This window comes from Catenibacillus scindens (assembly GCF_014202115.1).
GTDB lineage: Bacteria > Bacillota > Clostridia > Lachnospirales > Lachnospiraceae > Catenibacillus > Catenibacillus scindens.
Genome location: NZ_JACHFW010000016.1, coordinates 1 through 57,671, shown reverse-complemented (window position 1 = coordinate 57,671; position 57,671 = coordinate 1). Strand labels below are relative to the sequence as shown.

The window sequence follows — 57,671 nt, the reverse complement described above, 5'->3', positions numbered from 1 at the left end:
GAGGAAGGTCTTGCTGTGGATCTGACGGCCCAGACTTATGATACGCAGGGGATGATCCGGGCCATTCTTAAAGATTTGCAAAAGTAAAAGTAACAGTTTGTAAACGGAGATGATACTATGGAAATTTTGCGCAGGCCAAGACGGCTGCGGGCCACAAAGGCTATACGTGATCTTGTACATGAGACGGATCTTCATGTGTCGGATCTGATTTATCCGGTATTTGTTGTGGAGGGGGAGCATATTAAAGAGGAAATCCCTTCCATGCCGGGAATTTTTCATTATTCTTTAGACACTTTTCAGGAGCATTTAAAAGAAATCGCCGTCTCAGGGGTAAAGTCTGTGATCTTTTTCGGCGTGCCTGACCACAAAGACGAGGTAGGAAGCGGCGCCTACGACGATGAGGGAATTGTACAGAGAGCCCTTCGCCTGACAAAATCTTTATATCCGGAGCTGATCTGCATAGCAGATATCTGTCTGTGTGAATACACAAGCCACGGACACTGCGGCCTTGTCAAAGACGGCTGCGTCCTTAACGACCCTACTCTGGAGCTTTTATCAAAGGCGGCATTAAGCTGCGCCAGAGCCGGTGCAGATATTGTGGCTCCTTCTGACATGATGGACGGGCGTATCGGCCATATGCGCCGCACCCTGGATGGGGCGGGCTTTGAAAATACCCTGATTATGGCCTACAGCATTAAATACGCTTCGGCTTTTTACGGACCTTTCCGGGAAGCCGCAGACAGCGCCCCCGCCTTTGGCGACCGCCGCTCCTACCAGATGGACTGGCGCAATAAAAAAGAAGCCATTGTGGAGGCAGCCCTGGATGTGGAGGAAGGGGCGGATATTCTTATGGTCAAGCCGGCTCTGGCCTATCTGGACATGGTTAAGACCATCAGCGACCGCTTTGACCTGCCCCTGTGTACTTACAGTGTCAGCGGGGAATATTCCATGATGAAGGCGGCTGCCTTAAATGGCTGGATCAATGAAAAATCCGTGGTCATGGAAAGTATGACGGCCATGAAGCGGGCCGGGGCAAAGATGATCATCACCTACTACGCCCTGGATATTGCCCGGTGGCTTATAGAGGAGGCTTAAAAGATGAATACGGAAAAAAGCACAGAAATGTTTTCTGTGGCCGGAAATCTCATGCCCGGCGGCGTCAACAGCCCGGTGCGGGCATACAGGGCTGTGGGGATGACGCCCCGGTTTATTGACCGGGCAAAGGGATGTGAAATTTACGATGTGGACGGCAACGCCTATATTGATTATGTAGGGTCCTGGGGGCCGATGATTTTCGGCCACGCTGTCCCTGAGGTGGTGGAGGCCATCTGCGGGGCCGCCCGGCGGGGAACAAGCTTTGGAGCCCCCACTGAGGGGGAAAATCTTTTAGCTCAGATGATCATTGACATGGTGCCCTGCGCCGAGATGGTCCGCCTGGTCAATTCCGGGACAGAGGCGGTGATGAGCGCTGTGCGGGCGGCCAGAGGTTTTACCGGACGGGATCTGATCGTCAAGTTTGAGGGCTGCTATCACGGACACAGCGACGGCCTTTTAGTTAAAGCCGGCTCCGGTCTTTTGACGGAAAATGTCCCCACATCCGCCGGCGTTCCCAAAGCATTCGCCGCGGCCACCCTCACCGCCGATTACAATGACCGGGAGAGTGTGGAAAAGATTTTTAAAGAGTACGGCCCAAATATTGCCGCCCTTATTGTAGAGCCTGTGGCGGCCAACATGGGCGTTGTGGCGCCAAAACCGGGATTTTTACAGTTTTTGCGCAAGATCACTGCAGAATATGGCACAGTGCTTATTTTTGACGAGGTGATCACCGGTTTTCGTCTGGCTCCCGGAGGGGCCCAGGAATATTACGGCGTGACGCCGGATATGGCCACCCTTGGAAAGATTGTGGGTGGAGGCATGCCTATGGCCGCCTACTGCGGAAGAGGAGATATTATGTCCACAGTATCCCCCTCAGGGCCGGTATATCAGGCCGGCACATTGTCAGGCAACCCTGTGGCTGTGGCTGCCGGGCTGGCTACATTAAAGAAGATTCGGGAAGATGTGGGACTTTATGACCGTCTGGAGGAAAAAGGCCGTGTGCTGGAGAAAGCTTTTACAGACGCCATTGACCGGTATAAGATTCCGGCCTGTATCAACCGGGTGGGATCTTTAATGTCTGTATTTTTCACAGAAGGGCCGGTGGAGACTTACGGAGACGTAGAAAAATCGGATCTGACCATGTTTAAAAAATATTTTGCTTCCATGTTGGAGGACGATATTTATATTGCTCCCTCCCAGTTTGAAGCTATGTTTCTTAGCGATGCCCACAGTCAGGAAGCCCTAAACCGGACAGTCCGGGCCATTGATCGGGCATTTTCGACTCTCCCAGGGGCAGAAGTGTAACTGTGGGGGATGGATTGTGAAGACTGTATCTGAGAAGAGTGAAACTGTAAAATCTGAAGCTGTGGACGGTGTTGTGATTGCCGGAACAACAGAGGGGCGCCAGGTTCTTGAACTGCTAAACCGAAAGTCTCTTTCTATGGCGGCCACGGTGGCTACCGAGACAGGCGCTCAGGCTCTTTCCGGGGCTTTTGCCATTGAAAAGACGAAAATTTATACCGGCCGGAGGGATGAAGAGGGCTTTGCCATGTTATTTCGCAAGCTTCGCCCCAGGTTTGTCGTGGACGCCAGCCATCCTTTTGCCGGCCAGGTCAGCCGCACCGTTCTTAAAGTGTGCCGGGACCTTAAAATACCCTGCCTTCGCTATGTGCGGAGGGAAGAGGCGTGGGAGGATGGCGGCAAAGTTCAGATTTTAACGGCGGCGGACGCCGGTGAGGCGGCAGATATGCTTTCCCGCATGGAGGGAAATATCCTTTTGACAACGGGAGCCAACACGGCGCCGGTTTATGTCCGGGTCCTGGCAGATTTTAACCAGCGGGCCTATATCCGGGTACTGGATACCCCTTCTTCGGCCCAGGCATGTCTGGCGGCGGGAATTGACCCGTCCCGTGTGATCTGTGCCAATCCCCCCTTTTCTGTGGAGGATAACACGGCGTTAATCCGCCGGTATCACATTAAAATCCTTGTGACCAAGGACAGCGGAAAGACCGGAGGCGTGGAAGAAAAGCTGAAGGCGGCCGGGATCGCCGGGGCGAAAGTGGTAATGATCCGCCGTCCAGGGGAGGAAAATCAGGATCAGGCGGCGTCCATGGACGAGGTGACCGCCTGGGTGGATCACATTTTATGTGGATGACATTTTACAAGGAGGATGACTGATGAGCCAGAACCGTGTTATGTTTGCGGGAACCGGGAGCGGGTGCGGGAAAACGACGGTGACCTGCGCCATTATGAAGGCGCTTTGCCTTTCAGGGACCGAAGTGCTTCCCTTTAAATGCGGGCCCGACTATATTGACCCGATGTTTCACAGCCATATTACAGGCCGCTCCTGTACAAATCTGGACAGCTTTTTTATGGGGGAAGACGAGCTGTGCTGGCTTATGTCACAAAAGCTTGGAATGTCCGAAAAAACTGAAACGCCTGAAACGTTGTCCCCGACGGATATACATGAGGCGTTCCGGGGAAATGGAAAAAAAATAGGGATTGTAGAAGGGGTTATGGGTCTTTTTGACGGAAAAGGAATGACTTTAACCGGGAGTAGTTTTCTTGTGGCCCTCTGGACCAACACCCCTATCATCCTGGTTGTCAACGCCAGGGGTATGTCCCTGTCATTAGTGGCCATGATCCGGGGGTATGTGGATTTTGCACGGAAATACACAGAGAAATCCCTGGTCCGCGGGGTGATCCTCAATCAGGCAAGTCCCGCCTTGTGCGCCGCCCTGACCCCTGAGATTGAGGCGCAAACCGGCGTTAAGGTGGTGGGGAGTTTTCAGACCCAGGCGGAGGGCACGTTTCAAAGCCGGCACCTGGGCCTTGTGACTGCCGGGGAGATCAAAGACTTAGATGAGCGGATGAAGGCGCTGGCCGTGACCGCCCAGTCATCCATTGATTTAAGTCTGATTAAGGAAATTGCCTCCCAGGCCGCCCCTCTTCCTGATAAGCAGCCGGATTTTGTAAAAAAAATTTGGCATTTCAGGAAGGAAAATGGCGGAAGAAAGATCCGTATGGGGATTGCCATGGATCAGGCATTTTCTTTTTACTATAATACAAATCTGGAACTTTTAGAGGCCCTTGGCGTAACCCTTGTGCCCTTCTCACCGTTAAAGGACAAGTCGCTGCCTGAAAACATTTCCGGCCTTTACATCGGCGGCGGCTACCCGGAGCTTTTTGAAAAAGAGCTGTCCCAAAATGTGTCCCTTCTTTCCCAGATCCGGGAGAAATGGGAGAAGGGGCTGTGTATTCTGGCGGAGTGCGGCGGCTTTATGTACCTTCATGAGCGGATGGACGGATGGCCCATGGCCGGGATCATTCCCGGAAGCTGCGAGATGACAAAAAAACTGGGCCCCTTTGGTTATGTGACCCTGTCCTCCCGGAAGGCGGGGGTTTTCGGCCCTGATGGTACGGCTTTTTTGGGCCACGAGTTTCACTATTCCCGCTCGGAAAATCCCGGAAGTGACTGGGACGTTTCAAAGACAAAGACGCGGACGTGGCAGGAGGGATTTTCATCCCCAGGGATGTATGCCGGATATCCTCATCTGTATTTTTATTCCAATGTGGACGGAATCCAAAATTTTGTAAGAAAAATGAGGGAAATACATGATATTTTTTAAATTGACTATAGGCTATATACTGGATTTGATTTTCGGCGATCCCGCCTGGCTCTATCATCCCATACGCCTTATCGGGAAAATGATCGCCGCAGGAGAAAAAATGACCCGCCGCCTTTTTCCAAAAACCGGGGGCGGGCAGGTGGCTGCCGGGGGCGTTATGGCCGCCGGAGTGGTTCTTCTGAGCTTTTTTATCCCCTGGGGAATATTATGGCTGTGTGAAAAAGTCCATACCGGACTGGCTTTTGTCGTGGAGACTTTCTGGATTTATGAGATTCTGGCGGGGAGATGTCTTCAGACAGAGGCAAGGAAAGTGATGGCCGCCCTGAAAAAAGGGGATATAAAAAAGTCCAGAAAGCTTTTGTCCTACCTGGTGGGGCGGGATACGAAACAACTGGATGAGGGGGAGATCATTAAGGCCACTGTGGAAACAGTGGCGGAAAATACTACCGACGGGGTTATCGCTCCTCTTATTTTTATCGCCATCGGCGGCGCCCCGTTAGGCTTTGCCTACAAAGCTATCAACACTATGGATTCTATGACCGGCTATAAAAATAAACAGTATTTCTTTTTCGGGAGAATCCCCGCGCGGCTGGACGACGCGGCCAATTTCATCCCGGCCCGCATTGCCGGCGTGCTGATGATCGTTGCCGCGGCACTGTGCGGATACAGCGGGCGGGGGGCGGCCCGCATCTTTTTCAGAGACCGGAACCGCCATTTAAGCCCAAACAGCGCCCAGACGGAGAGCGCCTGCGCCGGGGCTCTTGGCCTGTGTCTTGGGGGAACCCACGATTATTTTGGCAAACCGGTAGTTAAGCCCACCATCGGCGATGGGGAGCGGGAGCCTGAACCGGCCCACATCCAGGACGCCTGCCTGCTGATGATGTGTACCTCTTTTTTAGCGGTATTTATACTGAATTTCGGAAAATTTATTATTATGAACTAAGGAGCAGGGAAAATGACCCACGGAGGAGATCTTTACGCTATTTTTGAAAAATATCCGGAAATGAAAGGCAGACTGACAGATTTCAGCGCTAATATAAGTCCCCTGGGTATGCCGGAGGGGGTGCGCCAGGCGGTAATCGCCAGTGTGGATCAGGCCATCTGTTATCCGGATCCGGAGTGCCGTCAGTTAAAGGTGGCCATCGCCGGATATATCCGGGAATATTACGGCGTCAATGTGGGGCCGGGGATGATCCTTTGCGGCAACGGGGCCGCGGATGTGATCTTTCGTCTTGTGGCCGCCATAAAACCCCGCCGTGCCCTGGTCTGCTGTCCAACTTTCGGGGAGTATGAGGAGGCGCTAAGACCAGTGGGCTGCCAGTTGGAATTTTACAGATGTGATCATACTCTGTCTGTCAGGGAGGATATTCTCGGCCACATCCATTCCGGGCTGGATATGATGTTTCTTTGTAATCCCAATAATCCCACCGGCCTTCTTACAGATCCGGGGGTTATAGGAAAGATTGTTAAAAAGACCAGGGAGACAGGGACGATTTTGGCGGCCGACGAATGTTTTCTTGATTTTTGTCCCGGTGAAAAAGATTTCAGCCTTATCCCCCTGTTGTCACAAAATCAACACATCCTTGTATTAAAATCATTTACGAAAATGTATGGTATGGCCGGGCTGCGTTTAGGCTATGGCCTTGGCGGCGATGAGGGCCTTATAGGCCGGGCAGGGAAAGCAGGACCTGCCTGGCCGGTGAACACACTGGCCGCCGCAGCGGGAATCGCGGCTTTAAAGCTGAGGGATCATCCAGGAAAGGTGAGAGAGTATGTTCAGAAAGAGCGCCAATATCTGTGCGGCGCCCTGAAAGAAAGAAAGATCACTTTCTGGGACAGCGCGGCCAACTATATTCTTTTTCAAGTGAAAGAGCCCAAAGATCTCTATGACCGTTTTCTTAAAGAGGGTATCGTGATCCGCAGGTGTTTTAATTACCGGGGGCTGGACCACAGCTTTTACCGGGCGGCAGTGAACCGCCATGAAGATAATGAAAAGTTTGTCCATGCATTGGATAATGTGACCAAAATGAGAGGTGTTACCGAATGAAATTAATATCATGGAATGTTAACGGCTTTAGAGCCATTGTTGGAAAAGGATTTTCTGAAATATTTAAAGAGCTGGACGCGGATATTTTCTGTATACAGGAGACAAAATTAGTGGCTGGTCAGATCGAGATTGATTTTCCGGGATATGAGCAGTACTGGAATTACGCTGTCCGCAAAGGCTATTCCGGCACGGCGGTGTTTACCCGCCGCCGCCCGTTAAAGGTCAGCTACGGCATGGGGATTGACGCCCACGACCAGGAAGGAAGGCTGATCACTTTGGAATTTGAAAATTTTATTCTTGTCAATGTTTATACTCCAAACGCTCAGGATCAGCTTGCACGCATTGATTACCGGATGCAGTGGGAAGATGATTTTCACGCTTACCTTAAAAAGCTGGAAGAAAACAAGCCTGTGATTCTTTGTGGAGACCTGAATGTGGCAAAGGAAGAAATCGACCTGAAGAATCCAAAAACCAACCGGGGCAACGCAGGCTTTTCCGATCAGGAGAGGGGAAAAATCAGAGATCTTTTAGATGATGGATTCATTGATACTTTCCGCTTTTTCCATCCGGACAAAACAGGGGCTTATTCCTGGTGGTCTTACCGTTTTAACGCCCGGAAAAATAACGCGGGATGGCGCATCGACTATTTCCTTGTGTCTGAAAGTCTCAGACCGAGGCTTTTAAACAGCGAAATTTTAAGCTATATTTATGGCTCAGACCACTGCCCTGTAGAGCTGGGGATCGACCTGTAAAGGAGGGGAGAGTGTGGCTAAAGCGATCATGATTCAGGGGACTATGTCCAATTCAGGCAAAAGTTTTATTACCGCCGGACTTTGCCGGATTTTTGCCCAGGATGGGTATAAAGTGGCCCCTTTTAAATCCCAGAATATGGCCCTCAACTCCTACATTACAAAGGAGGGACTGGAAATTGGCCGGGCACAGGCTATGCAGGCCCAGGCATGCGGCATTGAACCGGTCAGCGACATGAATCCCATTTTGTTAAAGCCTACAAGCCAGACCGGCTCCCAGGTTATCGTCCACGGGGAAGTGATGGGGAATATGAAAGCAACGGATTATTACGCAAACAAAAAGGCGCTGATCCCCGAAGTGATGGCCTCCTATCGCCGGCTTTTTGCGGACTATGATATTATTGTCATAGAGGGGGCGGGAAGCCCGGCGGAGATTAATCTCAAAGATGACGATATTGTCAACATGGGTATGGCAAAAATGGCCAAAGCCCCGGTACTTTTAGTGGGAGATATTGACCGGGGCGGCGTTTTTGCTGCCCTCTATGGGACAGTCATGCTTTTAGATGAAGATGAGCGTGACCTTATTAAAGGGATGATCATTAATAAATTCCGGGGCGATGTGGATATTTTGCGGCCCGGATTAAAACAAATCGAGGATAAGGTACACAAGCCGGTGATCGGCGTGGTGCCTATGGAGCATATTGATATTGACGATGAGGACAGTCTTTCAGAGCGTTTAGAACAGACCGGTATCGGCCAGGGGCTGGATGTGGCGGTGATCCGCCTTCCCCACATTTCAAACTTTACAGATTTTTCCGTGTTTGAGCGGATGAAGGGCGTGTCTTTGCGCTATGTGACTTATCAGAGTCAGCTTAAAACTCCCGATCTTATTTTTATCCCCGGTACAAAAAACACTATGGGGGATCTGGCATGGCTGAGACAGAGCGGCCTGGAGGGAGCTATTTTGCGCTGTCACGAGGCGGGTACCCCTGTGGTGGGGATCTGCGGCGGTTTTCAGATGCTTGGGCAGGAGCTGAGCGATCCTTTTGGCGTGGAAAACGGCGGCTGTATGCGGGGCATGGGCCTTTTAAACACAAAAACAGTGTTTGAAAAGGTAAAGACCCGGACAAGGATTAAGGGGCGTATCGTCCGGTCAGAAGGGATTTTTTCGGAACTGTCGGGCCTTGCTGTGGAAGGTTATGAGATTCATATGGGGATCACTAAAAACCTTGGCGGCTGTCAGCCCATGATTTTTCTGGAAGACGGCCGCACCGACGGACTGGCCCGGGAGGATTTTTCCGTCTTTGGTTCCTATCTCCATGGTCTGTTTGATGATCCAGCGATTGCAGGGGCACTTACCCGGCGCCTGATGGAGGCCAAAGGGATCGCCGCCGGAGTGCTTGTGGATGAAGAGACATATAAAAACCAGCAGTATGACCGGCTGGCGGATCTTCTTCGCAAGTCACTGGATATGGAAAAAGTTTATGAGATTCTTGAAAAGGGCGTTGGCGATGAATAAAGGATGCGTACACATTTATTATGGCAATGGCAAAGGTAAAACTACATGCGGCGTGGGATTGTGCGTCCGCGCCGCAGGGGCCGGATGGAAAGTGCTTGTTTATCAGTTTTTAAAAGACAGCACGTCCAGTGAGCGGAAGATATTAAAGCAGCTTCCTCAAGTCACTCTGCTGGAAGGTATGGAGAAAGTGAAATTTACTTTTAATATGACACCGGAGGAACTGGATCAGGCCAGAATTTATTATACACAGGCTTTTAAGAAGATTGTGAAAATGACCTGTGAAGGCGGCTATCAGATGGTGTTTTTAGACGAACTTCTCCATATGATCCGCCTTGAGCTTATTGAGGAAAAGCTGGTCACAGACTTTCTTGAACGCCGTCCGGACGGGGTGGAAGTTATTATGACCGGGTATGATCCTTCGCCCAGGCTCCTTGAAATGGCCGATTATGTGTCAAAGATTACCAAAGAGAAGCATCCTTTTGACAGCAAACTGCCGGCCCGCAGGGGGATTGAGTTTTAAAAGGGAGTTTATTTATGCTGGAAGAGATTAAATATGTAAAGCCCGATGAAATCGAGGCCAGAAGCATGTCCATTATTACCGGAGAGCTTGAAAATATGGGACTTATGGATGATTCCTGGACAGAGGAGGAATTTCTTGTTGTCCGAAGATGTATCCATACCTCCGCAGATTTTGATTACGCCAAAAATCTTTATTTTTCAGAAGATGCGGTCAGGATCGCCCTGGAGGCCATTAAAGGCGGTGCCTCAGTGATCACTGACACGAAAATGGCGGCGGCAGGAATTAACAAAAAGCGGCTTGGCGCCTTTGGCGGCCAGGTGTGTTCTTTTATGGATGATCCTAAAGTGGCAGAGATAGCCAGGGAGAGGCAGATTACCCGGTCAGCGGTGTGTATGGAACAGGGGGCCAGGATTCCCGGAAGAAAGATTTTTGCTGTCGGTAATGCCCCCACAGCCCTGATCCGTCTTTACGAACTGATCAAAGAGGGAGATGTCCGCCCGGATCTGATTATTGGCGTTCCCGTAGGTTTTGTAAATGTAGTAGAATCCAAAGAGCTGATCTGCTCCTGCGGCGTACCCTGTATTGTGGCCAGGGGACGAAAAGGGGGAAGCAATATCGCGGCGGCCATTTGCAATGCATTGATTTATCAGTGCAAATAGATTATAATAATATGTTATGGCACCAGAGTTAAAAGGTCATAAATCGAAGGAAGGAAGATAAAAATGGCAAAGATTGATATTATATCCGGTTTCCTTGGAGCCGGAAAGACAACACTTATTAAGAAGCTCCTCAAAGAGGCTTTGCCGGGGGAACAGGTGGTTCTCATTGAAAATGAGTTTGGTGAGATCGGCATTGACGGCGGATTTTTAAAGGAAGCGGGCATACAGATCACAGAGATGAACTCCGGATGTATCTGCTGTTCCCTTGTGGGAGATTTTGGGACAGCTTTAAGAGAGGTTGTGGACAAATATCATCCTGACCGTATTCTCATTGAACCCTCCGGTGTGGGAAAACTGTCCGATGTAATCAAGGCGGTTCAGAATGTGGCCGATGAGGCAGGTCTTGAGATGAACAGTTTTACCGCTGTGGTGGACGCGAAAAAATGCCGGGTATTTATGAAAAACTTCGGAGAATTTTTCGTAAACCAGATCGAGTACGCAAAGACGATTATTTTAAGCCGCACACAGAATGTGACCCAGGAAAAACTGGAAGAGTGTGTGGATCTCATCCGCCAGCACAACGATAAGGCTGCCCTGATCACCACACCCTGGGATGACCTTGACGGGAAGCAGATCTTAGACGCTATGGAGCAGAAGCATTCCCTGGAGGAAGAACTTTTAGAAGCTGCAAGAGTGTGCCCGGACTGCGGTCATGTCCATGAACATGGAGAACATTGCGATCATGATCATCACGACCATGACCACGACCACCATGATCACAAACATCACGACCATGACCACGACCACCACGACCACCATGATCACGAACATCACGACCATGATCATCACGACCATGATCATCACCACCACGGTCATGAAGGCCATCACCACGCCGATGAGGTGTTCACAAGCTGGGGGGTACAGACGCCTCACCGCTATACAAAAGATGAGATGGAGAGTATTCTCAGAGAACTGTCTGAGTCAGAAAATTACGGAACCGTACTCCGGGCCAAAGGCATGGTTTACGGGGAAGGCAATTCCTGGATTTATTTTGATCTTGTTCCAGGGGAATATGAGATCAGAGACGGAGCGCCGGAATATACGGGACAGATCTGCGTCATCGGGTCAAAGATACGGGAGGAAGCTTTAAAAGAACTGTTCCATGTCTGATGAGATGAGTGGCGATAAAAGTAAGATAAAGGATGTGTAGCAATATGAAAATGCCTGTTTTTGTTGTCACCGGGTTTCTTGATGCGGGGAAAACAACCTTCCTCTCCCAGATCCTTGAGGAAGAAGGATTTTCCGAGGAAGATAAAACATTGATTATCATGTGTGAGGAAGGCGAGGCCGAGTATGATGAGCGGGCTCTAGCCGAGATGAACATTGATGTTGTTTCTGTAGATTCCCAGGAAGAATTTACTTCGGATTTTCTTAAAGAATGTGCCCGCAAGTATGCGCCGGAGTGTATTTTTATTGAATATAACGGTATGTGGAAAGCCGATGACCTGTTTAACATGGAGCTGCCCCAGGGGTGGTTCTTTAATCAGGTAGTCACCTGCGTGGACGGTTCCACATTTGATATGTATATCAACAATATGCGTTCGCTGATGATGGACATTTTTTCAAGATCCGAGCTGGTAATCTTTAACCGGTGCGACCCCAGTATGCCATTAAACAGTTACCGCCGCAGCATTAAGGCGGTAAACCGGCGGGCCCAGGTGATCTTTGAAAATGAAAATGGGGAGATGATCCCCCTGACTGTGGATGAGATGCCCTTTGACGTCAACGCAGATGTGATCAGGATTGATGACGAGGATTATGGCCTGTGGTATATTGACGCTCTCGATCATAAAGAGAAATATGACGGCAAAGTTGTGGAGTTTAAGGGAAAGATCTATAAGAGCCAGGATCTGCCTGATGGATATTTCGTTCCGGGGCGCCATGCCATGACCTGTTGCGCTGATGATATCCGTTTTATCGGTTTTGTGTGCCGGACAACCCATGAGGCGGCTCTGAAAAATAATCACTGGGTGGATGTGACGGCCAAAGTGCGCTATGAATACTTTCCGGCATATCACGGAGAGGGACCGGTACTGTATTTAAAGCACGCGGTGTCCGCGCCAAAGCCGGAAGAAGAACTTGTCTATTTTAATTAAAGCAGGGAGAAATAAAGAATGGGGGATTTACCCGGAAGGCCTGACCCGCAGTCGGAAAAAAGCCTTTGACCGGATCATTGATCTGGCCCGGAACTTTTTCAGAGATTCCGGAGAGCGGGCTGATGAATATCAGTTTGCCTCCGGCTATGGCTACGATTACGACGAGTGTGTGTCCTTTAAAAATCAGCTTGTGGCCTCCATGCAGTCCTACTGCTGCATTACAGATATGGAGATCTACCAGATCGGCGCCACCATCGGCGTCCATACCGGTCCACACCCGTTAGGTATGGGATTTTTAAAACATTTTGAATATGTCTGACAAACTGTAACTGTTACTCTTTAGAACAAAAAACTCTTTTTGCGCATATAGTATCCCAGGATCTTTATGTATAAAAGGAGTTTTTTTGTGGGAAAATGTGAAAAACTGACTACAGGTTTTGGGGCGCCGGTCTATAATACGGCCAACTCACTTACTGTCGGTCCAAACGGCCCCATGCTTTTTGAAGATGTGGATTTTGTGGAAAAAATGGCCCATTTTGACCGGGAGAGGATTCCGGAGCGGGTGGTTCACGCCAAGGGCTGCGGCGCTTTCGGTGTCTTTCACCTGTATCAGTCTATGGAGGCATATACATGCGCGGATTTTCTCAAAAATCCGGCTCAGAGGACAAAAATACTCATCCGTTTTTCAACGGTAATCGGCAACCGGGGGTCAGCGGACACGGTCCGGGATCCTAGAGGCTTTGCAGTCCGTTTTTATACCTGTGAAGGCAACTATGATGTTGTGGGCCTGAGTTTCCCTGTATTTTTTATTCGGGACGCCATGAGTTTTCCCGATTTTATCCATTCCCAAAAACCTTCGCCAAAGTCAAACCTCCCCGACCCGCAGCGGGTGTGGGATTTTTACTCCCTCATGCCTGAATGCGCTCATCAGCTCACATGGCTGTACAGTGACCGGGGAATTGTTAAAAATTTCAGAAAGATGGACGGATTTGGTGTCAACACTTTTGTGTGGCGCAATAAAGAAGGAAAACGGCATTTTGTTAAATATCACTTTCTATGTCAGGATGAGAAAGAGGTGGTGGACCGGTTTGAGGCGTCCCGGCTGGCCGGGGAGGATCCGGATATTGCCGCCAGGACACTGTGGAAAGACATAGAGGAGGGACGCCCTGTAAAATATGAGTTCTGTGTGCAGATCATGGATCCGGATGAGGCGGCCGCCCTTGACTTTGATCCTTTAGATGATACAAAGACATGGCCCGAAGACCGGTTCCCGCTTATAAAGGTGGGGATGCTCATCCTCAATAAAAATCCGGAAAACTTTTTCGCACAGATCGAGCAGGCGGCCTTTGCCCCGGCCAACATTGTGCCGGGTATTGAGTTCTCCGCAGATAAAATGCTCCAGGGACGTATCTTCTCCTACCGGGATACCCAGAGGTACCGGGTGGGGACCAACTATGCCCAGCTCCCGGTGAACCGTCCCATCGTGCCGGTGAACAACAACATGAGCGACGGGTCAATGAACTGTTTTGTCCCAACAGGGGATGTCAATTATAAACCCAACTCTCTGGATAACAATTGTCCACGGGAGGCCGTGCCGCTTATGGGACACGGGCCGTGCTATACAGGATACGCGGTTCGCAGCCCTATTGAAAAGACCGATGATTTTTCCCAGGCTACAGCCCGGTATATGTCTTTAGGAAAAGAGGAACAGGACCGGATGGCTGAGGCCATGGCCAACGATCTGTCAAAGGTGTGCCGGCCGGTGCTTATGCGCTCCTTGGAATTGCTGGAAAATATCAGCCATGAGCTGTGTATGGCTGTAAAAAAATATCTCCAAAACGGGATGCAGGAAAGTAGTGTAAATGCGGCGGCGCCTTTAGAGCAGGCGTCGGCTGCCCCTTCCACATCCCCTCAACTATCCCGGCAGCCGGCCCGGCGCCGCCAGTGTCCCGGAATGACGCGGGAGCGGTATATGAGAGAGTTTAAAGGCAGATAATTTGTCGTTTACTATAAAAGGCAGGGTAGCGGCCCTGCCTTTTTGACCAATTAAAAGTTGCCAGGTTTTCCCAAACATGTTACCATAGATTATAGTGAAAGCGGGGTGAAGGACGTTGTACAAAATCAATCTGCAGCAGATTGAATACTTTCTGGCAGTGGCGGAAAAGCTGAACTTTACAGAAGCCGCCCGGTCCCTTTATATTTCCCAGCCATCTTTAAGCAAGCAGATCAGTCTTCTGGAGGAGGAGCTTGGATTTCAGCTTTTTATCAGGAATAAACGCATGGTCCGTCTGACGCCTGCGGGGGAGGTACTGAACCGGCGCTGGCGCAAGTGGATCACCGAGCTGGAAATTTCTGTAGAAGAGGCCGTGAAAGCCAACGCCTCCTATGAGGGAGAGATCAAAGTGGGAATGATCAATACGATGGCGGTACAAAAGTATATTGAGCCGGTGTTTGCCCGTTTCTCTGAAAAATACCCTCAGACCATGCTTTCTTTTGAAAGTTACAGCTTTAAAGAATTAAGAGAGAAGCTTCTGAATGGGGAACTGGATATTATTTTTACCTTTTATTTTGACTTTGATTTTCAGCTTAATGACGATATTGACTGGAAATGTGTGGAGGAGATGCGTCTGTGCCTTGTTGTGCCAAGATCCAATCCTCTCGCCCAGAGAGATGATCTGACTCTGGCTGACGTGAAAAATGAGCCTTTTATACTGATCTCCCCAACAGACTCCCCAAGCGGCGTCAACCGCATTGTCGATTTGTGCCGAACCTACGGTTTTCAGCCTAATGTGAAAAAATACGTGCCTAATATCAGTTCTTTGGCCTTCTCCATCGCCAACGGCAACGGCATTGCCATCCACAGCGATAAAGATCTTTTTGAAAATGACGACCGCCTCAGGTTTTATCCCATTCCGGACCGCACCCATGATTCGGATCTTATCGCGGTGTGGCGGCGCAAAAATTCTTCCCCCGGACTTAGGGCGATTATCCAGGAGATTGATTACAATTGAGAATTACAGTTATGAAAAAAATCTATTTGCCTTATGCATTATAAACAAGTATAATGGATTTAGACCGTTATTTATTATAGTAAACGACAAATATATTTGTCATTTACTATAAACCCTCCGGGGAATGCGCACGATTTTTGAGGGGAAAGATCTGCGCTTTTCGCAGCAAAAATCGGCGCTGGAAACATCATAATAAAATTTATTATGACGTTTCCTATAGATAAATTGTCACAGTCGATGGATGTAATATAAACAAAGTGTGATGTGAAAATGACAAAGTGGAGGTATGACACATGAAGACAATGGAAACAGAGATTGTTGTTGTCGCTGCCGGTCCCGCGGGCCTGAGCGCGGCTGTCCAGGCTGCGGAAGATGGGGCGAAAGTTATCGTTCTTGAGAAATCCCCTGTTCCCGGAGGCGCCGCCAATATGGGTATGGGGCCTTTAGGCATCGGCACAAAGTATCAGAAAAATCAGATGGTAGATATCAGCGTTGAGAAGGCGTTCCATATGTTTATGGAGTACACCCATTATCAGGCGGACGCCCGCCTGGTGCGCCGCTATTTTGAAATGTCCGGCGAGACTATAGAGTGGCTGGAAGACATGGGTGTGCGCTTCGCCGGCGCGTTCCGCTATTTTCCAAAATCCGAGCAGACATGGCATATCTGCATGACAGACCACGGCATTGGCCGGGGCGCCGCTTCCTATATGGTGAAAGCTCTCATGAACCGTGCCTCTGAGCTTGGAGTGGAAGTACTTCTTGAGACACCGGGCACAGGGCTTGTCATGGAGGACGGAAAGCTGGCGGCAGTTATGGCCAAAGATAAAGGCGGTGAGGAGATCCGTATTAACTGTAAAGCAGTCATTGTAGCTACAGGCGGCGCCGGGGACAACCCACAGGTGATCAAGGCGGAGACCGGCTTTGAATACGGTGTGAATATGTTTAACTTCGCCATCCCCGGACTTAAAGGTGACGGTATCCGTATGCTCCGCGAGGTTGGCGGCGCTCCCACACAGATGCGCATGGAGATGATCAGCTTTATGCCTCAGGCCAATGAACTGGATCCATCGGTGCCATGTATTTTTAACCAGCCAAACCTTATGGTGAACCGTCTTGGCAAGCGTTTCATGAACGAGGAAGAGATGCAAAACACCACCTTTACAGGCAATGCCATCTCCAAACAGAAAGATATGATGGGCTTTGTTATTTTTGACTCTGCCACATTAAAAGGCTATAAGAAAAACGGCCCGGATGTGATCAGCTTTGTACATAATCCGGATAATCTGGATCATTTTGATGAGGTTGTGGAACACGCTGTGGCTAACAACAACACAGACGTTTTCTACGCGGATACCCTGGAAGAGATCGCCCAGTGGTGCGGAATGGAGGATGTGGATACATTCCTGGATACTGTGGATGAATACAATGATATGTGTGATACAGCGGACACTGAATTTTTCAAACCCCGCGAATTTATGAAACCTATTGTGAAAGCTCCTTTCTATGTAGGACGCATCCGTCCGGGCGCATACGGCACATTAGGCGGCGTTAAGATGAATGAGAACTGTGAAGTCCTTGACAAAGACTGGCACAAGATCCCCGGCGTTTATGTGGCAGGAACAGATGCCTGCAACATTTACGATGACAGCTATATGTTCCTTCTTCCGGGAAATACTATGGGTTTTGCCATTAATACCGGACGTATCGCGGCCATGAGTGCGGCGGAGTATGTCCAGGATATGGAGTAGGCCAGAGGAAAAATATACCTGACCTTTTGAACCCTTGTCTCATCATATTGTACAAAATCGTAACAGTTCAGCCCGCGCCATTCGCAAAGCCGCGCTAACGCGCTGACCCGCGGCTTACGCCGCTCCTTTGCTCATGATCCGGCGCTCGGCTCATCAGGAATGGGGCGGGCTGATTTTTATGCAAGCATAAATCATCCCGTCCATACCTGATGGCTGAACTGTTGTACAAAATCTGGGTTTATGTTTTGTTTTTCATTGTGGAGTTGCACCCGGGAAAATAATCGGGTATAATAAATACAGCTTATTTAATAATGGGCTTTTCACGAATGTTTCGTTGGTGGAAAGCCCTTATTAGTACGAAGGAGTGAATACATTGGACAAAATCAAATTTACCATTGACCAGCACGAAGTATATGCCAAGCCTGGTCAGACCATTCTTGAAGCTGCGCTGGATGCCGGGATCTATATTCCTCACATCTGCAGCCACGATAATCTTCACCCGTCAGGCTCCTGCCGCCTGTGCGCCGTTGAGATTGAAGGCCGTGAAGGCGTTATCGCTTCATGTACCACAAAAGCTGAGGAGGGCATGAAGGTTACGATTCACGGAGAAAAAGCGGATAAGGTGCGTAAGCTGTCTCTTGAGCTTATGTTTACACCCCATCCGGAGGAATGCGTAGGCTGTCCTAAATATCTTAAATGTCAGCTTCAGGCACTTTCTCAGTATGTAGGTATTTCCGGCAGCGGCGTGCGTCACCGCGCAAACAATGTTGCTGCTGATAACCGGAATAAGCTTATGCTCCATGAGATGTACCGCTGCGTTCTGTGCGGACGCTGTGTCCGTGTCTGCGAGGAAGTTCGCGGTGTGGGCGCCCTTGTATTTAAGAAAGTCAACGGCCAGCTTCGCGTTGTGATCAACGGCGATTCTATGGAAAATTCCGACTGCCGTTTCTGCGGCGCATGTGTAGAGGTATGTCCTACAGGTTCCATCCGGGATCAGATCGGTGTGTTTAATACAGATCTGCCCCGCCAGGAATCCCTCATTCCATGTCAGGTGGGCTGTCCTGCGCATATTAACGTTCCCAAATATATCCGTTTCCTCAAAGAAGGAAATTACTCCGCCGCAGCGGAAGTTGTCCGCGAGAAAGCGCCTCTTCCAAAGATCCTTGGCTATATCTGCAGCCATTTTTGTGAGCTTGAATGTAAACGCCGTTTCTTAAATGAATCCGTTTCCATCCGTAATATTAAGCGCTATGCCTGCGAACATGCCGATGACGAGTGGAAGAAGAAAGGCTTTATGAAGCCTGCCACCGGCAAGAAAGTCGCTGTTGTAGGCGCGGGCCCTGCCGGACTTACAGCCGCGTATTATCTTAAAAAGCTGGGCCATGACGTTACTGTATTCGAGGAGAAAAAATTTGCCGGCGGAACCCCCCGCTTTGGTATTCCTGAGTACCGTCTGCCCCGTGATGTTATTGAAGAAGAAGTCAATAATATCCGTGAGATTGGCGTAAACATTGAGTTAAATCATAAAGTGGATTCTGTGGATTCCCTGAAAGCCCAGGGCTTTGATGCAGTATTTGTGGGCGTGGGAACACATAAAGGCACACGTCTTCCGATCGAGGGCAACGATCTTGAAGATGTTCTTGTGAATGTAGAATTTCTTGAGAAAGCTTCACTCCATGAGGAGATCAAGCTGGGACGCCGCGTAGTAGTTCTTGGCGGCGGCAACGTGGCCTGCGACTGCGCCGGCGTGGCAAGACGGCTTGGTGCGGAAGAGGTACATATGGCCTGCCTTGAGAGCCGTGAGACTATGCCTGCGGCTAAAGACGAGCTGGCTGAGGTTGAAAAAGACGGTGTGCATGTACATCCGGCACAGACATTCAACCGCATTCTCTCTGAAAATGGCAAAGTGTCCGGCGTGGAATTTTCCAATGTGAAGTCCTTTACATTTGATGAAAACCGCCGTGCTATCATTGAGAAAGAAGAAAATTCCGAGCATGTGATCAATTGCGATACAGTTATTTTTGCCACAGGCCAGAGTCCTGCCCTTGACGGTTCCTTCGGTGTAGAACTTGGCAGAGGCAACCGCATTGTTGTGGATGAGAACTATATGACAAGCAGCGAGGGCGTATTTGCCGCCGGCGACGTTGTTACCGGTACTGCCTCTGTGATCGGGGCTATCGCTGAGACACGGAAAGCTGTCAGTGCTATGGATAAATATCTTGGCGGCGACGGCAATATTGAAGAGAAACTTGCTCCGGATCAGGACGCAAATCCGTGGATTGGAACGATTAAAGACTTTGCTTACATTGAGCGCCAGAAAGACGATTTCATTGACGATGACAAGCGTTGTCCGGGATTCGCCTTAAATGACCTTGGCTTAAATGAAGAAACCGCCCATTGTGAAGCAACACGTTGTCTCCAGTGCGACCTGCGCCTGCAGCTTGCTCCGCAGAAATTCTGGAGTGATTATCCAATCAACTGATTCGGGAAAGGATGGAAACTGGAATGGATAAAGCAAAACAGACGATTTTCATATGTTCAGCAGCCGGTGATGACCGCCGTGCCCAGATCAACCGCGAGCTTGTGGAGAAAAATGCCCAGGCTCTCGTGGATGCGGTGAAGGAAGCGGGGACCGCGGCCGACGCTGATAAGATTTATATGTATATACCTGCCGCTTATGAAGCAGCAGTGGAACAGGTAAAACCTCTGGCAAAGGACGCCGGGGTGGAAGTTGTCACCGGAGACGACAGCCCGGTATGCCGGGATAAGACGGCTCTCATCAGCGTATTTAACGGAAAGATCATCCGTCCCTATTTTGAAGAAGACCAGGAAACTTTCCGCGGTTACGAGAATGTGGCAAAGATCATTGAGAACGCTGAAGATGTTTTGAGAAAAGCCCAGGGAACAGAAGATAAGAAGCTTCTCTACGTCAGCGGCGCTGTTGCTGCGCCGGCCTTTGTGGAGGCGCCCTACGGCGCCAGCCTGTCAGATATTATCGCCATGGCCGGCGGCGTTAAAGAAGGTTCCACAGTGAAGGCTGTCCTTGTGGGCGGCGAGCTTGGACGTTTTATCGCTCCGGACGCTCTGGACACCACAATTATGGAAAAAGGAAGCGATATTTTCACCGGCGGCGTGGAAGTCCTTGACCAGACTTACTGTGGGGCGGACTTTACAAAGACGCTCATGGAAAGCGCGAGGGAGGATTCCTGCGGTAAATGTCCTCTTTGCCGTGAAGGTACATATCAGTTCCACACCATCTTCAATGAGATTACAGTGGGAAAAGCCAAAGTTACTGATGTGGCTTTGCTCAAAGATCTGGCCGACACGATCGGCTGGGGAGCTTTCTGTCAGTTTGGACAGCATATGGTCAACATTGTCAAATCTGCCTTCGAAGTGATGGGCGATGAGATCGAGGGCCATATTAAACGTAAGAAATGTGAGGCCGGCGTATGCAAGAGCTTCATGACACTGGCCATCCTTCCGGATAAGTGTACCGGATGCGAGGAATGTGCCGATGTGTGCCCGGAGGACGCTATTGAAGGCAAAGCCGGTTATATTCATATGATTGATAACGATATGTGTGAAAAATGCGGTAAATGTATGGAAGTGTGCGAGGAGGACGCCATTGTTGTTGTTGGCAGCGTAAAACCGAAACTTCCAAAACGTCTGACCCGTGTGGGAAGATTCCGCTGATAAAAAGCGCGGCCTTGGGGCAGCACCAGTAAAACAGCATAAAGAACTTCTTTGATGCAAAGCCCCTCACGGTGAGTGAGGGGCTTCTTTATGGCAAAATCACTGAAGCTGGAGTGAGATGTCATAAAAGATCACCTCATGGGCACTGACTTTACAGTTTAACGTGAGGGAGCCGTCGGAGTTTTTATAAAAGATACTCTGGGAAGGAATACACGCCATGGAAAAGTATTCCTGCTCTTCCGGGGATAGATTGCTTATATTGTAGCTGAGACGCTCAAAACTGAGATTTCCTTGGAACCACATATGGGCCATTGTGTCCAGGAGGCTTCCGTGATCTCTGTCCAGAACATGGCGTTTGATTTTGTACTGTCCGGCCTCAAGATTGTAAAGCTGAAAGGTCATGTTGACCGGGGAGACAGGGTCAAAAATTGAGTAAGTATCTTGGACATTGACTTTATCTGAATGGCTGAGACAGTAATACTTGCTCACATGGGCGTAATTGAATGCAAGGATCTGATAGTGGTTTGTGGAGGACATTGTCACAATATAATTATCGCCCTCGCAGATCACAGCATTTCCAAGCTGGTTTAAAAACTCGTAGGCGAAAAAGGCGGGTTTTTTTTGTCCCTGTTCATTGAAAAGACCGATACCTCCTTTTTTGGTGGAAGAAAAATCCATATATTCTTCCGTGAGATCACTGAGAAGCCAGTAAGCCATCATATCCACGTCGTTTTTCAGCTTTAAAAAATTCCGGCATATAAAAGCGGACTGGAAGCAGGAGTCATTAATATGATTTTGCCCCGCAAGATCCGAATTGAATTCCGTCACAATAACAGGCGGGAGCTGGCGGTAAAAGCTGGACAGGCTGCTTTTAATGAAACTCAGTTTTTTTGAAAATATGTCTTTGTCTGCTGACAGGATCACATAATCATCTTTCTGTTTCAGAAGATTGGAGGCAGTGACCTTGTATGGATAAAGGTAAAGGGACAAAAAAGAAAAAGACAGTTTTTCACGGTTGACTTCCTGGATAAAATTGTGAAGGACGGGTAAGGGGGCGCTTGTGTTAAACCCCGGGCCGCCTAAGTGGAGTACCGGGAGGTGGGCGGATAGGATGGTGTGGATCTTTTTAAAGCGCTGGGCGTATTCCACGCCGCTCTCGTCGTATTCCAGATAGTCCGAATGGGCGGCCCACACCTCAAAATACCATGAGGATACAAAGCTTAGGCCGTAGCGGTTAATACAATGCCGGATAAGCATATCCAGCTTCTGAAAATGGGATGGCGGAAAAATTTTTTCTTTAAAATTGCCGGAATTAGTGAGGAATCCTGTGCGGGTTGTGGCGATGGTTGTTTTACGGGGCTTGCTGCTCAGCTCAAGAAAAGGGATTTTTCCCCGTTCAAATAAAAAGTCTAAAATCATGTCAACTAGATGGAAATTATATCCAGAAGTCTTGTCCCCTTCCACCTCTGGGAGAATATCGTCATCCAAAATTCCGATAAAACGGATGTATGTAAAATCAACAGATTTAAAAGTGCTTTCCAATTGTTCAAGAAAACTGAAGGATAGCATATTCACAGCGTATCCGGCATTAATAATCCGGGTAAATGGGTTGTTTTGCGGCACAGATTCCGTCATGTTGGCGGAGATCACATAGTGGTTTGTATCAGCCCCAGGACTTTTGTTGTCATTCTGGCTCCCCTTCAGGGACAAATCTGAGAGATAGGCTCTGACATTTTCAATATTTTGGGTGGAGATATCCTCGTCCATCGGCCCCTCATGCTGAAGCTGCTGTTTACCTGCAGACTGGCGAAATTCTTTGCGGTAGCTGCTCGGCGTTGTGTGATAAAATTCTTTAAATATTTTATTAAATGCCGTCAGATTGGGAAAACCGCAGTTAAAGGCAATCTTAGTGATGGATGTGTCCGTATACTGGATTTCTGACAGTGCATGTTCAATGCGCACCTGATTCAAATATTCGTAAAAGGTTTTATGAAAATGCTGTTTTATAAATTTTGACAGATATTGGGGAGACAAATATAAATGTTCGGCGAGGGAGGCGAGAGTAATGACCGACGGGTAATTCTCATCCACATAGCTGATGATCTCCTGAATACGGGATAAATGTTTGCTGTTCTCAGAAGTATCTGAGAGATTAATAGTGCTGGCGGTGAAATTTTTCTGGATCATTGCCAGAAGAGAAAAGATCATGGAATAGATCGTCAGCTTATTCCCCTCCGCGTTGTCAAAATAAGCGGAGACAATGGAAGCCACAAGATTACGCATGGGCTCATAGTCCTTCTGGAAAGCTTCCCTGGAGTCGCAGAAGATCTGATGATTATTTCCGATGACTTCATGGATAAAGTGCTTCTCAAAAGCCAGAGAAAGAACAAGATTTTCCTCCAGAGGACTGATAATATAACTCTTTCCGGGATTCAATATCAGAAGATCCCGCGCCTCATAATTATCTTCATAGGTTTCACTTCGGATGTGGATACTCCCGTGAAGAACCATAAAAATTTCATATTCAGATAAATTTAGGGTATATTCTTTTGAAATATTATACAGTGATATATTGTGGACAGGCGTGATCATTGTTTTTTCATTCATATAATAAAGACTCCTTAAATAATATGCTCAATAATGTAGAGGCCGACTTCCTGGGGGGCGAGGTGGCATGAAATTTCCAGAGTGCCTTCTGTTTCCTTGTAGTACATTTCCTGATGTGGCCAGGATACGGCCTGGAGATAATCAATGTCACTCCGGGACAGGTTTTCCGGGGCGCCCAGCCGTATCCATTCATTAAGGAGATTCCCGTGATCATTGTTGATCGTATAATGGCGGATACGCCAGTTCCCCGGAGGGAGTTTTTCAAGGGTAAAAATAATATCCCTGGGCTCCATTGGGAAAAAGACCGCCGTAGGATTTTTCAGGGAAGCGTAGCTTGTGTTGTTTTGACAAAAATCCTCGCGGAGGTGAGCGTAATTGTATACAAGCAGGGAAAGCTGGCCGTTGCCAAGCCTTGTCATAATATACTCCGGTCCTGAAGCGATCATTCTGTTGCCAAGTCCTGTGAGAAAACGAAAAGTATGGAAACCAGGTTTATAAATTCCATTGCGATTTACAAGTCCGTTTCCTCCGAAAAGTATCTGGTTAGAGTCCCGATATTCCAGTGAAATATCAGAGAGGAGCCAATAACCAAATCCGTGGGCCAGAGAGAAACCGTCCAGATTAAATTTGGCGATAAATGTGGCTTGATAAATGGAGTCGTTAATAAAATTCCGGGAAGATACCTCACAGCCATACTCTGTAATAATCAGGTCGGGAATCTGCGGATAGTAAGTCTGGCAGAAATCGTGAACTTTTAAAAGCCGCCGCTTATAAATTTCCGGATCGGGGGAGAGGATAGGAGTTTCAGCGCCGACGGTAGTGATCTCCTCACTGTCTTTTAAAACATACGGGTATATGTATGCGGAAATAAAGTCCGGGAGAGCGCCTGAGGCTGAAACCTCTGACATAATCTGCTCAAAGTGGGACAGGGGCGCGTATGTGTTATATCCCGGGCCGCCTACCCTGCATTGGGGGATAATCTGCTTAATAATGGTGTACACCCTGGAAAAATATTGGGCATAGACGGAAGGGGATACAAGGTCACTGTCCATATCGCTGTGTTCCGTCCAAAGTTCAAAACACCACTGTCCCACAGCCTCCATGCCATACCGGTTAATACATTGACAGAGAAAAGCCGGCAAAATTTTAAATAAATCCTCATAGTAGTCAGCAGAGTCTTCACGGACTTTAAAATCAATACGCTCCCAGGAATTGATATTGATTTTGCCCCGCTTGTTTCCAAGTTCGATAAAAGGCAGGAGCTGTATTTCTTTGAGAAAGTCCAGTACCCGGAAAATTTTGCTGAAATCGTAAAGCTGCTGTCCATCTACAGTGATGGGGGTCACAATATCAAATGGGCGCAGGATACGTCCATAGGTAAAGTGGATGGTGTTTTGAATGGAAGACAGTTGTCTGCGGTAATCTCCGTGGGAAAAACTCTGGACATAGCCAAGGTTTATAAGGTACGTCCATGGCGGAGAGAAAAACTCTCCCTGAGTAACAGTAATTTTGTAGGTTTTAGCTTCTCCCCGCTCATTGGAAACGATAGGGCTTACAGGGCGCAGGGGAACATAATTATCAATATAGTCTTTAGCCAGATTGTCCGGCTGAAACCACAATATATTGCCAAGGGTCACTTTAAATTCCGGCTTTGGGTGGATCTGGCGCCACTGGTCCGGTGTCATTTGAAAGCGTCCGGAAAAGGCTTTGATGAAGGCGTTTAAATTGGGAAAACCGGTGGCTGCGGCAATGTAAAAGGGTGTCTCATCAGAATAAAGAATATAGTCCGCCGCCTTGTTAAGGCGGATTTTGGCCAGATACTCCAAAACAGTCTCGCCAGCGGTGTTTTTAAAGAAAGTAGCGGTGTACTGGGGCGTCATATCAAATTGGGTGGCCAGATCCGAGAGTGTGATCGGTTGAGTATAGTGGGTGTGGATATATTCTTTCATCTTCGTCAGGTGGGCATACTGCCGCGGGGACAGTTGCCGGGAACGCTGAGATTGGGCTTCTTCTATATAGTAAAGACCCAGGTAGTGAAAAAAGGACAGGGCGCACGCGCCCAGGGCCAGAGGGCTTTTGTTGGATTCGTCTAAGTAGATGGAGGCTACCGCGGCCAGGTACTGAATCAGGGAGGAATCTCCCCCCGGGCGCCGGGGAATGCCATCCAGGGCGATTTTTTCATAGGCGTGATATCCAAGAAGGTTTTCGGTAAAGAGGTAATCAAAGGATACAATGAAAAAAATGGCGGAATCTTCCGTTGTCAGTTCGGCCTCACTGCCCGGAGGCAGAAAAAATACGGTTCCCCCGCTGCCTCTGAGAGCCTGTCCGTCCCTTGTCAGCGTCATTTCTCCGTCAAGTAAAGACAGAAAACTGTATGTGTTATTGTACAATTTTGCCTGTGATGTGATAATTCCGGTATAAATTTTCTCTATGGGAGCCGTTGTATGTATATTTTTCATAAAGAAAATACCTCCATCAAATATTTACTTATTATTTTAGTGGATACCTGTGCAAAAAGCAATGATAAAAATCTTAATATTTTTTACTAAATCTTAACAAAAACCCGGGAGAAGAACGTCGAAAAAAGGCGGAATTAAAAAAACACATGGACAACCTGAACAAAATGTAGGTATTTTTAGATGTTTTTAGTGGATAAGCTGTATAAAATAAATTCGTAAACAATTTAGAAAAGGAGGACGTTTACAATGAAAAAAAGACTTATTGCTTTTTTTGCAGCACTTTGCCTTGTGCTTTCCACAGCAGCTGCCTGCGGTAACAGCGAGAGCGGCGGCGGCAACAGCGGAGCAGCGGATACTACAGGCTCCGGCGAAGATGCGGCAAACGGCGGCGACGCAGCAGCAGCCGATGACGGCGAACTGGAAGATATTCGTGAGGTGAACATGTTATATCTGTCCATGGGACCGATCCCTACAGGCCTTCAGGCTGTGGAGGATGCTATTAACGAGATTACTGAAAATGAGATCAATGTTCATGTGAACATCGAGATGATCGAGACTGGTAACTACGAACAGCAGGTGAACTTAAAGACTTCATCCAGTGAAAAAGTAGACCTGATGGTAACCATGCCATCCGGCTCCGCTTCTTTCCAGAACATGGCTGCCCAGGGACAGCTGATGGATATTACGGATCTTCTTCCGGAATATGGCCAGGGTGTTCTTGACACTGTAGGTGATCTGATCAAAGGTACAACCTTAGGCGGCAAAGTATACGGTGTAACCACTTACCGTTCTCTTGTAACAAGCGTTTATATTGTTATGCGTACGGATGTCCTTGAGGATCTGGGACTTCTTGAGCAGGCTCAGAACATGAAGAGCATGGACGACTATGAAGCTATCCTTGAGGCTGTACATAGCAGCGACAAGTGGAAACAGCTGTCCTGCATCGTTCCTTCCGACGCAGCCGGAAACACAATGGCTCTCGGCGGATACTATCTGGCTACAGATACATTTGCTGATGCCCAGACGTATGACCAGTTAGGCGACCTGAATAAGATTATCGCCATCAACCCTGACGGAAGCGATCCTACAGTGCAGAACAACTTCGCCTCCGACCAGTATCGGGCAATGTACGAGAAGATGCATGACTGGTATGAAAAAGGTTATGTATACAAAGACTCCACAACAAACCAGGAGCAGGCAGAGCAGCTTGTAAAATCCAACGTTGCTTTCTCCTACTTCTCCATGAGTGAGATCGGTGTAGAAACTTCCAAGTCAGACTCCTGTGGTATGCCGATGACTTGTGTTTTAGTAAAAGAACCTATGATGTCTACATCTAACTGTACAAAATTCGTATGGACTGTTCCTTCTTCTGCAACAGAGCCGGAAGCAGCGATCGAATTTATGAACATGATGTACACAGATGAGCGTATCTGCAACCTCCTTGCATGGGGTATTGAGGATGTAAACTATACTGTTGGCGATGATGGACTTGCACACTTTGTAGAAGGCGAAGATTCCAATAACGCTGCTTACCATACAGTAGACTTCCTTTACGGCAACCAGTTCCTTGTTCGTCCATGGGAAGGACAGGATCCGAGCATCCGTGAAGAAGCGAAAGAGCAGATGGATAATATCGGTTACAGCGCATACTTCGGTTTCGCTGCTGACACAACTGAAGTTTCCACTCAGCTTTCCGCAATCTCCAATGTTCTCGGACAGTATCAGGCAGGTATCGACAGCGGTATCTCCGATCCGGAAGTTTATGATCAGTTCCTTGCTGCTCTTGACTCCGCAGGCATCCAGGATGTTATTGATCTGTATCAGACTCAGTTAGACGAGTGGCTTGCTGAGGGCAATGGCGGCACAGCATCTGCCGGTTCCACAGATACAGAGGCTGCCGCTGATACAGAAGCTGTGGCAGATACTGACGCTGCTGCTGACACAGAAGCTGTGGCAGATACAGAGGCTGTAGCTGAGACAGAATCTGCTGCTGAATAATCAAAAACAGGATCAGATAGGGTCTTATATAAAAGGGTATGGCATTTTGCCATACCCTTTTTGCGATTTTATGGGCATTTTGCCAATCAGGAGCCGTAATATGGAATGCTTGCGCAAATTTTACAAAGGAAAAAGAAATATTCATAAATAAGTTGCCGTTTTTATACATTTTTGAAAAAAAGGGAAAAGTATATATATCAATTATGAACCTCTTTAGGCTGGTTTGAACTAAAAGTCAATAAAAGGTGGGAAAAATTGGCGAAAATTATTAAAGTTTTCCTCCGAAATCCCCTGTGAAAAAATGTTTTTTGTTTCTCATAAAGAAATAAAAAAGAGCAATATTAAAATATTTATAAAAATATTAATGATATTTTGCCGCTTTTTCGAGGCAGAGTGGGAAAATGCAAAAAATAAGGAGGACAAATTGCATAAATAAGTTACGAGAAAAGATGTAATAAATCTAAAAAATAGATAAACTATAACAAAATCATTGTTATCTAAGAAAGGGGATAAGGTTTTGGAAACGAAAACGAAAAAAACTTTGCTTCCGGTACAGGGCAAGATCCTATGGGATGTTATCATACTTTCCATTCTTTCTGTTCTGTGCTTCCTGCTTCCGTTCGCCCACTATACTTACCACCGTGTACAGTGGACAGTGAGCGGTCTGCAGTTCATCACAGGAACCTCCGTCCAGGACGGCGAGGTTGTCATTGCGTCCCAGTGGCTGCTGATAGCGTTTATCGCTGCTGCGGTACTCTCCATTGTGTTCGCACTTGTCTTCCCGAAGATCAAAAAGATCCGTCTGGCTGGTTTCCTTATTATCTTAGGTGGTATCCTGGAGCTGCTTTTCTCCGTACTGTTTACCATGCAGGTTCAGTACATTATGGCAGATGCCAGAAACGCTGGAACATCCTACGCAGCATGGCTGTTGGCACTGATCGCAGTGATCACCATCGCCAGAGGCTTCCATATTCTTTATAAGAATAAAGTTCTCAGTCCTCTGGACTTCATGATTATGCCGGGATGTATTTACTTCCTGATCAACAACTACTTCCCGCTGGTTGGTATCTTCATCGCTTTCAAGAGAGTAGATTACAGCGTGGGTATTATGAACAGTGAATGGGTAGGATTTAGCAACTTCACATACCTGTTCTCATCATCAGATGCCTGGGTTATGACACGTAACACCATTCTTTACAATGTGGCGTTCATCATCCTTGGTAACCTGCTTGGTATTATTGTTGGTATCTTTTTAAGCGAAGTATTTTCCAAAAAGCTCCAGAAGCTGTACCAGACAACAATCCTGTTGCCGCAGTTGATTTCCATCATCATCGTTGCTTACATCGTATTCGCGTTCCTGAGCAACGAGGCTGGTCTTATTAACAAAGGTATCCTTGGAGAAGGCAATGAGATAAACTTCTATAATACGAAGATATACTGGCCGTTCATATTAACCTTTGTAAACCTGTGGAAGGGTCTTGGTTATAACTCCATTATTTATCTGTCTGCCATTGTCAGCATTGACAAGAGCCTTTACGAGGCCGCCTATGTGGACGGCGCGAACCGCTGGCAGCAGATCACACGTATTACCGTGCCATTACTGAAACCATCAATCATTACATTGGTAACAATGAGTATCGGACGTATTTTCTACTCCGATTTCGGTCTGTTCTATCAGGTGCCTATGGATTCCGGTGCCCTATACTCGGTAACGCAGACCATTGATACATATGTATACCGAAGCCTGTTACAGTTAAACAACATCGCAATGGCATCCGCAGCCAGCGCGTACCAGTCTGTTGTCGGTTTTGTAGTCGTATTAGTTGCCAACGGCATCGTGCGTAAGATCGACAACGAAAACGCAATGTTCTAGGAAAGGAGGGCATATAGAATATGGAATCAAGTGTTAAAGGAAAAGGCGAGATTATTTTCCAGATTATCTGTAACGTTGTATTGTTTATTCTTATGTTAGCAGCGGTATTACCGTTCCTTCTGCTGGTTATGTCCTCTGTAACTGACGAGAGCGTACTTCTTGTAGATGGTTATTCCTTCTTCCCGAGAGTATTCAGCGGCTATGCATATGAATATCTGTTTGTATCCAATGCGGAAAACATTTTCCGCGCTTATGGTATTACTTTCCTTGTAACAATCGTTGGTACAATCATCGCTCTGATTGTGGCTCCTATGCTTGCGTACCCACTTTCCAGAAGCGATTATCCAAGAAGAAAAGTAATGACATTCTATGTATTCTTTACCATGCTGTTTAACGGTGGTCTGGTACCTTCCTACATCATGTGGACCCAGATCTTCCATGTAAAGAACACAATTTTTGCTTTACTTTTCCCGACACTGTTAATGAACGGTTTCTATATTATGATTCTCCGTTCTAACTTCAAGAGTAATATCCATCCGGCTCTCATTGAGGCCGCAAAGATTGACGGCGCTGGAGAACTTCTGATCTACCGTAAGATTGTTCTTCCCCTGTCTCTGCCAATTATGGCAACCATCGGTCTGATGATCGGTATCGGCTACTGGAACGACTGGATGAATGGTTTGTACTACATTACAGATAACCATTTATACAGCTTACAGCAGTTGCTGAACAATATTCTGTCTAACATTAAGGCACTGGCTTCCATGAGTTCTTCTGTAACAGTTACTCAGGAAATGCCAAGTACCGGTATCCGTATGGCAATGGCAGTTGTGGGTGTTGTACCTATTATGGTCCTCTACCCATTCTTCCAGAAATACTTTGTAAAAGGTATTGCCATCGGTGGTGTAAAAGAATGATCCGATCCTTTTTTGGGTAACAAAATGGGGCTCCGTGTTATGCGGGGCCCTTCCTTTTTGTGTGATTTGCCCGGATGGGCGCTGCGTGCCAAGTAAAGTAAAATCGGAAACTATCGCGGGGCAAAGCCGCGAGATGCGCGGGGAATCGCGGTCATCGGACGGGAAAGGAATCTTTCCACATCCGATGACAAAAGCTCTGGACTTTATCTGTTTAAAATGTTAAAATATCAATGTCGGTAAAATGATGAATATTAAATAACAGTTCAGCCATCAGATATGGGCAGGTTGAACTGTTACTATTGAAGGGGTAAGTTGGAATGAATAAAAAGATTAAAACACCGGCAGTGGAAAAGCTTTTTGAAGCCATCCTGTGCCTGGAAAACATGGATGAGTGCTTTGATTTCTTCGAGGATATCTGCACAATTAATGAACTACTTTCCCTGTCTCAGCGCTTTGAGGTTGCCCGCATGCTGAGAGAGCAGAGAACATATCTTGAGATTGCGGAAAAGACAGGGGCATCCACGGCGACGATCAGCCGGGTGAATCGTTCTTTAAACTATGGCAACGACGGTTATGATATGGTGATTAACCGGATGAAAGAAAATTAAAAAAATCCCGGAAAGCATGGTCTTTGACCCTTGTTTTCCGGGATTTCTGCCTGTTATAGGGCGCCTATTTATGCTTTTTATCGTCCACGGGAACCCCTTCCCGGAAGGACATAACGTCGATGATCTGTTCTACAAGCTGTTTTTTGATAAAAATATCATAGCACAACATACATACGAAAGTAAAATCATCCAGGTCTTCTTTGTCTTCAAAGGTACCCCGGCTTTGCCGGTAGTCCCTGTCAATCTCATCCAGGAGATCCCTCTGCATCCCTTCCGCCTTTTCAAAAACTTTAGAGTATACATCTTCCAGACTGCAAGCGCTGCTGTTGTCTTCTGAAATCTCACGGACAGGTGTCATGAGTGTTTTTATATCGCTCATGGACAGCAAGTTTTTTAAGTAGTAAATCATTGTCAGAAAAAGAAGATGGTCTTTGGAATATTTTTTCTTTACCGGAGGAGGGAGAAGATCATTTTTCGCATAATTGTTGATCATGGTTTTCGTTAAGATCTTATCCTGGGGATATCTCTTGGTACCTCCGAGATGCTGTTCCATAAAGGTTGTCACCTGATCCATATAAAGATCAATGCCAGGGAGCATCTGGGGACGGATATATTCCATATTTTTCTTGTTTTCTTTAAATTGAGAGAGAAGCTGATCAATAGTTTTTGACAGCTTTTTATCGTCCTCTAAGTCCGCACTCCTGGGCTGAGTATTATTTTCATTCATCTTGATCACCTTTCATGGGCATTAAAATACTTTTTAACACCTTTCTATTTATTATATACTAAAGTTCAGACAGGGTCAAACACAACATTTACAAAAAATGTCGTATTATGGTATTATGAGATACAGTCTGATTGCCAGAGGCAACAGTCAAAGGGAGCAGCCCGAATTTGTCTGTTGGTGTGTTCCTATAAATATAGAAGGGAGTAAGGATGTATGCTTGTAGAGGTGATTATGTTTGCTGGTGTAATATTGGGTTATTTTTGGCAGCCCAAAAAACTTTCCAAAATCATCGGAAAGCTTCAGTTGATCTGTACGGCGCTTCTTATTTTTTCCATGGGAGTGTCTTTGGGAAGTCGGGATGATTTCTTCTCGGATCTCTCCCAATTGGGTCTGGAAAGCTTGATTTTTGCTGTGATTCCCGGAATTTTTTCTGTGATCGCTGTATTTGTGCTGACTAAAAAATTTATGAAAAATGGAAAAGAGGCGTAGGGTCATGGTATTTATCGCAATTGGATCTTTGGTGGGAGGGATACTGTGCGGACGGTTTGTATTCTCAGGAAATATTGCCGGAATTTTCACCCAGTACTCAGATATGATTTTATATTTGCTTATGTTTCTTGTTGGGATCAGCGTGGGGATGAATCGGTCAGTTTTTAAAAAGATCCGCCAGTATCATATCCGGATTTTCCTTATCCCTGTAGGGATCATTGCCGGCACCCTTGGTGGCGGCGCGGTGTGCTGCCTTCTTCTTAGGGAGAAGCTAGGGGAAAGTCTGGCGGTGGTCAGCGGTCTGGGGTGGTACAGTCTCTCAGGTGTCCTGGTGACGAGTATGGTCAACGCCCGGCTAGGGACCATCGCCTTTTTAAGCAATCTGCTCAGAGAAATACTGTCTTTTGTTTCCATCCCGTGGATCGCAAAACATCTCAACTATTATTCGGCCATTGCCCCGGCGGCGGCTACAAGCGAGGATACCACCTTGCCGGTGATCCTGAAATACACTTCCGCGGATATGGCTCTTTTGGCAGTGTTTAACGGGGTACTATGTTCTTTTCTTGTCCCCGTGCTAACAAAGTTTGTTATGACTATTCCGCTGTAGAGTTTGTGATTTTTCTGCGAAGCATTTATGTAAGTGGTATTCCCTCGTTGAAAAACTAATGGAGTTATGTTAGAATTGAAAAGAAATAGCGCGGGCGAAAAAGCCTGCCAATGCAGGAGGTTTGGTCGATATGGAACAGTATAAACAGGAATTTATTGAGTTTATGGTCGATTGCAACGTTTTAAAGTTTGGAGATTTTGTTACTAAAAGTGGGAGAAAAACGCCCTTTTTTGTAAATACAGGTTTTTACCGCACCGGCGGACAGCTATGCCGTCTGGGAGAGTATTATGCCAAAGCCATTAGCAGCGCTTACGGTTTTGATTTTGACGTGCTGTTTGGTCCCGCTTATAAAGGAATCCCTTTAAGTGTGGCTGCAACGATGGCCATCCACAGCCTGTATGGGAAGGATATTAAATATTGCTCCAATCGCAAAGAGGTAAAAGATCACGGCGATAAGGGAATCCTTCTCGGAAGTCCTATTGCTGATGGAGACAAAGTCGTTATCATCGAAGATGTGACTACTGCGGGAACCTCTATCGGGGAGACTCTGCCTATTATTAAAGCCCAGGGCGATGTTAATGTCCTCGGTCTTGTAGTTTCTGTGGACCGTATGGAACGGGGGCAGGGACAGAAGAGCGCTTTAAGTGAGATTGAAGAAAAATATGGTATTAAAACAACGGCCATTGTAACGATGGCAGAAGTCGTTGAACATTTATATAATCGTCCCTATAAAGGCAAAGTGATCATTGACGACACATTAAAAGCCGCAATTGACGCATATTATAAACAGTATGGGGTACAGTAGGCTGTCTGTTTGTATAGGGCTTTAACCGAAAGGAGGCTGCGAAATGCACGAAAAGATCCATGAAAAAATTTATGGCGTAATGAAAAATGTGGGTGTTGGCAATCTGGTATTTGGCATTGTCAGTATTGTGGCAGGAGTTACCATCGGGGTAATCTCTATTGTCAACGGTGCCAGACTTCTTAAAAGTAAATCCAATATTTTATTTTAGTCCGAAAGTGACGGACGGGGCGCGGCAACCCATGCCGCGCCTTTTATCATCATAGAACCGGCGTTTTGCACCGGAAAAATCGGAGGTAACATAACAGATTTGAGTATACATCTAAAAAGAAAGATACGGAAGGCAACGGTGATCCTGCTGGTGTGTTATATTGCGGTTCTGGCCTATGTATGCTTTTTCAGCGAGCGCTACGGGCGTACAGTCAGTGACACCTATCATTATAATCTGATGCCTTTCCGAGAAATCTCGCGTTTTTATACTTATAGAGAAATTATAGGTTTTCGAGGGTTTGTAATCAATCTGTTTGGCAACATTGTGGCATTTATGCCATGGGGCTTTATGGTCCCGGTGATCGTTAAAGGGCTGCACAAATTCTGGTGTACAGTGGCGGCGACATTCTTTTTAAGCCTTTGTATAGAAACCGTACAGTTGGTGACAAAGGTGGGATCTTTTGATGTGGATGATCTTATACTAAATACCATTGGAGGTATGGCAGGTTTTCTTGTGTACCTTGTAGCCAATACCATCAGGAGGCATACATTTGGCAAAACAAATTTATAGCTTTACAAAAATCGAGAAGAAAAAGACAAATTCGGGGGTTATCACAACTGTCATTGGCGCGGTCACAATCCTGGCTCTCATTGGCCTGGTTGTGGCCGCCGTGGTTATGGGCGGTAATGTTCCCCTGTGGATGGCCGGGGTTGGGGTAATTACCCTGATTGCCGCTCTTGTGGGTCTTATAATAGCCAGAGAAAGTATTAAAGATGACGATGTTTTTGGAAGATGTCTCAATACAGGAAAAGCTTTGTGCGGAGTTTCACTGGGATTACATTTTTTTATTGTCATTGTGGGAATACTGGCAATTGTCATGTAGCGACAGTTCTGCTATCAGGGATGAGGCGGGCAAAACTGTTGCATTATGTAGGGAGTGGAGCATATGGAAAAGGAGCATATAGAAAAAGAAGCTGTGGAAAATTCTCAGGATTTGGATGCTTTTTTCCGTCAGAAAAAGCAGATGGATTTTATCCTGGAAATTGATAAGTCTAAGAATGTTTTCCGCCAGACATATATCAGCGATGGCAGCCGCAAAGAAAATGACGCGGAGCATTCCTGGCATCTGGCGATCATGGCTTTCCTTCTGGCGGAGTACGCCAATGAACCTATAGATGTACTTAAAGTAATGAAGATGGTGCTGATCCATGATCTTGTGGAGATTGACGCCGGAGATACCTATGCCTACGATTCTTGCGGCAATGAGACAAAGAAGGAGCGGGAAGTGGCTGGAGCCCGCCGGCTTTTTTCTATTTTGCCAAAAGATCAGGAAAAGCTAATCTGGGATCTGTGGGAGGAGTTTGAGAGCGGGCAGACCGCGGAGGCAAAATTTGCCAGAACGCTGGATCATTGTCAGCCGGTACTTCTCAACGACGCCTCAGGAGGCCGCTCCTGGCGGGAACATAACGTTCGCCGGGAACAGATTTACGGGCGGAACACCCGCACTCATGAAGGGTCCGAGAAAGTGTGGCGTTACGTTAAAGGTATTATTGATAAAAATATTGAAAATGGAAATATCATTCAAGAGTAAGGGGACTGTCAATGGATTACAGAAACTTATTTAGAGAAGAAAACGAGGCCGTGGAGGAGCGCTATAACCTGGTTATGGACCGCATTTCAGCTTTAGGCGGGGAAACGGCCGTAAAAGAGCCTTTTCGGGATTATTTTATAAAGACCGCCCGGTTTATTGTGATAATGAAGGAGAGGTATGCTTTTTTTGATCAGATGAAAGAGGGGAAAAACTGGGTATATACATGGAATTTGGATGAGCTGAAGGCGCTTAACGAGAGTCTTTACGGAGATATTCTTCCACAACATTACGGGGAAAGCTACGGCAATCCAGATTACGCCGCAAAAAAACTTGGAAAGGACTACGGCCCCCTTTTGTCTTTTGCCTACGACCAGATCCGGGGGATGATCTCCTGGGCCTATGAGGGACGGCGGGAGGAGATGACTGCCGCCGCTGAGCTGTTCATGGAGCTTTACAGTTGTTTTGAATCCCAGGAACTCCCTTCGGAAAAAACTCTGGAAAAGATTATTTACTGGTATGTCAGTGACTACAGCGATGTAGCTATGGAGTCATTTCTCCGCGAACAGATGGACGACAGGATGTCGTTTATTAAAGATATTATCTGCAAAGCGGACCTGACAGATGAGAGGTATCTCTATTTATATGGAGAGTATGTCAGCGACGAGGAACTTTTAATGGCTCGCTTCTTAAACCGTCTCCCAGAGGAGGAGATTCTTGCCATGGCTGACACTTTTGTGGATGGCTTCATCCGTGGATTTAAAGTCATGGGGATGGATCTGTCTGTAAAAAATTCTCTATGCATCCGGGCCCATATGGGATTTGAGCGGGTGATACGGGAGAGCATCAAAAAGTTTGAAGCTGCCGGGCTGAAAGTCCATCTCTTCCGCAACCCTGTGTCGGCGGTGAATAAAAGAACTTCCCGCTTCGGTTTTATAGGGACAAGCCCTAATCCTCAGTACGATTATGATCACCGTCAGGATAGTGCCCTTTATCTAGATAAGGCCCTCAATGAGCGGAAACTTTCCGCTATGCGGGTGATTTATGAAAAGTATAAAGACGTTTTGGCGGGCTATGCCGGTCCGGCATGTATGGATGTTTTCGGGGAAGAGCCTTTTTCGCCAAAGATCAGCAAATACGCCCCAAGACTGTCGGCAAAGCAGCAGGAACTGTCCATCGCCTATTCCAGCCAGAGCGCTCAGATTTCCAGTCAGTATATGGATGAAAATAATATGAGTTTTACCATTATCGCTTACCCTATGCCGGGCATCGGAGAGGATTTTGAGGCCATATTCCGGGATACAGTCCGGATAAATACCCTGGATAACAGTCTCTACACCCGCATTCAGCAGAGCATCATTGATGTCCTGGACCAGGCGGATTATGTCCATGTTACCGGGGCGCAAGGGACCAATCACACAGATATTAGGGTTCGTTTAAAGGATCTTTCCGATCCCAAGACACAGACAAAGTTTGAAAACTGTGTGGCAGACGTGAATATTCCCGCAGGGGAAGTTTTTACGAGCCCGGTTCTTGCTGGAAGCGACGGGGTGATCCATGTGTCCGGCGTTTATCTTGGCGGTTATCATTTTTCAAACCTTACAGTGACATTAAAAGATGGCATGGTGACGGGCTATGATTGTGACAACTTTGAAAATCCCGATGAAAATAAGCGTTACATTAAAGAAACAATACTTAAAACTTATGACAGCCTTCCCCTGGGCGAGTTTGCTATAGGAACCAACACAACAGCCTATGTTATGGCGAGAAAATACAATATTGTTGAAAAGCTTCCCATTTTGATCGTGGAAAAAATGGGACCCCACTTTGCTCTTGGGGACACATGTTACAGCCGCAGCGAAGACCATAAAGTTTACAATCTTAACGGCAAGGAGATTATTGCCAGGGAGAACGAAGTGTCAGCTCTGAGAATGACAGAGCCAAAGAAAGCGTATTTTAATTGCCATACAGATATTACGATCCCTTATGATGAGATTGGAAGTATTGACGCTGTTCTTCCCGGTGGAGAAACTATAAAAATTATTGAAAACGGCCGTTTTGTCCTGCCTGGGACGGAAGTTTTAAACGAGGCGTTTCATTAAATCCTGTTTTTGATTAGGATTACTTATAAAACTTGGACAGGAATGGGACATTTTCTATTGACGAAAAAACAAAGGACAGTTACAATAAAAGTGTCGAAATAGTGTTAGAGGTTATTTATAAGCTGCACTAATAAATTTAATTAATATAAAGGAGGACTGGCCATGAGTGCAAAAGTTGGTATTGTAATGGGTAGTGATTCAGATCTGGCAGTAATGAGTAAAGCCGCCGATGTTTTAGAGGAACTTGGGGTGGAATTTGAGATGACGATCATCTCAGCGCACAGAGAGCCGGATGTTTTTTTTGAGTACGCTAAAAGCGCGGAGAGCAAAGGATGGAAAGTGATCATTGCCGGAGCAGGCATGGCTGCACATCTTCCGGGAATGTGCGCGGCAATTTTCCCAATGCCAGTGATCGGCGTACCAATGCATACCACCAGCCTTGGAGGCAGAGATTCTCTTTATTCGATCGTGCAGATGCCTTCCGGCATTCCTGTGGCGACTGTTGCCATTAACGGCGGTGCCAATGCTGGAATCCTCGCGGCCAAGATTCTTGCCACCAGCGACGAGGCTCTGCTGGGACGGCTGAAAGCATATTCCGAGAAGATGAAAGATCAGGTTGTGGAAAAAGCTAAAAAACTGGATGAGGTTGGCTATAAAAATTATACGAAAGGCTGAAGGGAGCTAAAAGAAAATGGATTATAAAAATTCTGGTGTAGATATTGAAGCTGGATATGAGTCTGTTAAGTTAATGAAGAAGTTTGTGCAGAGTACAATGCGCCCGGAAGTGGTTACGGATATCGGCGGTTTTTCCGGCGCTTTCTCTATGAGTGCATTTAAGAATATGGAAGAACCTACGCTTGTGTCCGGAACTGATGGATGCGGAACAAAGGTAAAGCTGGCCATGGTGTTGGATAAACACGACACTATCGGTATCGACGCGGTGGCTATGTGCGTCAACGATATCGCCTGCGCCGGCGGCGAGCCATTATTTTTCCTCGACTATATTGCCTGCGGTAAAAATTATCCGGAAAAGATCGCGACTATTGTCAGCGGTGTAGCTGAAGGCTGCCGTCAGGCAGGGGCTGCCCTCATCGGGGGAGAGACCGCAGAACATCCTGGTCTCATGGCTGAGGATGAGTATGACCTTGCGGGATTTGCCGTAGGTATCGTGGACAAAAAAGACATGATCACAGGCAAAGACTTAAAGCCGGGAGATACATTGATCGGTATTGCTTCTTCCGGCGTTCACAGCAACGGTTTTTCCCTGGTGCGCAAAGTTTTTGATATGACAAGAGAATCTTTAAACACATACTATGATGAGCTTGGAACAACTTTAGGGGAGGCTCTTTTAGAGCCTACGCGGATCTATGTTAAGGCTCTCAAAGCCTTAAAGGACGGCGGCGTTAAGATCCACGCCTGCAGCCATATTACCGGCGGAGGTTTCTATGAAAATGTTCCCAGAATGCTTCCGGAAGGTGTCCACGCGGTGATCCGCAAGGAAAGTTACAAAGTGCCGCCTATTTTTGACCTTTTGGCACAAAAGGGACAGGTGGAGGAAAAAGTTATGTACAATACCTACAACATGGGTATTGGTATGGTCATTGGCGTATCCCCTGAGGATGCCGGGAAAGCCATTAAACTTCTTGAGGAAGCTGGAGAGACAGCGTATGTCATCGGCGAGACAAAGGCCGGGGAAGCAGGCGTAACATTATGTTAAAATTAGCGGTACTTGTGTCTGGAGGCGGAACAAACCTCCAGGCGATCATTGACAGTATTGAGAGTGGTAAAGTCACTAACGCCTCTGTGGGTGTGGTGATCAGCAACAACAAAAACGCCTATGCCCTTGAGCGGGCGAGAAAGCATGGCATAGAGGCGGTATGCATTTCTCCGAAAGAATATGAATCGCGGGATGCCTTTAACCAGGCTATGCTGGATTATCTTGAGCAGGCCGGCATCGACCTGATTGTTTTGGCCGGCTATCTTGTTGTTGTCCCAGAGATTATTATAGAGAAGTTCCGAAACCGGATCATTAATATTCATCCGTCATTGATTCCGTCTTTCTGCGGTACCGGCTATTACGGTCTGAAAGTCCATGAAGCGGCGCTGCGCCGGGGCGTGAAGGTTAGCGGCGCTACTGTACATTTTGTGGATGAAGGTACGGATACCGGCCCGATCATCATGCAGAAAGCAGTCTGCGTAAAATCCGGAGACACCCCGGAAGTTTTGCAGCGGCGGATTATGGAGGAGGCAGAGTGGGTTCTGCTTCCCGCGGCCATTGACGCCATTGCTAATGGCCGGGTACATATCCATGATGGCATTGTGACTGTAGATTGATCTCGCGGGCTGCAAGGCAAAAGGGGCGCAGGAGCGCCACTTTTGGCGGCCTCCCAAGGGGAGGGCCGCGGGACAAACTGTTTGGAGGAAAAGAAGAATGAAGGTTTTAATCGTAGGAAGCGGCGGGCGCGAACATGCCATTGCCTGCAGTATAGCCAAAAGTCCAAAAGTGGAACAGATTTACTGCGCTCCGGGAAACGCGGGCATTGCCTCTGTGGCAGAGTGTGTTTCCATCGGCGCTATGGAGTTTGACCGTCTGGCAGATTTTGCCGTGGAAAATAAAATAGACCTCACTGTGGTTGGCATGGACGATCCGTTAGTTGGCGGCATTGTAGATGTCTTTGAGGGAAAAGGGCTGAGAGTTTTCGGTCCGAGAAAGAATGCGGCCATTATCGAAGGGTCAAAGGCTTTCTCCAAAGATTTAATGAAAAAGTACCATATTCCTACAGCGGCCTATGAGACTTTTGATGACCCGAAGGCTGCTTTGGCCTATCTTGAGACTGCGAAAATGCCTATCGTTTTAAAGGCCGATGGTCTTGCTCTTGGAAAAGGCGTGCTGATCTGCACCACCCTGGAGGAAGCTAAAGCCGGTGTAAAGACTATTATGGAAGACAAGCAATTTGGCAGCGCTGGAGATCATCTGGTTATCGAAGAGTTTATGACTGGCCGGGAAGTTTCTGTCCTGTGTTTCTGCGACGGAACCCATATTAAGCCTATGACAAGCGCCCAGGATCACAAGCGGGCAAAAGACGGGGATCAGGGGCTAAATACCGGCGGTATGGGAACATTTTCCCCAAGCCCTTTCTATACCCAGGAAGTTGCCGATTTCTGCATGACTCATATTTATCAGCCGACAATGGATGCCATGAAAGCAGAGGGTCGTCCATTTACCGGTATTTTGTTTGTGGGGCTTATGCTCACTGCCGACGGGCCGAAAGTTCTTGAGTACAATGCCCGTTTTGGCGATCCGGAGGCTCAGGTTGTCCTTCCGCGGATGAAATCCGATCTTGTGGAAGCTTTTGAGGCGTGTATTGACGGAAGACTCCCACAGTATGATCTTGTCTTTGAAGACAACGCCGCTGTCTGTGTAGTCCTTGCTTCCGACGGGTATCCGGTTCACTATGAAAAAGGTTTTGAGATCACCGGTTTTGAAAACTTTGATGGCAAAGACGGTTATTATTGTTTCCATGCCGGAACTGCCTTTAAAGATGGCAGAATCGTCACCAACGGCGGCCGTGTCCTTGGCATTACGGCCACAGGAGATGATTTGAAAACAGCCCGTGCCAACGCCTACAAAGCGGTGGAGTGGATTGATTTTAAGGGCAAATATATGCGCCACGATATCGGCAAAGCCATTGACGAGGCGTAATCGTCATCGGGCAGCCGGCCTGTCTTTCTTTGAGACGGGATTTAATTATAAAAAGAGCAGGACTATGGTATTTTCCACAGTCCTGCTTTTTTGGTGGTGTGCCTGGCGGCGCACGTTCACTTAGACCCGACCGAGGCGGAGTATAGACCATCGAGCAGCGTGAGCTGCGAGATGAGCGAGGTATCGCGGGAGAGCGGATAGGAAGATGTAATCTTCCCTATCCGATGTTATCTGGGTTTTGCACTGGGATAAATGACTTCCATCCGGGTGTCATCAAAATATTCGTCCATAAGCTGCTCCCAGGCGCTGTCCGCCGGTTCATTGTTGGCACGGGCATCATACCGGATCAGGGCCATCATGGATACGGCCGCGTTGACAACCATAAAGATTAGGGCGATCCATGTAATGATTTTCCCTGGAGTTTTTGGAATCTTTTCAATGAGCCATGAGATCCGGGGAAAGAGTAGTTTGATCCAGATCACCGCAGCGATACCCCAGAACAGGCAGAAGAGAAGGTTGATCCTTCCGCCGAGGTTAAAGGGGATTTTGCTGTAATCCCAGAAGACCTTTCCAAAGACGATTTCTGTTAAGACGCTGCACACATATTCATAGACACCGCCCAGGAAGGTACCAATTAAAAATATATGGCGGTCCGGCCGTTCTCTGTCTTTATATAAAAGAACAGTGGCAAGAACAATGGCCATACCCCACACAACACTGAAGGGTCCCCAGACGAAACTGCTGCGGCTCATCCACCAGCCCATGCTGAAGCGGCAGAATACTGTCTCAATAATATCCCCCAGGAAAGCACCCAGGAAAAATAGCCAGAACAGTTTGTAGAAGCCGCACCCTTCAGCGAACTTTGTACTTTTTTTGGCAGTGGCTTTTTCTTTATGGTCAATGGACGGATAGGCTTTTACCATTCGCCGTTCCACGTGGGATACGATCCATTTGCCCAGACGATAAGTCCACCGGTCAAGATGACTGTTCCACCGGTAAATGGCATACATCCCTTTTTTAATATGGAAAGCGGCGGCAAAGGAGGCGATGCCGTCTAAAAGGGCGATGCCAGCCAGCACCCACACGGCGATTACCCTGAGGATTTCAGGGAGCCATTGAAAAATATGTATAAAGAAGTGATTGACATATTTTACAGCCAGCAGACCCAGGATTCCCCACAGGATGGAGTACTGGAGACATATATAACCGTCAAAGTTCCATTTCTTTTTTGAGTAATCCCACCATTTATGATAGTTTATCCGTTCCAGAAATTTTCCTGTATACCATTCAATGGCGGTGGCCAGAACCGCACATCCGAGAAACAAAAATACTGGTTGATCTGCGAGGTCGCGGAATACAATGCTCATAAGCACTCCGGAAAAACCGTAAATATAACAAAAGGGCCCGGTAAAAAATCCGCGGTTGATAAAATGTTTTTTTGAAAGAGATTTGACGACAGTTTCTGTAACCCAGCCGAAAAAAGAGTACAGAAAAAAGAGCATGGCGAAATCGTAGCTCATGGTACATGCCTCCTGGTGTTCTTTTGTAAATTCTATGTTTTTTTCTTAAAAAAAGCACTTTGATCACAGATATTTATTTTTGCGGACAGTGAGCCAAGCAGACGCGCTTGCGCGTCCATTTGCTTTTGCCTACCGCTGATGGCTAAACTGTGATCTTCAATGATAATGAGTTGCCCGACAAATGGGCATGAGACACGGATTGCTCCGCTTTCGTGTATTTGTGTCTCTGCTCCGTTACGGCCGGCGCTGGGCAGGCACCACCGATGCCTAGTGCCCTAAAACATCTCAAATACGCACATTTTTCTGCAAAAAATGGCTCCTTTTCGATGTTTTTCGGGTCAAGTAGACATGCTTTTTTGTAGAAATATGTCTGCTTGACCCTGGTATCATCATGATATCATTGCCGAGGGCGGAAGGGCAATGTTTTTAAGGATATTTATAAACATTTTAGAAAATCATAAGAAATTAATCAGGAATGGAGCGTCCAGATCCTTATGCAAGCATAAACCTGTCCGCCTAGCTCTGATGGCTGAACTGTTGCTTAAAACTTAGGGTTGACAAAATGAGTTATCTGTTATATCATGACTATAACAACAAGGAGGATCAGGTGAGGCATATGGTTCTTAAAATTGATTTTAACAGTGACGAGGCAATTTACATACAATTGAGAAATCAAATCATTATCGGGATTGCCACGTCCCAGATTGAGGATGGCGAGTCACTGCCTTCAGTGCGCCAGTTGGCGGACCACATCGGCATTAATATGCATACCGTAAATAAGGCATATTCTGTATTAAAGCAGGACGGTTTTGTGAAGCTGGACCGGAGAAAGGGAGCTTACGTCGCGGTGGACTATGATAAATGCCTTGCCCAGCAGGAGCTGTTTGATACTTTACAGGTCATACTGGCAGAGGCCATCTGTAAAAATATAAACAGGTCAGAGGTTCACCAGATTGTCGATAAGATTTTTGATTACTATGAAAAAAAGGATCAGGCCCAAATGGATAAGTAAAGGAGGATGATCTGTCATGTTATGTAGTATCTGTCATAAGAATGAAGCTGTGATCTGTTACACAGAGATTATAAATGGTATAAAAAAAGAACAATATCTGTGCCCGGAATGTGCGGCCAAGTATACGGCTTTTGACGGGGACGGATCCGGACTGACTCCGGGCAACCTCCTGGCCAGTCTTTTGACCAGCGTGTTGGGGCAGACCGGTATTGCCAAGGAGGACGACGCTAAAAAGACAAACCTTGTGTGCCACAAGTGCGGCATGACTTACAATGAGTTTTTAAAATATGGCAAGTTCGGATGTCCGGAATGCGTCCACACTTTCGGCTTTTTGCTGGACGATTATCTTAAAAAGATCCAGGGGAGCTGCGAACATTGCGGCAAGAAATATGAAGGCAAGGAGACTGTGGCCATCCCGGATATTTCTTTTGTCACGGAACTGTCCGGAAAAGAGGAAAAGGGGGAACACGCGCCGCTGCCATTGCCGGCTGCCCGGATCCAGGAAGGGGATTCCCATGAGATTGTGGAGTTGAAAGGAAGATTGGCCAAGGCCATAAAAGATGAAGAATATGAGGAGGCTGCCCGTCTTAGAGATGAGATCCGCCGACTTCATTCAGAGGAGGTGTGTAAGGATGAAAAAATGGTATGAGACAGACCGGTCCGACAATCACATCCTTGTGGCCTCAAGAGTGCGGTTGGCAAGAAATCTTGTAAAGTATCCCTTTTCTATAAAAATAGATGATACACAGGCTGAAAATCTTGTAAAGGAAGTCCGGGGCAAGTTTTTTGGACAGCAGACTCTGGGAAATGATTATTATGGATATTTTGACATGAACCATATGGATCTTCAGGCAAAAAATTCCCTGGCGGAGCGGTGTACGATCACCCCTCTGCTGAGAGATAAAAAGCAGCCGGCAGGGCTAATTACCTCTCAGGATGAATCAGAGTGTGTGATGATCAACGAGGAAGATCATCTCAGGATACAGACTGTGTCCAGAGGTATTTCTCTGGAAGAGGTATATAAAAGAGCGGACAGCCTGGACGATGTACTCAGCGAACGGCTGGAGTACGCTTACAACCATAAATATGGATATATCACATCTTGTCCCACAAGTCTGGGTACCGGGCTGCGGGCCGGATATATTATGCATTTACCTTTTTTGGAACGGGAAAAACTTATTAAGCCTTTGTCCGATGAGTTAAACCGTCTGGGCTTTATGCTCCGAAATATGTACGGGGATGCCACTGGAGCCCTGGGAAGTATTTATATGCTGTCCAATCAGCATACACTGGGAATTTCCGAGGAAGATATTCTGTCGTCCCTGAATAATATGATGGTACAGGTGACAGACCACGAGCGGGGCTCCAGAGAGCGGCAGCTTAAAAAGAACCGTTCTGAAATTGAGGATATTGTATACCGCAGTTACGGCATATTAAAATATGGCAAAATGTTTGGCGCTGGTGAGGCCCTGAATCATCTGTCCAATATCCGTTTTGGCTTTGATGAGGGCATTTTAAAGCCGGAAGATTCTGCCGGAGATATTTATTCAGTCATGCTGGGGGTACTTCCTGCCACACTTATGCATTCCGAGGGAAAAAATCTCGGAAGCAGGGAGCGCCATGCCTGCCGGGCACGGTATATCCACAGCCATTTGCCCAGTATCCAACAGTAAGGAGGCTAGTTTATGCAATACAGGTTTACACAGATGGCGGCCAATGCCATGCAGTACGCGGCAGATGTTGCCTCAGAACTTTCCCACAATTATATAGGGACGGAACATCTGCTTATCGGCCTTCTCCGTGAGGAGGACGGCCTCGCCAGCCAGGTACTGGCGGAAAACGATATTACCGAAGATAAAGTTATGCGCCTTGTGGAGCAGCTTATCACCAGCGGTAATGTGGAAGTGGCCGACGTTATTGACTATACGCCCCGAAGCCGCAGAATCCTTGAGCTTGCCGGGCGGGAGGCCCTGCGCTTTAACGCCCAGGCCATCGGCACAGAGCATTTGCTCATTGCCATGCTCAGAGAAAACGATTGTGTGGCCGTACGTCTTCTGACGACTCTGGGGGTAAATATACAGAAATTGTACGCAGATATTTTAAGCGCCATGGGCTATGATACATCCTCGGCAAAAACTGAGTTTGGCGCAAAAAGCGGCAGACATAAAGGCAAGAGCAAGACGCAGACATTGGATCAGTACAGCCGGGATCTCACTGCCCTGGCGAGGGAAGGCCGGCTTGATCCGGTGGTGGGCCGCAATGACGAGATTACCCGCGTGGTTCAGATCCTTAGCCGGAGAACAAAAAATAATCCATGTCTCATCGGCGAACCGGGCGTGGGTAAGACAGCCATCGCCGAAGGATTGGCCAGACGCATCGTGGAAGGCAATATTCCCGATACGATTCGGGATAAACGTCTTGTCACCCTGGATCTTTCAGGGATCGTGGCCGGATCTAAGTACAGGGGCGAGTTTGAGGAGAGGATCAAGAAGATCATCAGTGAAGTCCGGGAGGACGGAAACGTGTTGCTGTTTATTGACGAGATCCATACGATTATCGGTGCCGGCGGCGCGGAGGGAGCCATTGACGCCTCTAATATATTAAAGCCTTCATTGGCCCGGGGCGAGATACAGATCATCGGCGCCACAACTATTGAGGAGTATCGCAAATATATTGAGAAGGACGCAGCTCTTGAGCGGCGGTTCCAGCCGGTGGTTGTTGATGAACCGTCAGAACCAGAGACGGTGGAAATTTTAAAAGGTCTGCGTCCTGCCTATGAGGAGCATCACCATGTGCGCATAACTGACGAGGCTTTGAGTGCGGCGGTAAAAATGTCCGCCAGATACATTAACGACCGTTTCCTTCCGGATAAGGCCATTGACCTGATTGATGAAGCTGCTTCAAAAGTTCGGCTGTCCTCCTACACTGCCACCCCGGAGATCAAAGAGGTGGAGAAAAAGATTGATCAGTTGGAGGAAGATAAAGAGACTGCTATCCGGGAAGAGGCTTATGAGAGGGCCGGAGCTATTAAAAAAGAGCAAAATGAACTGCGACAGCAGCTCATCACCCTGAATCATCAGTGGGAGAGTGCCAAAAAAGATATGGAGCTTGTTGTGGGAGAGAATGAAATTGCCGATATCGTCTCTGTCTGGACCAAGATTCCAGTTAAACAACTGACTGAAGGGGAGTCGGAACGGCTTAAAAACCTTGAAAAGCTTCTCCATCAGCGGGTTATCGGGCAGGACGAGGCTGTGGCGGCTGTGGCTAAGGCAATCCGCCGGGGCCGTATCGGATTAAAAGATCCAAAACGTCCTATAGGTTCATTTTTATTCCTTGGTCCTACAGGTGTCGGAAAGACAGAGCTGTCTAAGGCCCTGGCCGAGGCTATGTTTGGCAAGGAGGACGCGCTGATCCGTGTAGATATGTCCGAATATATGGAAAAGCACAGTGTTTCTAAATTAATCGGTTCACCTCCGGGATATGTGGGCTACGAGGAAGGCGGACAACTCAGTGAGAAAATCCGCCGAAATCCCTACTCTGTCCTCCTTTTTGACGAGGTGGAAAAGGCTCATCCCGATATATTTAATATTCTGCTCCAGGTGCTGGATGACGGACATATTACCGATGCCCAGGGCCGCAAGATTGATTTTAAAAATACAGTGATCATTATGACCTCCAACGCCGGGGCATCCAACATTATCTCTCCAAAAAAGCTTGGCTTTATGGCGGCGGACAATGCCCAGGAAGATTATCGGCGGATGAAGGACGGCGTTATGGACGAAGTGAAACAGATTTTTAAGCCGGAATTTTTAAACCGTATTGATGATATTATTGTATTCCATCCGCTGAGCAAAGAAGATATCCGTCAGATCGTCAATATTATGATTAATGAAATTTCTTCACGGACAAAAGAGCAGCTTGGAATTACTTTGGAGCCCAGTCGGGCGGTTCTGGATCATCTGGCGGAAAATGGCTTTGATCCTAATTTCGGCGCAAGACCTTTGCGCAGGGCTATCCAAAATGAAGTGGAGGACGCTCTGGCAGAGTCTATCCTCGACCACAAAGTGCAGTCCGGGGATACGGTTCACCTGGCAATGAAAAAGGGAAAAATTGATTTTTACCGGGGCGAATGACTGGAAATGTCATAAAAAATAAGTTATAATAAATGATAACTATTAAACCAGACATATGGTGCCAAGCCAAATCGAGGATTCAGCCGCGTAAGGGACGGTAATGTAGTGTTAGCTGCGGGAATCTAAAGAGGCAAGGCTGATAGTTACATTACAATAAGGAAAACAGACCTAAGAAAATGTTGTGACCGTTCAGACCATCTATCTTTAATGGTTGAACGGTTACAAAAAATTTACGATCAGGAGGATATGAAGATGACAGTAATCGAGGGGCTCATCCGTACCGAGGGTGACGGCAGTTTAAGTTTTGGCAACTATGAATTGGACGCAAAGTCTAAGGTATCGGATTTTGAACATTTCGGTGACAGTTATAAAGTAAAGACCTATAAGGAGATCACAAAGCTGGAGCGCAATGATCTGTTTGTATATGAATCTGTTCCCGGCACAGTTGTCCTTAACTTTTCTCAGAAAGGCGACGAAGTCGACTTTACTGTGGAAGGTTTTGAGGATACCCAGATTGCTCTGGGACTTGAGGCGGAGAAGGAATACCGTGTCTATGTTGACGGCGTGGATGTGGGAAGCGCCAGGACAAATCTTGGCGGAAAGCTTGTCTTTAGTGTGGAGCTGGGGGATGAACCGAAACAGATCCATGTGGTGTAAAGATATCCGGAGAAATTATTATAAAGTAACGGTTCAGGCCGACCAAGAAGATGCGCTGTCCTGAACAGTTACAATATAAAAAGCCAGGGGCTGCTGCGAGGATGCGGCAGCCCTTTTTATGGCAAATGTCATAATTGTTTGTTATGACATTTGCCGCGTCGATTTTTGATGCGTGAAACTCAGATATTTCCTTACCAAAATCGTGCCATTTTGCGCGGTGTGGAAGCGGTTTCTTGTCAGGATTTAGCCTGACAAGAAGATACGTTGTCTTGAATAGTTACAATATCACAGAAAAAGGGGAATGAATATGGCAAAATCTAAAATTGTGTTTTTCTGCCAGGAGTGCGGTTTCGAGAGCGCTAAGTGGATGGGCCAATGTCCGGCATGTAAAGCGTGGAACACTTTTGTGGAAGAACCCACAGTTCCAAAGAACAGCCGGGGCGCAAAAGCTTCGCCCAAAGAGATCGCCTCAGCTGTCCCCACCAGGCTTTCCCAGGTGAGCCTGCAAAGTCAGCCAAGGACGCTGACCGGTATCGGTGAGCTGGACCGGGTTTTAGGCGGTGGCATTGTCAAAGGCTCCCTCGTTCTCGTCGGAGGCGATCCGGGAATCGGAAAATCAACACTGCTGCTTCAGATGTGCCGGTTACTGGCCCAAAAGTCTGTACCTCTTTTGTATATTTCCGGGGAGGAATCTTTGCAGCAGATCAAGATGCGGGCTCAGCGCCTTGGAAACTTTGAAAAGGATATGATGATGCTGTGTGAGACGGATCTGGATATTGTGGAAGGTGTGGTGCGCAAATACAAACCGGAGATCGTTATCATTGATTCCATACAGACCATGTACCGGCAGGAAATCGCTTCCGCTCCTGGAAGCGTAAGCCAGGTCCGGGAAAGCACAGGGGTTTTAATGCAGCTTGCCAAAGGTCTTGATATTACTATTTTTATTGTGGGACATGTGACGAAAGAAGGGGTAGTGGCCGGCCCCCGTGTCCTGGAACACATGGTGGACACGGTCCTTTATTTTGAGGGGGACCGCCACGCGTCCTACCGCCTTTTGCGGGCTGTGAAAAACCGTTTCGGCTCCACTAACGAGATCGGTGTGTTTGAAATGGGTGGGGGCGGTCTGACCCAGGTCACAAACCCGTCAGAATATATGCTCAACGGCCGGCCCCAGGAAGCATCGGGCTCTGTAGTGTCCTGCGCAATGGAAGGTACCCGTCCTATACTCATTGAGGTACAGGCTTTGGTGTGCCGGACCAATTTTAATATGCCCAGACGGACCGCTGCAGGTACGGATTATAACCGGGTCAATCTTTTAATGGCTGTCCTTGAAAAACGCCTTGGACTGCCTCTGGATAACTGCGACTGTTACGTCAATATTGCGGGAGGTATGCGGCTCAATGAGCCTGCTATTGACCTGGCCATTGTCTGCGCCATTATTTCCAGCTATAAAAATTTCGCGGTTAGCCCCAAAACTATCATGTTTGGCGAAGTGGGCCTTACCGGGGAGGTACGGGCGGTAAATATGGTGGAGCAGCGGGTGGCGGAGGCAAAAAAGCTGGGATTTTCCATGTGTTTAGTACCCCAGGTCAACCTTAAAAACGTTTCGGGCATTTCCGGGATCACTGTCATCGGTATCAGCTCTGTTCAGGATGTTTTAAAATATATCAAAGGATAACTTGACAAATAAAGCCGGATGTGCTAAATTATCCATCATGAAAGACAGACAAAGACGTCTACAAAGCGTTTTTTGTCTGTCTTTTTTTGTGCATAAATGGTAACTATTCAGCCATACCTTTTAAGATTCCTGCAGCTAACGCTGCTTTACCGCCGCTTGCGCGGCTGAATCTTCGATTTGGCTTGGCGCCATATGTCTGGTTTAACAAAAAATCCTCTGCAAGTAAACTTGCACTGTATTTTTATTAAACCAGCCGCATGGCTGAACAGTTACTATAAATTTTAAACAGGAGGTCTTACCATGCGACTAACACCAAAAGAACAGGAAAAGCTTCTGCTCCATATGGCCGGAATGCTGGCGAAAGAGCGGAAAGAGCGGGGATTGAAACTGAATTATGTGGAGGCTGTGGCCTATATCAGCTCAGAACTTATGGAGATGGCCAGAGACGGCCGGGAGGTCACTGAGCTTATGTATCTGGGAACAAAAATTTTGACAAAAGATGACGTTATGGACGGCGTAGCGGATATGGTTGCCGAAGTCCAGGTTGAAGCTACATTTCCAGATGGCACAAAAATGGTTACTGTCCACAATCCTATTGTTTAGAAAGGAGTCCTCATTATGAAAATCGGAGAAATCATGCCGGCAGACAGAGAGATCGTTCTCAATGAAAATAAACCTACTGTTGTGCTGACTGTGGCAAACAAAGGAGATCGTCCTGTACAGGTAGGCAGCCATTATCACTTTTTTGAAGTCAACCGCTGTCTGAAATTTGACCGTGAAAAAGCTTACGGCTTTCACCTGGATATTCCTTCCGGAACTTCCGTCCGGTTTGAGCCCGGCGAGGAAAAGGAAGTTCAGTTGACAGGATTTGGCGGGACAAAGCGGATTTTTGGCCTGAATGACCTGACACGGGCTCAGGTGTCTGAGATGACAAAAGGGGCAGCTATGGAAAACGCAAGACAGAAAGGTTTCCTTTCAGAATAATGGAGGAATGAATCATGAGTATAAAAATATCCGGAGAAAAATACGCAATGATGTACGGCCCCACAACAGGGGGCAAAGTACGTCTGGCAGATACAAGCCTTGTTATTGAAGTTGAGAAAGATTACACTGTTTACGGTGATGAGTGTAAATTTGGAGGCGGAAAGACATTGAGAGACGGCATGGGCCAGTCGGTGACCACAACAAGCGCTGACGGTGACCTTGATCTGGTGATCACCAATGCCCTGATCGTCGATTATACAGGAATTTACAAAGCGGATGTAGGTATTAAGGACGGAAAGATCGCGGGGATCGGCAAGGCTGGAAATCCGGCGGTTATGGATGGCGTAACGCCGGGAATGACTGTAGGCGCCTCCACAGAGGCCCTTGCCGCTGAAGGTCTGATCCTCACAGCAGGCGGACTGGACACCCACATCCATTTTATATCGCCCCAGCAGGTGGACTGCGCCCTGTACAGCGGCGTGACCACAATGATCGGCGGCGGCACAGGCCCGGCGGACGGCACCAACGCCACCACATGTACTCCGGGGCCATGGAACATGGAAATGATGTTAAAAGCTGTGGAAGAGTATCCTATGAATATCGGCCTTCTGGGAAAAGGCAACTGTTCCGATGAGAAAGCTCTTGTGGAACAGATCAAAGCCGGAGCTATGGGCTTAAAACTTCATGAGGACTGGGGAAGCACCCCGGCAGCTATTGATCACTGTCTTAATGTGGCCGACGATTATGATGTGCAGGTGGCTATCCACACCGATACATTAAATGAGGGCGGCTGTGTGGAAGATACTCTGGCGGCTATTGCCGGGCGCACCATCCACACATATCACACCGAGGGCGCCGGCGGCGGACATGCCCCGGATATTATTAAGGCGGCCTCAGCTCCAAATGTCCTTCCATCATCAACAAACCCCACCATGCCTTACACGGTGAATACCATTGACGAGCATCTGGATATGCTTATGGTATGCCACCATTTGGACAAACGCATCCCTGAAGATGTGGCTTTTGCCGATTCCCGTATCCGCCCGGAAACTATCGCGGCGGAAGATGTTCTCCACGACATGGGCGTGTTCAGCATGATGAGTTCTGACTCCCAGGCCATGGGCCGGGTGGGCGAGGTGATCACCCGCACATGGCAGACCGCCAGCAAGATGAAAGATGAGAGAGGCCCCCTTCCGGAAGATGAGGGCCACGGAAATGATAACTTCCGTGTAAAACGCTATATTTCCAAATATACCATTAATCCGGCCATCACCCACGGCGTTGCCGGATATGTAGGTTCTGTGGAAAAAGGAAAAATTGCCGATCTTGTTTTATGGAATCCGGCATTTTTCGGAGCAAAACCGGATATGATCATTAAAGGCGGCATGATCATCGCGTCAAAAATGGGCGACGCCAACGCTTCTATCCCCACCTGTGAGCCTGTGATGTACCGCCCGATGTTTGCCGCTCACGGCAAGGCAAAATATGCGGCCTGCCTGACCTTCGTATCTAAAGCGGCTATGGAAGAAAATGTAAAGGAAAAATATCATCTTGAAAAGACCGTTGTTTCTGTATCCGGATGCCGCAGCATCGGCAAAAAAGATATGAAATTTAATGATAAAACGCCAGAGATCTCTGTTAATCCTGAAACTTACGAGGTGCGCGTGGACGGGGAGACCATCACATCCCAGCCGGCAAAGAAGCTTCCTCTGACTCAGATGTATCAGTTGTTCTGATAAAAAATGCGTGTTCTAAATCTATAATCAGGAGGAATCTATATGTTAGGCGTATGTTTGCTGTTTGTGGGTATTGTACTGATCAATAACGGTATGTGTACCCTCTATAAACTGGACGGAAAGGCGACGGCGGTCATGAATCTTTTGACTGGCGGGCTTTCCATATTTATTAACGCGGTAAATCTTGTCATGGGCAACTATTATGCCGCGGGCACCGGCCTTTTGTTTGGCTTTACATATATCTTTGTAGCTTTTATGAAGCTGTGGAAATTAAGTCCCATTCCCTTTGCCTGGTTTTCCACTTTTGTGGCGGTCAACGCCATTGTTTTCGGAACGATCGAAGGGATTACCGGAAGCACGGCCCTTGGAATCATACCGGACTGGCGCTGGGCAGCCATCTGGTATTTGTGGGCGATCCTCTGGGGAACTTCTTTTGTGGAAGATATCTGCCACAAAAAACTTGGAAAATTTGTGCCTGTTTTGCAGGTTATTGAGGGTATCATCACCGCATGGATTCCCGGTCTGTTAATGATCATCGGCATGTGGTAAAAAAAGAGAAAGCGGCGGCATCGAAAAGATGCCGCTGCCTGTGTAAAGGAGTAAAGAAATCAATGCTTTGTGAAAAAATTCTTGGACGTCTGTCAGACTTTTCCACAGAGGGAAAGTCCATTGAATATGTTGAAATCGAATGGCATGAGGCTTTTAAAAAAATCCATAAAAAAGTCACTGACCAGGGGACAGAGGTAGGCATACGCCTGGACGATTCTGTTTTGACCAGAGGATTATATGAAGGGGACGTGCTGTACGCTGACAATGAAAAAATTGTAGCGGTCCATACGCCGCCCTGCGATGTGATATACATTGCCGTCCGTCCGGATCATCTTTTTATGACAGCTAAAGTTTGTTATGAGATCGGCAACCGGCACGCCCCTCTTTTTTACGGCGAGGAGGAAAATACATTTATTACCCCATATAATGAGCCGATGATAGCGATGCTGTCCAAAATGCATGGGATATGTGTGGAGCGCAAAACAATGACCTTGGATTTTGACCGGAGAATTTCCGCAGCCATCCACAATCATCATCACTGACAGGAGGCTGCCATGGGAGGAGACGATTTAAAGAGACATTTTCTTTTGCTCCAGATTAACGACGCTTTATTTCCTATAGGCGGCTACGCCCATTCTTACGGTCTGGAAACCTATATCCAGAAAGGGATCGTCCATGATCTGGCAACGGCCCGGAAATATATATGCCGCCGCCTTGAATTAAGCTTTGCGTGGACAGATCTTCTGGCGGTCCGCCTAAGTTTTGAGGCCGCGGTTAAAGGGGATTATGACCGGCTGGACTGGCTGGAAAATGTCATGGACGCCTCAAGAGTACCCCAGGAAGTGCGGGAAGGCTCTAAAAAGCTGGGAAGCCGTTTTATAAAGACAGTCAGCTATATGGATCTTGATCTGCCCGGTTCCTGTTTTGACGTCTATGTCCGCCGCCGGCATAAAAAGCCTACATGTCATCCCTGTGCATATGGAGTTTTGTGCGCCGCGGCCAAAATGAATCTGATGGATGTGCTGTCCGCTTTTTTGTACGGACAGACGTCTGCCGTGGTAACCAACTGCGTAAAAACCATACCCCTGAGCCAGTCTGACGGACAGCGGCTTTTAGCGTCCCTGTATCCCATTTTTGAGGATGTGATCAAAAAGACAATGGAGGCCGGCGATGACATGTTATGTCTGTCCGCTCCCGGCTTTGATCTTCGCAGTATTGAGCATGAATATCTCTATTCCCGGCTGTATATGTCCTGATATGGATTTTCGGAATTTTCCAGATAAGGCGGGAATCTGAATATAGAAGAAATATAAAAGCAGCAGAAAGAAGGAAAAAATATGTCTTATGTAAAAATTGGCGTAGCCGGACCGGTAGGTTCAGGAAAAACGGCTTTAATTGAAGCGCTGACCCGCCAGATGGCCAAAGAGTACAGCATTGGTGTCATTACCAATGATATTTATACAAAAGAGGACGCGGAATTTCTGGCAAAAAACAGCGTGCTTCCCATTGAGCGGATCATCGGCGTTGAAACCGGCGGCTGCCCTCACACGGCCATCCGTGAGGACGCGTCTATGAATCTGGAAGCGGTGGACGAGATGATGGAGCGTTTCCCGGATATTGAACTGTTATTTATTGAGAGCGGCGGCGACAATCTCTCAGCAACCTTCTCCCCGGAACTGGTGGACGCGACGATTTTTGTCATTGATGTGTCTGAAGGGGATAAGATTCCGAGAAAAGGCGGGCCAGGGATCACCCGGTCGGATCTGATGATTATTAACAAGATCGACTTGGCGCCTTATGTTGGAGCCAGCCTGGAAGTGATGGAGCGGGATTCTAAAAAAATGCGCGGGGACCGTCCGTTTATCTTTACTAACATCCGCAGCGGCGAGAATGTGGACCAGGTTATTGACTGGATCAGGAAAAACGTACTTCTGGAGGGCATGTAATACTTATGAGCGCAAATCAGTTTGGGAAACTGTCTAAAATCCTTCTGCGGGCAAAAGCGGAAGATGGAAAAACATTTTTAGAAGATGTATATTTTACCGCGCCTTTTAAAATTATGCGGCCTTTTCCAAGGGAAAACGGAGGAATTCGTGTCATGCAGATGGCCGCCTCAGCCGGAATTATGGAGGGAGACTGCCAGGAGCTGGAGTTTGATATTGGCACAGGCGCTGATCTGGAATTTGTCTCCCAGTCTTATGACAAGATCCATGAAATGAAAGAGGGATGTGCCAGAAGAACAACGAAAATCAGGGTACATTCCGGGGCCGCCTTCTGCTTTCACCCTCAGCCGACGATCCCTTTTAAAGATTCCGCGTTTGAGAGCCGTATGGAAATCCATCTGGATGACGAGACGTCTGTGTTTTCCATGAGCGAGATCCTTTCCTGCGGCCGTTATGCCAGGGAGGAGCGTTTTGCTTACCGGCATTACTATAACCTGGTGGAAATACACCGGGGAGAAGCTCTTATATATAGAGATAACACCCGCTATATTCCCTCGATGTTTGACATGGAGGGGTTAGGGATGTATGAGAATTTTACACATCTGTCCAATATATTTATTTCCAGGCCCAAAGACCCGGAAGCGTATAAAAGGAAAATCCAGGAAATACTTGACAGAAAAGCCGATGTGGAAGGCTCAGTGACCATGCTCTTTGGCGGCGATCTGGCGGTGCGTATTTTTGGCCGCAGAGCCCAGGATCTGGAACGGGTAAATAAGGAGATTTTTGGAACAGAACATTAAATGTCGCTGCTGCCGTCAGATAACCTCATAGATAAAAAAATCAAAGAATTGCCTCATGAGGAATATTTCCCCGCTATAGGCTCTCAATGGCAAACCAGTAACGGCTATTATAAAACACATAAAAATTTGGGGTTTCGGCCATTGAAATATCCCCCTTTTGGGAGAGGACAGATTGGGAGAGGGAAAGACAACTATCTTTCTCATACAAAAGGTAAAAGAGTAAGTTTATATGAGTGTTTAATGAGGCAGAAGAGAAAGTGACAAATATCACAGGAAACTGTAATGATGATAAAAAAGGAAGTCCTGTGTTTACAAAAGATAAACACGCTGATCCACGGCTTATGCCGCTCCTTTGCTCACAATCGGGCGCTCAGCTCATCAGAGTTGGCACATCCAGATTCTTATGCAAACATAAACCTGTCCGCCCAACTCTGATGGCTGAACTGTTACTAAAAATGTTGAAAAAATTGAAAAAACTGTTGACAGGAGTAGAATGAAGTGGTAATATATAGAAGCTGTCTGCGAGAGCAGAACAGAGAAAAGGATCTTCTGAAAAAGAAGATGAAAAAAATAGAAAAAAGTGCTTGACAAACATTGGAAAGTATGATAATCTATTGAAGCTGCTTGAGAGAGCAGTTGTGAAAAACCAACAGAACATTGATAATTAAACAATAAAACAATCCCGAAAATTCACAAAGATTTCGATGAGCGTTTTAAACGATCGTCGAAATGCCCGAAACTCTGAACAAAAGATTGTGAAGAGCGCCGGGGAGCGAATTTCAAAGAACAAAAACCAAAGTAAAGAACGGGAATAATGACAGCGAGTTGTTGTTCTGGTTCAGGATTAACGGGGAAACATCTTTTAACTAAACTCGCTGCAAAGCAGCTCGCTAAGGGAAAAGATGTTGGTTCGACTAAACTCGAAAAGACCTCGTTAAGTCGAAACTCAAACATGAGAGTTTGATCCTGGCTCAGGATGAACGCTGGCGGCGTGCTTAACACATGCAAGTCGAACGAAGCAGTTTTGAAGAAGCCTTCGGGTGGAATTGAGATTGACTGAGTGGCGGACGGGTGAGTAACGCGTGGGTAATCTGCCTCATACAGGGGGATAACAGTTAGAAATGACTGCTAATACCGCATAA

The 57,671-nt window shown here is 47.3% G+C and carries 53 protein-coding genes and 1 rRNA gene (1 of these 54 running past the window's edge); 50 read left to right on the top strand and 4 right to left on the bottom strand.

Features of this window, described 5'->3' with window-relative positions; translation table 11 throughout:
• The 19 genes from cobA to HNP82_RS15175 form a co-directional block, all read left to right on the top strand.
• Window positions 1-87: the final stretch of a uroporphyrinogen-III C-methyltransferase gene (cobA, locus tag HNP82_RS15265; RefSeq protein ID WP_183776134.1), read on the top strand. 2,376 nt of this gene lie to the left of the window's left edge; 87 of the gene's 2,463 nt are visible here — the last part of the coding sequence; the start codon falls outside the window, past its left edge; the stop codon is at window positions 85-87.
• A 30-nt stretch (window positions 88-117) separates the two neighbouring features.
• Window positions 118-1,095 carry a porphobilinogen synthase gene (gene hemB, locus HNP82_RS15260; protein WP_183776132.1) on the top strand — a complete coding sequence of 326 codons (978 nt, stop codon included), beginning with the start codon at window positions 118-120 and terminating at the stop codon, window positions 1,093-1,095.
• Between the two features lie 3 nt (window positions 1,096-1,098).
• On the top strand, window positions 1,099-2,400 hold the full coding sequence (hemL, locus tag HNP82_RS15255; protein ID WP_183776130.1) for a glutamate-1-semialdehyde 2,1-aminomutase: 1,302 nt from the start codon (window positions 1,099-1,101) through the stop codon (window positions 2,398-2,400).
• Between the two features lie 16 nt (window positions 2,401-2,416).
• Complete coding sequence (gene cobK, locus HNP82_RS15250; protein WP_183776128.1) at window positions 2,417-3,250, top strand: precorrin-6A reductase; 834 nt, start codon at window positions 2,417-2,419, stop codon at window positions 3,248-3,250.
• Between the two features lie 22 nt (window positions 3,251-3,272).
• Window positions 3,273-4,724, top strand: coding sequence for a cobyrinate a,c-diamide synthase (locus tag HNP82_RS15245; RefSeq protein ID WP_183776126.1), 1,452 nt, complete (start codon window positions 3,273-3,275; stop codon window positions 4,722-4,724).
• Window positions 4,711-5,667 (top strand): adenosylcobinamide-phosphate synthase CbiB, encoded by a 957-nt coding sequence (gene cbiB / locus HNP82_RS15240; RefSeq protein WP_183776124.1) that lies wholly within the window; start codon window positions 4,711-4,713, stop codon window positions 5,665-5,667. The genes HNP82_RS15245 and cbiB overlap by 14 nt, the downstream gene beginning before the upstream one ends.
• 12 nt (window positions 5,668-5,679) lie before the next feature.
• On the top strand, window positions 5,680-6,771 hold the full coding sequence (locus HNP82_RS15235; RefSeq protein WP_183776122.1) for a pyridoxal phosphate-dependent aminotransferase: 1,092 nt from the start codon (window positions 5,680-5,682) through the stop codon (window positions 6,769-6,771).
• Entirely contained in the window at window positions 6,768-7,523 is a 756-nt protein-coding gene (locus tag HNP82_RS15230) for an exodeoxyribonuclease III (protein WP_183776120.1), read from the top strand. Before HNP82_RS15235 ends, HNP82_RS15230 begins: the two co-directional genes overlap by 4 nt.
• A 13-nt stretch (window positions 7,524-7,536) precedes the next feature.
• The gene (locus HNP82_RS15225; RefSeq protein WP_183776118.1) at window positions 7,537-9,039 is read left to right on the top strand and encodes a cobyric acid synthase; all 1,503 of its coding nucleotides are present in this window, start codon (window positions 7,537-7,539) and stop codon (window positions 9,037-9,039) included.
• Window positions 9,032-9,559, top strand: a complete 528-nt coding sequence (locus HNP82_RS15220; RefSeq protein WP_183776116.1) for a cob(I)yrinic acid a,c-diamide adenosyltransferase — start codon at window positions 9,032-9,034, stop codon at window positions 9,557-9,559. The genes HNP82_RS15225 and HNP82_RS15220 overlap by 8 nt, the downstream gene beginning before the upstream one ends.
• A gap of 14 nt (window positions 9,560-9,573) precedes the next feature.
• Window positions 9,574-10,218 carry a precorrin-8X methylmutase gene (locus tag HNP82_RS15215; RefSeq protein WP_183776114.1) on the top strand — a complete coding sequence of 215 codons (645 nt, stop codon included), beginning with the start codon at window positions 9,574-9,576 and terminating at the stop codon, window positions 10,216-10,218.
• Between the two features lie 63 nt (window positions 10,219-10,281).
• Complete coding sequence (locus HNP82_RS15210; protein WP_183776112.1) at window positions 10,282-11,388, top strand: CobW family GTP-binding protein; 1,107 nt, start codon at window positions 10,282-10,284, stop codon at window positions 11,386-11,388.
• Window positions 11,389-11,432: 44 nt separating this feature from the next.
• On the top strand, window positions 11,433-12,374 hold the full coding sequence (locus tag HNP82_RS15205; protein ID WP_183776110.1) for a TIGR03943 family putative permease subunit: 942 nt from the start codon (window positions 11,433-11,435) through the stop codon (window positions 12,372-12,374).
• Window positions 12,358-12,693 (top strand): DegV family protein, encoded by a 336-nt coding sequence (locus tag HNP82_RS15200; RefSeq protein ID WP_183776108.1) that lies wholly within the window; start codon window positions 12,358-12,360, stop codon window positions 12,691-12,693. Before HNP82_RS15205 ends, HNP82_RS15200 begins: the two co-directional genes overlap by 17 nt.
• 87 nt (window positions 12,694-12,780) lie before the next feature.
• Entirely contained in the window at window positions 12,781-14,370 is a 1,590-nt protein-coding gene (locus HNP82_RS15195; RefSeq protein WP_207720644.1) for a catalase, read from the top strand.
• Window positions 14,371-14,485: 115 nt separating this feature from the next.
• Window positions 14,486-15,385, top strand: coding sequence for a LysR family transcriptional regulator (locus HNP82_RS15190; protein ID WP_183776104.1), 900 nt, complete (start codon window positions 14,486-14,488; stop codon window positions 15,383-15,385).
• 293 nt (window positions 15,386-15,678) lie between these two features.
• Window positions 15,679-17,133 (top strand): FAD-dependent oxidoreductase, encoded by a 1,455-nt coding sequence (locus tag HNP82_RS15185; RefSeq protein WP_183776103.1) that lies wholly within the window; start codon window positions 15,679-15,681, stop codon window positions 17,131-17,133.
• 373 nt (window positions 17,134-17,506) lie between these two features.
• A complete protein-coding gene (locus HNP82_RS15180; RefSeq protein WP_207720643.1) occupies window positions 17,507-19,615 on the top strand; it encodes an FAD-dependent oxidoreductase in 2,109 nt (702 codons plus the stop codon).
• 23 nt (window positions 19,616-19,638) lie between these two features.
• Complete coding sequence (locus tag HNP82_RS15175) at window positions 19,639-20,826, top strand: NADH-ubiquinone oxidoreductase-F iron-sulfur binding region domain-containing protein (protein ID WP_183776101.1); 1,188 nt, start codon at window positions 19,639-19,641, stop codon at window positions 20,824-20,826.
• 99 nt (window positions 20,827-20,925) lie between these two features.
• Here HNP82_RS15175 and HNP82_RS15170 read toward each other — a convergent pair whose 3' ends face one another.
• Entirely contained in the window at window positions 20,926-23,433 is a 2,508-nt protein-coding gene (locus tag HNP82_RS15170) for a GH39 family glycosyl hydrolase (protein WP_183776099.1), read from the bottom strand.
• A 14-nt stretch (window positions 23,434-23,447) separates the two neighbouring features.
• Window positions 23,448-25,892, bottom strand: coding sequence for a GH39 family glycosyl hydrolase (locus tag HNP82_RS15165; protein WP_183776097.1), 2,445 nt, complete (start codon window positions 25,890-25,892; stop codon window positions 23,448-23,450).
• A gap of 246 nt (window positions 25,893-26,138) precedes the next feature.
• Between HNP82_RS15165 and HNP82_RS15160 the strand changes: the two genes are divergently transcribed.
• From HNP82_RS15160 to HNP82_RS15145, 4 genes are all read left to right on the top strand, one after another.
• The gene (locus HNP82_RS15160) at window positions 26,139-27,890 is read left to right on the top strand and encodes an ABC transporter substrate-binding protein (protein ID WP_183776095.1); all 1,752 of its coding nucleotides are present in this window, start codon (window positions 26,139-26,141) and stop codon (window positions 27,888-27,890) included.
• A gap of 517 nt (window positions 27,891-28,407) precedes the next feature.
• Window positions 28,408-29,763, top strand: coding sequence for an ABC transporter permease subunit (locus HNP82_RS18495; RefSeq protein ID WP_330599651.1), 1,356 nt, complete (start codon window positions 28,408-28,410; stop codon window positions 29,761-29,763).
• A 20-nt stretch (window positions 29,764-29,783) separates the two neighbouring features.
• Window positions 29,784-30,680: a carbohydrate ABC transporter permease gene (locus tag HNP82_RS15150; protein ID WP_183776093.1), complete on the top strand. Its 897-nt coding sequence runs from the start codon at window positions 29,784-29,786 to the stop codon at window positions 30,678-30,680.
• A gap of 317 nt (window positions 30,681-30,997) precedes the next feature.
• A complete protein-coding gene (locus HNP82_RS15145; RefSeq protein ID WP_183776091.1) occupies window positions 30,998-31,288 on the top strand; it encodes a YerC/YecD family TrpR-related protein in 291 nt (96 codons plus the stop codon).
• 64 nt (window positions 31,289-31,352) lie between these two features.
• Here HNP82_RS15145 and HNP82_RS15140 read toward each other — a convergent pair whose 3' ends face one another.
• The gene (locus tag HNP82_RS15140; protein WP_243164797.1) at window positions 31,353-32,015 is read right to left on the bottom strand and encodes a DUF1836 domain-containing protein; all 663 of its coding nucleotides are present in this window, start codon (window positions 32,013-32,015) and stop codon (window positions 31,353-31,355) included.
• Between the two features lie 213 nt (window positions 32,016-32,228).
• Here HNP82_RS15140 and HNP82_RS15135 point away from each other — a divergent pair, with 213 nt between their 5' ends.
• The 12 genes from HNP82_RS15135 (at window position 32,229) to purD (ending at window position 41,517) form a co-directional block, all read left to right on the top strand.
• Window positions 32,229-32,504 carry a LysO family transporter gene (locus tag HNP82_RS15135; RefSeq protein WP_183776089.1) on the top strand — a complete coding sequence of 92 codons (276 nt, stop codon included), beginning with the start codon at window positions 32,229-32,231 and terminating at the stop codon, window positions 32,502-32,504.
• A gap of 4 nt (window positions 32,505-32,508) precedes the next feature.
• Window positions 32,509-33,111 carry a lysine exporter LysO family protein gene (locus HNP82_RS15130; protein ID WP_183776087.1) on the top strand — a complete coding sequence of 201 codons (603 nt, stop codon included), beginning with the start codon at window positions 32,509-32,511 and terminating at the stop codon, window positions 33,109-33,111.
• A gap of 130 nt (window positions 33,112-33,241) precedes the next feature.
• A complete protein-coding gene (gene pyrE, locus HNP82_RS15125) occupies window positions 33,242-33,916 on the top strand; it encodes an orotate phosphoribosyltransferase (RefSeq protein ID WP_183776085.1) in 675 nt (224 codons plus the stop codon).
• A 43-nt stretch (window positions 33,917-33,959) separates the two neighbouring features.
• Complete coding sequence (locus tag HNP82_RS15120) at window positions 33,960-34,124, top strand: hypothetical protein (protein ID WP_183776083.1); 165 nt, start codon at window positions 33,960-33,962, stop codon at window positions 34,122-34,124.
• A gap of 99 nt (window positions 34,125-34,223) precedes the next feature.
• Entirely contained in the window at window positions 34,224-34,694 is a 471-nt protein-coding gene (locus HNP82_RS15115) for a VanZ family protein (RefSeq protein ID WP_207720642.1), read from the top strand.
• A complete protein-coding gene (locus HNP82_RS15110) occupies window positions 34,675-35,007 on the top strand; it encodes a hypothetical protein (protein ID WP_183776081.1) in 333 nt (110 codons plus the stop codon). The genes HNP82_RS15115 and HNP82_RS15110 overlap by 20 nt, the downstream gene beginning before the upstream one ends.
• Before the next feature lie 141 nt (window positions 35,008-35,148).
• Window positions 35,149-35,715, top strand: a complete 567-nt coding sequence (locus HNP82_RS15105; RefSeq protein ID WP_183776163.1) for an HD domain-containing protein — start codon at window positions 35,149-35,151, stop codon at window positions 35,713-35,715.
• 11 nt (window positions 35,716-35,726) lie between these two features.
• A complete protein-coding gene (locus tag HNP82_RS15100; protein WP_183776079.1) occupies window positions 35,727-37,814 on the top strand; it encodes an aminopeptidase in 2,088 nt (695 codons plus the stop codon).
• Between the two features lie 162 nt (window positions 37,815-37,976).
• Window positions 37,977-38,489: a 5-(carboxyamino)imidazole ribonucleotide mutase gene (purE, locus tag HNP82_RS15095; protein WP_183776077.1), complete on the top strand. Its 513-nt coding sequence runs from the start codon at window positions 37,977-37,979 to the stop codon at window positions 38,487-38,489.
• Window positions 38,490-38,505: 16 nt separating this feature from the next.
• Entirely contained in the window at window positions 38,506-39,531 is a 1,026-nt protein-coding gene (gene purM / locus HNP82_RS15090; RefSeq protein ID WP_183776075.1) for a phosphoribosylformylglycinamidine cyclo-ligase, read from the top strand.
• The gene (gene purN, locus HNP82_RS15085) at window positions 39,525-40,148 is read left to right on the top strand and encodes a phosphoribosylglycinamide formyltransferase (RefSeq protein ID WP_183776073.1); all 624 of its coding nucleotides are present in this window, start codon (window positions 39,525-39,527) and stop codon (window positions 40,146-40,148) included. Before purM ends, purN begins: the two co-directional genes overlap by 7 nt.
• A gap of 97 nt (window positions 40,149-40,245) precedes the next feature.
• On the top strand, window positions 40,246-41,517 hold the full coding sequence (purD, locus tag HNP82_RS15080) for a phosphoribosylamine--glycine ligase (RefSeq protein ID WP_183776071.1): 1,272 nt from the start codon (window positions 40,246-40,248) through the stop codon (window positions 41,515-41,517).
• 227 nt (window positions 41,518-41,744) lie between these two features.
• Here the strand turns inward: purD and HNP82_RS15075 are convergent, their stop codons facing one another.
• On the bottom strand, window positions 41,745-43,037 hold the full coding sequence (locus tag HNP82_RS15075; protein ID WP_183776069.1) for a putative ABC transporter permease: 1,293 nt from the start codon (window positions 43,035-43,037) through the stop codon (window positions 41,745-41,747).
• 616 nt (window positions 43,038-43,653) lie between these two features.
• On the opposite strand from HNP82_RS15075, the gene HNP82_RS15070 reads away from it, so the two are divergent.
• The 15 genes from HNP82_RS15070 to HNP82_RS15005 form a co-directional block, all read left to right on the top strand.
• The gene (locus HNP82_RS15070; protein WP_183776161.1) at window positions 43,654-44,049 is read left to right on the top strand and encodes a GntR family transcriptional regulator; all 396 of its coding nucleotides are present in this window, start codon (window positions 43,654-43,656) and stop codon (window positions 44,047-44,049) included.
• A 16-nt stretch (window positions 44,050-44,065) separates the two neighbouring features.
• Complete coding sequence (locus tag HNP82_RS15065) at window positions 44,066-44,698, top strand: UvrB/UvrC motif-containing protein (RefSeq protein ID WP_183776067.1); 633 nt, start codon at window positions 44,066-44,068, stop codon at window positions 44,696-44,698.
• A complete protein-coding gene (locus HNP82_RS15060; protein ID WP_183776065.1) occupies window positions 44,682-45,722 on the top strand; it encodes a hypothetical protein in 1,041 nt (346 codons plus the stop codon). Before HNP82_RS15065 ends, HNP82_RS15060 begins: the two co-directional genes overlap by 17 nt.
• Before the next feature lie 12 nt (window positions 45,723-45,734).
• Entirely contained in the window at window positions 45,735-48,182 is a 2,448-nt protein-coding gene (locus HNP82_RS15055) for an ATP-dependent Clp protease ATP-binding subunit (protein ID WP_183776063.1), read from the top strand.
• Between the two features lie 252 nt (window positions 48,183-48,434).
• A complete protein-coding gene (locus HNP82_RS15050) occupies window positions 48,435-48,839 on the top strand; it encodes an endosialidase (RefSeq protein WP_183776061.1) in 405 nt (134 codons plus the stop codon).
• A gap of 307 nt (window positions 48,840-49,146) precedes the next feature.
• Window positions 49,147-50,517 carry a DNA repair protein RadA gene (radA, locus tag HNP82_RS15045; protein ID WP_183776059.1) on the top strand — a complete coding sequence of 457 codons (1,371 nt, stop codon included), beginning with the start codon at window positions 49,147-49,149 and terminating at the stop codon, window positions 50,515-50,517.
• Between the two features lie 300 nt (window positions 50,518-50,817).
• A complete protein-coding gene (gene ureA / locus HNP82_RS18135) occupies window positions 50,818-51,120 on the top strand; it encodes an urease subunit gamma (protein WP_243164796.1) in 303 nt (100 codons plus the stop codon).
• 15 nt (window positions 51,121-51,135) lie between these two features.
• Window positions 51,136-51,501 carry an urease subunit beta gene (locus HNP82_RS18130; protein WP_243164795.1) on the top strand — a complete coding sequence of 122 codons (366 nt, stop codon included), beginning with the start codon at window positions 51,136-51,138 and terminating at the stop codon, window positions 51,499-51,501.
• Window positions 51,502-51,515: 14 nt separating this feature from the next.
• On the top strand, window positions 51,516-53,237 hold the full coding sequence (gene ureB / locus HNP82_RS15035) for an urease subunit beta (RefSeq protein ID WP_183776057.1): 1,722 nt from the start codon (window positions 51,516-51,518) through the stop codon (window positions 53,235-53,237).
• Between the two features lie 42 nt (window positions 53,238-53,279).
• Window positions 53,280-53,786 (top strand): AmiS/UreI family transporter, encoded by a 507-nt coding sequence (locus tag HNP82_RS15030; RefSeq protein WP_183776055.1) that lies wholly within the window; start codon window positions 53,280-53,282, stop codon window positions 53,784-53,786.
• 62 nt (window positions 53,787-53,848) lie between these two features.
• Window positions 53,849-54,328 (top strand): urease accessory protein UreE, encoded by a 480-nt coding sequence (locus HNP82_RS15025; protein ID WP_183776053.1) that lies wholly within the window; start codon window positions 53,849-53,851, stop codon window positions 54,326-54,328.
• Window positions 54,329-54,340: 12 nt separating this feature from the next.
• The gene (locus HNP82_RS15020; RefSeq protein WP_183776051.1) at window positions 54,341-55,042 is read left to right on the top strand and encodes an urease accessory protein UreF; all 702 of its coding nucleotides are present in this window, start codon (window positions 54,341-54,343) and stop codon (window positions 55,040-55,042) included.
• Window positions 55,043-55,123: 81 nt separating this feature from the next.
• A complete protein-coding gene (gene ureG, locus HNP82_RS15015; protein WP_183776049.1) occupies window positions 55,124-55,732 on the top strand; it encodes an urease accessory protein UreG in 609 nt (202 codons plus the stop codon).
• Between the two features lie 5 nt (window positions 55,733-55,737).
• Window positions 55,738-56,529, top strand: coding sequence for an urease accessory protein UreD (locus HNP82_RS15010; RefSeq protein ID WP_183776047.1), 792 nt, complete (start codon window positions 55,738-55,740; stop codon window positions 56,527-56,529).
• A gap of 948 nt (window positions 56,530-57,477) precedes the next feature.
• Window positions 57,478-57,671, top strand: a 16S ribosomal RNA gene (locus tag HNP82_RS15005); the annotation flags it as partial.

What these genes read in the sequence shown, in the direction of transcription:
- cbiB (WP_183776124.1), top strand. Translation starts at nt 4,711, where the DNA reads ATGATATTTTTTAAATTGACTATAGGCTATATACTGGATTTGATTTTC.
- purD (WP_183776071.1), top strand. Translation starts at nt 40,246, where the DNA reads ATGAAGGTTTTAATCGTAGGAAGCGGCGGGCGCGAACATGCCATTGCC.
- HNP82_RS15145 (WP_183776091.1), top strand. Translation starts at nt 30,998, where the DNA reads ATGAATAAAAAGATTAAAACACCGGCAGTGGAAAAGCTTTTTGAAGCC.
- HNP82_RS15030 (WP_183776055.1), top strand. Translation starts at nt 53,280, where the DNA reads ATGTTAGGCGTATGTTTGCTGTTTGTGGGTATTGTACTGATCAATAAC.
- purN (WP_183776073.1), top strand. Translation starts at nt 39,525, where the DNA reads ATGTTAAAATTAGCGGTACTTGTGTCTGGAGGCGGAACAAACCTCCAG.
- HNP82_RS15070 (WP_183776161.1), top strand. Translation starts at nt 43,654, where the DNA reads ATGGTTCTTAAAATTGATTTTAACAGTGACGAGGCAATTTACATACAA.
- HNP82_RS15100 (WP_183776079.1), top strand. Translation starts at nt 35,727, where the DNA reads ATGGATTACAGAAACTTATTTAGAGAAGAAAACGAGGCCGTGGAGGAG.
- HNP82_RS15075 (WP_183776069.1), bottom strand. Translation starts at nt 43,037, where the DNA reads ATGAGCTACGATTTCGCCATGCTCTTTTTTCTGTACTCTTTTTTCGGC.
- HNP82_RS15065 (WP_183776067.1), top strand. Translation starts at nt 44,066, where the DNA reads ATGTTATGTAGTATCTGTCATAAGAATGAAGCTGTGATCTGTTACACA.
- HNP82_RS15060 (WP_183776065.1), top strand. Translation starts at nt 44,682, where the DNA reads ATGAAAAAATGGTATGAGACAGACCGGTCCGACAATCACATCCTTGTG.
- HNP82_RS15150 (WP_183776093.1), top strand. Translation starts at nt 29,784, where the DNA reads ATGGAATCAAGTGTTAAAGGAAAAGGCGAGATTATTTTCCAGATTATC.
- pyrE (WP_183776085.1), top strand. Translation starts at nt 33,242, where the DNA reads ATGGAACAGTATAAACAGGAATTTATTGAGTTTATGGTCGATTGCAAC.
- HNP82_RS15120 (WP_183776083.1), top strand. Translation starts at nt 33,960, where the DNA reads ATGCACGAAAAGATCCATGAAAAAATTTATGGCGTAATGAAAAATGTG.
- HNP82_RS15140 (WP_243164797.1), bottom strand. Translation starts at nt 32,015, where the DNA reads ATGAATGAAAATAATACTCAGCCCAGGAGTGCGGACTTAGAGGACGAT.
- HNP82_RS15160 (WP_183776095.1), top strand. Translation starts at nt 26,139, where the DNA reads ATGAAAAAAAGACTTATTGCTTTTTTTGCAGCACTTTGCCTTGTGCTT.
- purM (WP_183776075.1), top strand. Translation starts at nt 38,506, where the DNA reads ATGGATTATAAAAATTCTGGTGTAGATATTGAAGCTGGATATGAGTCT.
- ureB (WP_183776057.1), top strand. Translation starts at nt 51,516, where the DNA reads ATGAGTATAAAAATATCCGGAGAAAAATACGCAATGATGTACGGCCCC.
- HNP82_RS15175 (WP_183776101.1), top strand. Translation starts at nt 19,639, where the DNA reads ATGGATAAAGCAAAACAGACGATTTTCATATGTTCAGCAGCCGGTGAT.
- HNP82_RS15210 (WP_183776112.1), top strand. Translation starts at nt 10,282, where the DNA reads ATGGCAAAGATTGATATTATATCCGGTTTCCTTGGAGCCGGAAAGACA.
- hemB (WP_183776132.1), top strand. Translation starts at nt 118, where the DNA reads ATGGAAATTTTGCGCAGGCCAAGACGGCTGCGGGCCACAAAGGCTATA.
- HNP82_RS15130 (WP_183776087.1), top strand. Translation starts at nt 32,509, where the DNA reads ATGGTATTTATCGCAATTGGATCTTTGGTGGGAGGGATACTGTGCGGA.
- HNP82_RS15185 (WP_183776103.1), top strand. Translation starts at nt 15,679, where the DNA reads ATGAAGACAATGGAAACAGAGATTGTTGTTGTCGCTGCCGGTCCCGCG.
- ureG (WP_183776049.1), top strand. Translation starts at nt 55,124, where the DNA reads ATGTCTTATGTAAAAATTGGCGTAGCCGGACCGGTAGGTTCAGGAAAA.
- HNP82_RS18130 (WP_243164795.1), top strand. Translation starts at nt 51,136, where the DNA reads ATGAAAATCGGAGAAATCATGCCGGCAGACAGAGAGATCGTTCTCAAT.
- HNP82_RS15170 (WP_183776099.1), bottom strand. Translation starts at nt 23,433, where the DNA reads ATGAATGAAAAAACAATGATCACGCCTGTCCACAATATATCACTGTAT.
- HNP82_RS15135 (WP_183776089.1), top strand. Translation starts at nt 32,229, where the DNA reads ATGCTTGTAGAGGTGATTATGTTTGCTGGTGTAATATTGGGTTATTTT.
- hemL (WP_183776130.1), top strand. Translation starts at nt 1,099, where the DNA reads ATGAATACGGAAAAAAGCACAGAAATGTTTTCTGTGGCCGGAAATCTC.
- HNP82_RS15245 (WP_183776126.1), top strand. Translation starts at nt 3,273, where the DNA reads ATGAGCCAGAACCGTGTTATGTTTGCGGGAACCGGGAGCGGGTGCGGG.
- HNP82_RS15055 (WP_183776063.1), top strand. Translation starts at nt 45,735, where the DNA reads ATGCAATACAGGTTTACACAGATGGCGGCCAATGCCATGCAGTACGCG.
- purE (WP_183776077.1), top strand. Translation starts at nt 37,977, where the DNA reads ATGAGTGCAAAAGTTGGTATTGTAATGGGTAGTGATTCAGATCTGGCA.
- HNP82_RS15215 (WP_183776114.1), top strand. Translation starts at nt 9,574, where the DNA reads ATGCTGGAAGAGATTAAATATGTAAAGCCCGATGAAATCGAGGCCAGA.
- HNP82_RS15205 (WP_183776110.1), top strand. Translation starts at nt 11,433, where the DNA reads ATGAAAATGCCTGTTTTTGTTGTCACCGGGTTTCTTGATGCGGGGAAA.
- HNP82_RS15220 (WP_183776116.1), top strand. Translation starts at nt 9,032, where the DNA reads ATGAATAAAGGATGCGTACACATTTATTATGGCAATGGCAAAGGTAAA.
- HNP82_RS15230 (WP_183776120.1), top strand. Translation starts at nt 6,768, where the DNA reads ATGAAATTAATATCATGGAATGTTAACGGCTTTAGAGCCATTGTTGGA.
- HNP82_RS15105 (WP_183776163.1), top strand. Translation starts at nt 35,149, where the DNA reads ATGGATTTTATCCTGGAAATTGATAAGTCTAAGAATGTTTTCCGCCAG.
- HNP82_RS15235 (WP_183776122.1), top strand. Translation starts at nt 5,680, where the DNA reads ATGACCCACGGAGGAGATCTTTACGCTATTTTTGAAAAATATCCGGAA.
- ureA (WP_243164796.1), top strand. Translation starts at nt 50,818, where the DNA reads ATGCGACTAACACCAAAAGAACAGGAAAAGCTTCTGCTCCATATGGCC.
- HNP82_RS15025 (WP_183776053.1), top strand. Translation starts at nt 53,849, where the DNA reads ATGCTTTGTGAAAAAATTCTTGGACGTCTGTCAGACTTTTCCACAGAG.
- HNP82_RS15165 (WP_183776097.1), bottom strand. Translation starts at nt 25,892, where the DNA reads ATGAAAAATATACATACAACGGCTCCCATAGAGAAAATTTATACCGGA.
- HNP82_RS15010 (WP_183776047.1), top strand. Translation starts at nt 55,738, where the DNA reads ATGAGCGCAAATCAGTTTGGGAAACTGTCTAAAATCCTTCTGCGGGCA.
- radA (WP_183776059.1), top strand. Translation starts at nt 49,147, where the DNA reads ATGGCAAAATCTAAAATTGTGTTTTTCTGCCAGGAGTGCGGTTTCGAG.
- HNP82_RS15050 (WP_183776061.1), top strand. Translation starts at nt 48,435, where the DNA reads ATGACAGTAATCGAGGGGCTCATCCGTACCGAGGGTGACGGCAGTTTA.
- HNP82_RS15020 (WP_183776051.1), top strand. Translation starts at nt 54,341, where the DNA reads ATGGGAGGAGACGATTTAAAGAGACATTTTCTTTTGCTCCAGATTAAC.